This is a genomic window from Moorella humiferrea (assembly GCF_039233145.1).
In the GTDB taxonomy this organism is placed as follows: Bacteria; Bacillota; DSM-521; order Neomoorellales; family Neomoorellaceae; genus Neomoorella; species Neomoorella humiferrea.
The window spans coordinates 1472622-1530292 of sequence record NZ_CP136419.1 but is presented as its reverse complement, the minus strand read 5'-3'; the positions used below and the strand labels follow the sequence as shown (position 1 = coordinate 1530292).

Sequence of the window (57671 nt, the reverse complement as noted above, 5' to 3'; positions counted from 1 at the left end):
CCGATTTGGGAGCGGCCACCATTTCCCTGGCCGCCCTGGAAAACTTGGTGGTGCGGGCGGCCCGTCAGGTCAAGGGTGTGCGGGAAGTGAAGCCGCATCTTAAAATCCTACCGGAAGGATTGGCGGTGAAGCTGAATATTACCGTGTCGCCCGACCGTAATATCCCGGAACTAACGACGGCGCTGCAGCGGCAGGTCTATGATTATATCGTGTCTACGGCGGGTTTGGAAGTCCCGGAAGTCCAGGTGCGGGTCACCGGCATTTACCAGGAAGGCCCGCGCCGGGTCGAATAGGGGAGAAGAATGACGTGGAAGACATTATCGCCCTTTTGGGGTATCTCTGGCGGGAACACCGGGGAAAACTAATGGGCATCTCATTAGGCCTGATTTTTGGCATTTTGACGGCCGTATGGGGTTTTGGGAAGGCCCTTTTTATCGGCCTCTGTGTGGCTGGAGGATATTTTATAGGTCGCCACCTTGATCAGGGGCGCGGTTGGGAAGATCTGTGGAAAAAGCTTTTCGGTCGTTGGTAAGGAGGAACCTTAAATTTGCAGAGAAGGGAAGCCAGGACGAAGGCCCTGCAGGCGCTTTTTGCCGTTGATGTGGGGCGTATGATGCCGGAGCAGGCATTGGAGGAAGTCTTGGCCGAAGGGGAGCTTGCCCCGGGTGCAGAGGACTTTGCCCGGGACTTGGTTTTCGGGACGATTAAGGCACGCGAAGAGGTTGATGCCATCATCAGCAAATACGCCATAGGCTGGCGCCTGGAACGTCTGGCGGCCGTTGACCGTAACATCTTGAGGATGGCGCTGTATGAAATGAAACACCATCCGGAAACGCCGGTCAGCGTAATTATCAATGAGGCCATTGAACTGGCTAAGACCTTCAATAACGAAGAAGCAGGCAAGTTCGTGAACGGCCTGCTGGACAGCGCCCGCAAGGAGCTGGGAAGGTAAAATGGCTGTACTCGGTATCGATACCAGCGCTTATACCTGTTCTGTTGCCATAGTAAAGGCCTCGGGAAATGTAATTCACGCCAACCGCCGCCTGCTGCCGGTGCCTGAAGGGGAAAAGGGACTGCAGCAGGGAACGGCGGTTTTTCATCATGTTCAGATTTTACCGGAACTGCTTGTAGAAGCCTTTAACTCGGTACCGCCCGCCCAAATAAAAGCCCTGGCGGCAGCCACCAGACCCCGTCCGGTGGCGGGCTCCTATATGCCGGTTTTTACCGTAGCCTCCGGACAGGGAAGGATATTGGCGGCCGCCCTTAAGGTTCCCTATTTAGAGACGACCCATCAGGAGGGGCATATAGCAGCCGGACTGTGGTCGGCAGGATGGGAGCCTGAAGGACCTTTTTTGGCCGTACACCTTTCCGGCGGTACCTCGGAGGTGCTAAAGGTGATGCGAAGGAAGGGCGGTTTTCACATCGACAAGCTGGGCGGTACTTTGGACCTCCATGCCGGGCAACTTGTAGACCGGGTGGGGGTCCTCATGGGTTTTCCATTTCCGGCGGGGCCCCATTTGGAGAGAATGGCGAGGGAGGCCGAGGGGGCCGGAGTGAAAAAACTGTCATTGACCTCGGCGGTAAGGGGCTACAATTTCAGTTTTTCCGGCCCGGCAACCCAGGCGGAACGATTATTGGCGGCGGGGGCGGATAAATCCGCCCTCGCCAGGGCGGTGGAACAGTGCATAGCCAATACCCTGGAACGCGTCCTTCGAACCGCCGTGTTTGATACCGGAATCAAAGACATTCTCATCGTCGGCGGTGTAGCGGCAAATTCGTATATACGCAGTCGGCTGCGCTACCGTTTGGAACACCGGGCCGTAGGGGCCCGCCTCTATTTTGCTTCTCCTGAACACAGTTCCGACAATGCCATTGGGGTGGCCCTGCTAGGACGAGATTTACTTTAGCGTGCCGGTGTCGACTGGCGGCGGAAATCGGGCAGGGGCAGGGCCAGAAGGACGGCCAGGGCCGGCAATACGGCCAAAAGGCGGATAACAGTAAGGACGCCGTAAGCATCGGCTATACCGCCCAAGAGAAGGAGACCCAGACCGCCGGTACCGATGGCAAAGCCCATCATCAGGCCGGAAGCCATCCCTACATGTTTGGGCATCAAAGACTGGGCCATGACGACGGCCGGAGCAAAGGTGGATATTACGCAGAAGCCGCTCAAGGCCAGCAACACGGCCACCCATGCCCCCTTAACATATGGGAAGGCCAGGACCAGGGGAATTAAAATTAACATGGAAGCCAGGATCGTTCTTTTGGCTCCCCAATTATCGGCGATGCGCCCGCCCACCAATGTGCCGACGGCGCCGGCGATTAGAAATATGGAAAGCATGGTGCTGCCCATGGTTGCATCGCCGTGAAGATACTGCTGGTAATAAAAGGGTATATAGTAAGTGAGGGCGGTATGCAGCCAGGAACGCAAGATTACTATGAGCACCAAAAGGATTACGGCCGTAGCTGAGGTACGGCCGTCTACTGCCGGTTCTGCTGCGGACGCCGCCACCCGCCTGCCGGAGTCGGCGGCGCGGCCGATGACAGGCATGGTCTGGATGAGCAGGGCTACAGTGATAAGCGTCGGCAGCACTACCAGCCAGGAAGACCTTAAACCGCCGTGGTTAAGTATAAAAGAAGCAAAGATCGGGCCCAGTCCGAAGCCCAGGTTGCCTCCTACGGAAAAAATGGCCATGGAGCTGGCCTGCATGGGACCGCTGACATAATGGGCCGATTTGGAGGCTTCCGGGTGGTAGGCGGCCACCCCCAGACCGCTGATGAAAACAAGGGCTATAAGGATATAGTAGTTGGGTATTAAGCCGAAGGCACCCATGCCCAGGCCGGCCAGGAGGCAGCCTGCGGGTAAAAGCCAGCGCAGCTGGTATTTATCCGACAGGTAACCGAAGACGGGCTGGATGACGGAGGAACTGATGTTGGACAGGGCGGGAATAATGCTCGCCACTACATAGGTCAGGCCGAACTGTTCTTTATATGCCGCCAGGAAGATGGGTAAAAGCCCCTGATTGACGTCGGTTACCAGGTGACCGAGACTTAAAAGGTATAAAATACGTTTTTTCACTGTCAACCCCCCAATCTCATCATATCTTAAACCTTGCCGCAAAGGTGGTCAAGGTTTATAAGCAGGAATATGGGCCTTAACGGCGAATATAGTAAAAGTTATATGCTTTATGCCCTTAATATTTTTAGCAGGTCATTTTTTAAGGGGGTTGAGGACGTCCGTGTATCGCATTGTACGCAAAGAAGTCATGTCACCGGTTATTAAATTAATGGAAATAGAAGCCCCGGAGGTTGCCGCCAAAGCCCGGGCGGGGCAGTTCATCATCCTGCGGATAGACGAAGAGGGAGAACGTATACCCCTTACCATAGCCGATTTCGACCGCAGCCGGGGAACGATAACTACTATTTTCCAGGAGGTGGGGTATACCACCCGCCGTCTGGGGGCCTTGGAAGAGGGCGATACCCTGACCGACTTTGTAGGCCCCTTGGGACAGCCTTCGGAGATCGAGAATTACGGCCGGGTAGTTTGTGTGGGCGGCGGCGTCGGCGTAGCCCCGATTTTTCCCATAGCCCGCGCCTTGAAAGAAGCCGGCAATGAAGTGATTTCCATTATAGGGGCGCGGACAAAGGAACTCCTTTTCTGGGAAGAAAAAATGCGTGCTGTTTCCAGCGAGCTGCTGGTGGCCACCGATGACGGCAGCTACGGGCATAAGGGTTTTGTAACGGACCTTTTAAAACAAGTACTGGAAGAAAGGGGCAAAATCGCCCGGGTCTGGGGCATCGGCCCGGTGGTTATGATGCGGGCCGTGGCGGAGACGACCAGACCTTTTAACGTGCCGACCATTGTCAGCATGAACCCCATTATGGTGGACGGCACCGGCATGTGCGGCGCCTGCCGGGTCAGTGTCGGCGGGGAAACGAAGTTTGCCTGTGTGGACGGGCCTGAATTCGACGGCCATCAGGTGGACTGGCAACTGGCCCTGCGGCGCTTGAACATGTACCGGGAAGAAGAAAAGAGAATCATTGAATTCCATGAGGGGGGTGGCTGCAAGTGCCATTAATTCCGCATAAAACACCCATGCCGTCCCAGGATCCTAAGGAGCGGATTCGTAATTTCAACGAAGTCGCCCTGGGTTACACCGAGGAGATGGCCCTGGCCGAAGCCGAACGCTGCCTCCAGTGCAAAAAGGCCCCCTGCCGCCAGGGCTGTCCCGTGGAAGTGGATATTCCGGCCTTTATCAGTCTCATCAAAGAAAGGGATTTTGACGGGGCCATTGCCAAAATAAAAGAGAAAAACAACCTGCCGGCCATCTGCGGGCGGGTTTGCCCCCAGGAAAACCAGTGCGAAAAGTACTGTACCGTGGGCAAAAAGCATGAATCGGTTGCCATCGGCCGTCTGGAACGCTTTGTCGCCGATTACCAGATGGCCAAGGGTGATGCGTCGGCGGTGATCAAGGCGCCGGCCAGCGGTTTTAAAGTGGCGGTGATAGGTTCCGGTCCCGCCGGCTTGACGGCTGCTGCCGATCTGGCCCGCATGGGCCACCAGGTTACGATTTTTGAAGCCCTGCACGTTCCCGGCGGGGTGCTGATGTACGGCATACCTGAGTTCCGGTTGCCTAAAAGAATAGTCCAGCAGGAAATCGATTATATCCGCCGTTTGGGGGTCGAGATCCGTACCAACGCCGTGGTGGGCAAAGTCACCACCGTGGACGAGCTCCTAAGTAGCGGTTATGATGCCGTCTTTATAGGCACGGGAGCCGGGCTGCCCTATTTCATGGGTATTCCCGGGGAAAACTTGCTGGGGGTATATTCGGCCAACGAGTTTCTTACCCGGACCAATCTTATGAAGGCCTATCTGTTCCCCCAATATGCCACCCCCATTAAGGTAGGCAGACGGGTGGCGGTCATCGGCGCCGGTAACGTGGCCATGGATGCGGCCCGCACCGCCCTGCGCCTGGGAGCCGAAGAATCATATATTGTTTACCGGCGTTCGGCCGCCGAAATGCCGGCCCGGAAAGAAGAAATAGAACACGCCGAAGAGGAAGGGGTGCAGTTCCGCCTTCTCACCAGTCCGGTGAAAATCTACGGCGACGAAGAAGGTAATGTCAGGGGCATGATCTGCCAGCGCTTTGAGCTGGGTGAACCGGACGCTTCGGGACGCCGCCGTCCCGTGCCCATTCCTGGTTCTGAGTACGAGATGGAAGTAGATACGATAGTCATGGCCATCGGGCAGGGCCCCAATCCCCTGGTTTTACAAACGACGCCGGGCCTGGAACTTACCCGTAAAGGCACTATAGCTGCCGACGAAGCCACAGGAGCCACCTCCAGGAAAGGCGTTTTTGCCGGCGGCGACATCGTCACCGGAGCGGCTACCGTAATCCTGGCCATGGGGGCGGGCAAAGCTGCCGCCAGGGCCATTGACAGGTATTTAAGGGAGAAATAATCAATTCCTTAAAGGAGGTCCAAATCCATGGCGGCCCAGATCTTAGACGGCAAACAGATTGCCGCGGCAGTGCGGGAAGAAGTCAAAGCGGAGGTGGCCGGTTTAAAAGAACGGGGCATTACTCCCGGCCTGGCCGTCGTCCTGGTCGGCGACGATCCGGCTTCCCAGGTGTATGTGCGCAATAAACACAAGGCCTGCGAGGAAGTGGGCATTTACTCGGAAGTCCACCGTCTGCCGGCGGAAACCACCCAGGAAGAACTTCTGGACCTCATCAAACAGCTCAACAATGACCGCCGCATTCATGGCATTCTGGTTCAGCTCCCTCTACCCGAACACATCAACGAAAAAACCGTCATCGACACCATCGCCCTGGAAAAGGACGTCGACGGTTTCAGCCCAGCCAATGTGGGCAATCTGGTAATAGGAGACAGGTGTTTTTATCCCTGTACGCCCCACGGCTGCATGGTGCTCCTGGACAAGACGGGCATAGATATTAAAGGCAAAAAGGCGGTGGTTGTCGGTCGCAGCAATATCGTGGGCAAACCCATGGCCATGATGCTTCTGGCCCGCCACGCCACGGTGACCATTTGCCATTCACGAACTAAAAATTTGGCCGAGGAGTGCCGCCAGGCTGACATACTGGTGGCGGCCGTGGGCAAGCCGGAGATGATCACCGGCGACATGATTAAGGAAGGCGCGGTAGTGATCGATGTGGGTATAAACCGGGTAGGCGAGAAAAAACTGGTAGGGGACGTCCACTTTGAAAGCGCCGCCCAGAAGGCCTCCTGGATTACCCCGGTGCCCGGCGGTGTCGGTCCCATGACCATTGCCATGCTGCTGAAAAATACAGTCGAGGCGGCCCGGCGCTAGTGGTCGGGCAGCGGGTGCTGGCGGTGAGGGAACTCACCGCCTATTTGCAACGTATGATTGGCAGCGACGGCCTTCTGGCCAACGTCTGGGTCAAGGGGGAAATCTCCAATCTACGCCGTCCGGCCTCAGGACACCTATATTTTACCTTGAAAGACCAGGTGGCCGCCCTACGCTGCGTAATGTTCCAAAACCGTAGCCGCAATTTAAACATATCCCTGCAAGACGGCCTGGAAATAGTGGCAAGGGGCCATATCGCCATCTATCCCCGCGACGGCGTTTACCAGCTTTATGTAGCCGAGGTTTTTCCGGCCGGCGTTGGTATGGCCACTTTGGCCCTCAAGGAGCTGGCAGCCCGCCTGGAGCGGGAAGGCCTTTTTGCCGCCGAACGCAAACGCCCCCTGCCCCTCCTGCCGCGGCGGGTAGGACTGGTGACCTCCTTAAGCGGTGCCGCCTTAAGGGATATGGTTACCGTCAGCCGGCGCCGTTTTCCCGGAATTGACCTGGTACTGGCACCGGCAACCGTTCAGGGTGACGCCGCTCCCTTTGAATTGTCCAGGGCCCTAGAGCTTTTAGGAAACCTGGGTGGGGTAGACGTCATCATCATCGGCCGCGGCGGCGGTTCGGCCGAAGATTTAAGCGCCTTCAATACCGAAATTGTCGCCCGGGCCATTTATGCTTGTCCGGTACCGGTCATTGCCGCTGTGGGGCACGAAACGGATCTCACACTGGCCGATCTGGTAGCCGACCGCCGGGCTCCGACGCCATCGGCGGCCGCCGAGATGGCCGTGCCGGTGAAAAAAGAGCTGGAAGAACGCCTGGAGGTCTTATCCCTCCGTGCCCGCAAGGGTATAGAGCACCGTCTGCAGATGGCCCGGGCCAAGCTGGAACGCCTAATTAAAAGCCGGGGCTTGGCCCGGCCGGAGCAGGAACTATACTACCGTCAGCAGTATTTAGACGGCCTGGAACAGCGCCTGCAGACCTCCTGGCAGCGGCAGGTCACCTCAAGGGAACAAAGGCTGCAGCTTTTGACGGCCCGCCTGGAAGCCGCCAGTCCTTTGGCAATATTAAGCCGCGGCTATGCCGTCTGCCGTCGGCCAGGCGGCCCCTCCCTGCGGCGTAGCCTGGAGGTTGTCCCTGGCGAGAGGGTGGAAGTCGTATTGAGTGAAGGGCGCCTTCAGTGCGAGGTCAAGGATGTAGAGGGGGAAACAGATTGTGTCTGAAGGTATAAATTTAAAATTTGAAGAGGCTTTGCAGCAACTCGAGGGCATCGTCCGCGCCCTGGAAGGCGAAAACCTTACCCTTGAAGAAGCCCTGGAACGTTATCAAGAAGGCGTAAAACTTGTCCGCCTATGTCGCCAACGCCTTCAAGAAGTAGAGGGCAAGCTGCAGGCCATCTTTGTCCAAGAAGGGGAAGTCGTCCTGAAAGAAATTTCCCTATCCGGGGGTGAAGGTAACGGAAATTAAAAGCTATCTGGCTTCCCGCCGGGAGTTAATTCAGAAAGCCCTTGAAAGCTGCCTGCCGCCGCCGGAGAGTTATCCACCGGCAGTGCATCAGGCCATGCATTACAGCCTTTTTGCCGGCGGTAAAAGATTGAGGCCCCTTCTGGTCCTAGCGGCAGGTGAAGCTGTGGGTAGCCCGCCGGAGCCTCTGTTGCCGGCAGCTTGCGCCGTAGAGTTAATTCATACCTATTCCCTTATTCACGATGACCTGCCGGCCATGGATAATGATGATTTTCGCCGCGGGAGGCCTACCTGCCACAAAGTGTTTGGCGAGGCAGTGGCCCTGCTGGCCGGCGATGCCCTGCTCACCCATGCCTTTGCCGTATTAAGCCAGGTACCGGAAGGCGTCCCGACGGAGAAGGTCCTTCAGGCCATTGGCGAGCTGGCCTGCGCCGCCGGCAGCCAGGGGATGATCGGCGGCCAGGTGGTGGACATGGAGGCCGAAGGGCGGCAGGTTACTCTGGAGACGGTAAATTACATCCATACCCATAAGACCGGCAGCCTTATCCGCGCCTGCCTGCGCATGGGCGGCATTCTGGGGGGCGCCGATGAAGAGCAATTAGACACTTTAACCCGCTACGGCGAAAATCTGGGCCTTGCCTTTCAGATAACAGACGACATCCTGGACATAGAAGGCGATTTTGCCAATATGGGTAAGAAAGGCGGCGTGGATATGGCCAGAGGTAAAGCAACATATCCTGCCTGTTTAGGATTGGCACAGGCAAAAGAGATTGCCGGCCAACTTTGTAAAGAAGCCCAGGAATTGGCGAGGAGCCTAGGAACGAAGGCAGAACCCTTAATTTACCTTGCCGGTTATGTTTTAAATCGTCAAGGATAGTCAAATCAAGAGCATTATGGGGACCGGGTCAGGGAGAAAAGGCATACCCGCGCTGGCTGCCAGCAAGACTTTTAAACGGTCCGAGGTAATCCAGGGCTTTTGCCTACGGCCCTTGCCGTTTTGGGGCAAATAACTTATAATACATTCTACCAAGGACAGAATTTTTGTTTAGCCCATAAGGTGGGTGGCGCAGTATTCTAGTCAGAACCACCATCTTTGAAGACGGGCCTAAAAATCCGTCAAGGGCACACCGATGAAGTTCCTGGTGCTGGCTGCCGACGCCCAGTCGGGGGTTGGTACTGGGAGTTAAGGAGGGGGGGCGATCTACAATGGCATGTAGGCGTGGACCCTCCCTCCGTGGAGACCCAGGTGCGTGGGAAAGTTCCTCCGGCAGGAATGAATACTATGGCCTGGGGTAGAAACCTGCAGTCGGTACGGAGGGTGCTGGCTGCAGCGTAGCCTGCCTTGAGCGGTAGTGGTGGATGCGGGTGGCAAACGCCCGCCGGGGTCTTCGCCGAAGATTTCCGGCTCAAGCGGAAACCCCTACTGCAAAAGAGGCTAGAAGATGGCTGGTTCTGCCGAGGAAAACTCCTAGACTGTTTACCGTCCGGTAAGGCCGGTCGGGGATTAAAGTATGCGCTAAGTGGTAATCCAGTCCTGCCACCGGCGACGGCGCAGGATACCCTTTAAAGGGAAACCGCCACGGCGGCGACGCGTGGTAGGGTATCGGGAAAACCTACTGGACCTAAGCCATAACGTTTACCCGAGCGGCTGCCACCCACCGGGGAATACATAATATTTCAACATGGAGGCAGAAAATAAGTTTGGCCAGAAACCTAGGACGTTCCTCCTGGCGAAATGCCCTGACTATGGGCGGGGGGACTTTTTTTATAGCCCTGGCCGTGGGGTATGGCTCCCAGGCCTTTTTGGGGAGCATAACCTCCATTGTTTTGTCTTTTTTCCTGCTCTTAATAATCATCCTGGCCGGCATAGTTTTTGATATTATCGGCGTGGCCACGGCTGCAGCAAGCGAGGCGCCTTTAAACGCCCGGGCGGCCAGAAAGATACCCGGAGCCCGCCAGGCCTTAGGGCTGCTGCGCAATGCCGAAAGGGTGACCAGTTTTGCCACCGACGTGGTGGGCGATGTGTGCAGCACTTTAAGCGGTGCCGTCGGGGCGGTAATTATTATCCGCCTGGTAGGGCGGCATGGCGCCGAAGACATGCTGGTCAGCACCCTCATGACGGCCGCCGTTTCGGCCGTAACCGTTGGGGGAAAAGCCCTGGGCAAAGGATTTGCCCTGCGGCAGGCCAATGATATAATTTTTTTTGTAGGCCGTTTATTATATGCCCTGGAAAGGGTTACCGGATGGTACCCCTTTAATTATCCATCCCAGAAAGGACGGCGGCCATGAATGAACCTGCTGGATAAAATAAGGGAGCCGGCCGACGTAAAAAAATTAAATAATACGGAACTTGAGAAGCTGGCCGCAGAAATTCGCAGGGAACTCGTCCGGACGGTGGCGCGCACCGGCGGCCATCTGGCTCCTAACCTCGGCGTGGTTGAACTTACTTTGGCCCTGCACAGCGTCTTCGACCTGCCCAGGGATAAAATTATCTGGGATGTCGGCCACCAGTGTTACGTACACAAAATCCTCACGGGCCGTCTTTCCCGTTTTGCCACCCTGCGCCAATATGGCGGGTTGAGCGGTTTTCCCAAACGCGCCGAAAGCCTTTATGATGCCTTCGATACAGGACACAGCAGCACCTCCATATCTGCCGCCCTGGGCTTTGCCTTGGCCAGGGATTTAAAGGGTGATGACTACCAGGTAGTCGCAGTCATCGGTGACGGAGCACTGACCGGCGGCATGGCCTTTGAAGCCATGAATCATGCCGGTCACTTGAAGACCAACTTGATAGTCATTCTCAATGACAACGAAATGTCCATTTCTGCTCCTGTTGGTGGCATGGCGGCCTATCTTTCCCGCATGCGCACAGACCCCATGTACTCCAGGAGTAAAGAAGAGCTGGAAAACCTTTTGAACCGCCTTCCCCACGTTGGCCCGCGGGTTTTGAAGGTCATTGAGCGCCTTAAAGACAGTTTTAAGTACCTGGTCGTTCCGGGAATGCTATTTGAAGAGCTGGGTTTTACGTATTTAGGACCCATTGACGGGCATAACGTCGCCCTGCTAAAGGAAGTGCTGCAGCGCGCCCGGGCTACCCGGGGACCGGTACTGGTCCACGTGATTACCACCAAAGGTAAAGGTTACCGTCCGGCGGAAGTCAATCCCGGTCGCTTCCACGGCATCGGCCCCTTTGACCCGGAAACGGGTGAGCCTTTAAAGAAAGAAGGACCCCCAACCTATACTTCCGTATTCGGCGCCGAAATGGTACGCCAGGGAGAAAAAAACAGCCAACTGGTGGCCATTACGGCGGCCATGCCCGAAGGTACGGGCCTTATGCCCTTCGCCCGGCGTTTCCCCAAACGTTTTTTTGACGTGGGTATTGCCGAACAGCACGCTTTGACCCTGGCCGCTGGCCTTTCAGCTGCAGGTTTTAAACCCGTAGTCGCCATTTATTCTACCTTTTTACAGCGGGCCGTGGATCAGGTAATCCACGACATTGCTTTAATGGGACTGCCGGTCGTTCTGGCCATCGATCGCGCCGGCGTGGTTGGTGAAGACGGCGAAACCCACCAGGGCCTTTTCGATCTGGCCCTTCTGCGCTGTGTTCCGGGCATGGTAGTCATGGCTCCCAAGGACGAGCAGGAACTGCGGCATATGCTGGCCACGGCCATCCAGTATAACGGTCCGGCGGCCCTGCGATATCCGCGGGGTGAAGGGATCGGCGTTCCCCTGACCGGTCCCGCCCAACCCCTCCCCATCGGTAAGGGTGAAGTTTTGCGCCAGGGGAAAGACGTTGCCATCCTGGCCCTCGGCCCCCTGGTTTATGCCGCTCTGGCGGCCGCGGAAGAACTGGCCGGCCGGGGTATAGAGGCGGCGGTCATCAATCCACGTTTTGTCAAACCCCTGGATGCTGATTTAATTCTTACCTGGGCCGATAAAACCGGCTGCCTGGTAACGGTGGAAGAACACGTCCTGGCGGGCGGTTTCGGCAGTGCCGTATTAGAACTCCTGGCAGCCATGGGCAAAACGGGCGTCAGGGTGCACTGCTTGGGCATTGACGACAAATTTGTTGGACATGGTAAGGCGGACGTTTTGCGGGAACACTTAGGTTTGACACCCGCGGGCATCGCCGCATCCGTTCAAGAAGCGCTGGCGGGACGAAAGAAAACTGTTGCGCGTAAACTTAGCGCCAGGGAGATCTCCGGTGGTTAAACAAAGATTAGACGTTCTGCTGGTGAGTAAAGGGCTTTTCCCCAGCCGTCAGCAGGCCCAGGCGGCGATAATGGCCGGCGAAGTGCTGGTAAATGACGTTCCTATGGACAAACCGGGGGCGAAGGTTCCGTTGGAAGCGGAAATACGCCTGACGGGCAGGCCTTTACCCTATGTGAGCCGCGGCGGTTTAAAGCTGGAAAAAGCACTCCGGGATTTTAATATAGATTTGAGGCAAAAAGTAGTTTTAGACGTAGGCGCCTCTACTGGGGGCTTTACCGATTGCGCTTTAAAACATGGTGCCTCAAAGGTTTATGCGGTAGACGTGGGATACGGTCAACTAGCCTGGTCATTGCGCAGTGACCCGCGGGTAGTAGTTCTGGAAAGGACCAATGCCCGTTACCTGGATCGGGATAAGCTGGGGGAACCGGTCGACGTCGCCACCATCGACGTTTCCTTTATCTCCCTCGTGAAGGTCATGCCCGCCGTTCTGGGGTGCTTAAAACCGGAGGGAGAAGTTATTGCCCTGGTCAAGCCCCAGTTTGAGGCTGGTCCCGACCGGGTGGGCAAGAAAGGGGTGGTGCGCGATCCCGCCGTGCACCGTGAGGTTTTACAAGAGGTAATAAGTGCCCTCGCAGGATTGGGCCTAAAGATATACGGCTTAACCTGGTCGCCAATAAGCGGCCCGGAAGGCAATCTGGAATTCCTCCTCTGGATGGGTATGAAGGGTGTCGGCCTGCCACAGGAAGAGTGGCCGGCCTTGATTCAAAGGGTAGTTGCTGCTGCCCACAATGAAGTTCAGTAAGTCGTGAAATGGGGGAGATAATTGCAACAGATAGGTCTGGTGGCCAACCTGGAAAAACCCAGAGCCAGGGAAGTTGCCCTGGAAACTATGGCCTACCTGGAAGGCCGTGGTGTAAAGGTATTGGTTTCTAGAGCCAAAGCGGTACATCTGGGTTGCCCAGATAAAGGCGTAGCGGAAAAGGAACTGGCCCAGGCCGACTGCCTGTTGAGCCTGGGCGGCGACGGTACACTCCTAAGGGCGGCGCGCTTGGTTGCCGGCAGTGCTACACCCATTCTGGGCGTCAACCTCGGGCATCTGGGATTTTTGACTGAGATAGAACTGGCCGAACTTTATCCCTCCCTGGAGAGGCTCCTCCACGGCGATTACCGCCTGGAAGAGAGGATGATGCTCCAAGGGAGTGTAAATAGAAAGGGCAGAGAAGTAATTAGCTGCCAGGCTTTAAATGACTTGGTCATTACCAAAGGGGCCTTTTCCCGCATGCTCCGTCTGGAAGTATATATTGGCCCGGCCTACCTGGATACTTATCCGGCCGACGGCCTTATTATCTCATCCCCTACGGGTTCAACGGCATATTCCCTATCGGCGGGCGGCCCTTTGGTTTCACCGCGGCTGGAAGTAATGATCGTGACCCCTATTTGTCCCCATACCCTTTACAGTCGCCCCCTGGTAGTTCCACCGGAACAGCCCATCAGGGTTCACGTCCATGCCCAGGGTGCGGAAGTCATGCTGACCGTTGACGGCCAGCAGGGATGGCATCTGGCCAACGGCGATGTGGTCGCCGTTACCAAGGCCCAGGTACCTACACGCCTGATACGTTTAAAAAATAATACCTTCTACAGCCTGGTGCGGGAAAAACTGCGGGAAGGGGGGAACCGGCAATATGACGAAGGCCAGGCGCCAGCAACTGATATTGGAAATTATAGCCAAGAAGCCGGTGACTACCCAGGAACAGCTGGCCCGGGAACTCGTTGAACACGGCCTTAAAGTAACCCAGGCGACCGTTTCCAGGGACATTAAAGAACTGGGGTTGATTAAAGTGCCTGCGGGCGAGAACCTTTACCGCTACGCGCCTCCGCCTGGCCAACCCCCAGTGAACGTTTATGGTCGGTTACAGCGTCTCTTTGAAGATTCTGTTGTTAAGATTGACGACAGTGAAAATTTGATCTTGATTCGCACCCTGCCGGGTACGGCCCATGCCGTCGCCTCTTGTCTGGATAACGTCGCATGGCCGGAAATCATCGGGACAGTGGCCGGCGACGATACAATACTGGTTATCGTAAAGCCGAAAGAAGCGGTACCTGAGGTTTTGCGGCGCTTTCAAGAGCTCAGGGAAGGGTGAGGCCATGCTCCAGGAATTGCATATTGAAAATTTGGCCCTGGTGGAATCCCTGGAGTTGGAATTGGAACCGGGATTGACGGTCCTTACAGGGGAAACCGGTGCCGGAAAATCCATTATCGTCGATGCCGTTGCCCTTTTGGTAGGCGCCCGCGCTTCTATGGAATACATACGTGCCGGTGCCGAAAGAGGTATGGTGCGCGGTCTTTTTCGAGCAGGTGACGTACCGGGACTGGCAGAAATTCTGGCCGAATTCGGCGTACCGGTGGAAGCAGACGGCAGCCTTTTACTCAGTCGGGAAATCACCCGCAGCGGGCGCCACTCCTGCCGCGTCAACGGGCGCAGCCTAACTTTAAGCATGTACCAGCAAATCGGACAGATGCTGGTAGACATCCACGGCCAGCATACCTATCAATCGATTCTACGACCGGCGGCTCAGATGGATCTCCTCGATGGCGCAGCTGGATTAATGGATTTGCGGCGCCGGGTAAAAGAGCTATATACAAAATGGCAGGGCCTGCTCAAAGATTTAAATGATCTGGGCGGGGACGAAGGGGCGCTGGAACGGCAGCGGGACTTGTTGAACTACCAGTACCGGGAGATTGACGCGGCCAATCTATCGCCCGGGGAAGAAGAAGAATTGCTGCGGAAAAGGGAAATTCTAAAAAACGCAGTCAGGTTGGCCGAAGGGGCTGCAGCCGTTTACGCCGCCCTTTTCGGAGAAGATGGGGCTTATGACCGTATCAGCCGGGCGGCAACGATACTATCCAACATAGCCGGGATTGATGATGCTTTAAAATCATGGCAGAGTTTACTGGAAACGGCAGCCGTGCAAGTAGAAGAAGTGGCCCGCAGTATTCTCCGTTATCAAGAGGGATTGGAGTACGATCCCGCAAGGTTACAGGAAATAGAGGAACGTTTGGAGGTGATTAAAAATTTAAAACGTAAATACGGCGGCACAATCGAGGCAGTGTTACAATATAAAGAACAGGTGGCGGCGGCGTTAGAGGATCTGGATCGGATGTCCGGGCGAATGGCCGCCCTGGAAAAGGAAATAGCGGCGGCCGAAGCCGAGTATCGGGAAGCGGCCATAACTTTACGCCGGCGACGACTGGAGGCGGCCCGGGATATAGCGGATGCGATAACTAAAGTTTTACAGGAGATGGCCATGCCGGCGGCGCGGATTACAATAGATTGTGCGGAGGCCGGTCGGCCCGGACCTACCGGTTTGGATACGATAACCTTTCTTTTCCAGCCCAACCCCGGCGAAGGGAGCCGCCCTTTGGCCCAGATCGCTTCGGGCGGAGAAATGGCACGGGTTATGCTGGCATGTAAAAGTATTCTGGCGGAAGTTGACGCCATTCCCACATTGATTTTTGATGAAATTGATGCAGGAATTGGCGGCGCCGCCGCCCGGGCGGTGGCTAAAACCCTGGCGGCTATCAGCCGGCGTCATCAGGTCTTATGTGTCACCCACTCGGCACAGTTGGCCGGCGCGGCCGCCCACCATTACCGGGTGAGCAAAGTTGTCCGCGAAGGGCGGACCTTTACTCAAATTGAAAAAATTACCGGCGAAGCCCGAATAGAGGAATTAGCACGACTGCTCTCCGGCGAAACGACGGCGATAGCTAAAAGCCATGCGGCGGCGCTATTAGAAAATAACCCTTGAAATCTTCCTTTTACAGGCTATATCTCCTCCTCAGGTCGTTTTTAACAGCATAAAAGCTGCGGCCTGGGGTTATTTTATGTTTTGAAGGCAAAAAAATTTCATGGAGGTGATGCCCTTGAAACGCCTTGGGCGCCAGGTTGTAGGCCTGGTGCTGGCGTCATTGCTGCTATATGGTGGACTACTTCCGCCGGTACGCGGCTTTTTTAGTCTGCCCCCGGTAATGCGCTTATCAACCGAAGCTCCATTACAGCTGCATTGGGATTTACCGGCAGGGTTGGTTCGTCAGGTGGAAATGCAGGTGGATCGGGAAGAGCCAGGGTGGCGGCAGTTACAGATAAAATTGCTGGGTTTTATTCCCTTGAAAAATATTACCGTCCAGATGGTGCGGCCGGTGTGGGTTAACCCCGGGGGACAGGCAATAGGAGTTTTGCTTAAAACTGAAGGAGTAATGGTCGTCGGACAGGCCGCCGTTACCGATGAAATGGGCAATAAGCTTTATCCGGCGCGGCAGGCAGGTCTGGAGATAGGGGATGTCATTGTCGCCATAGACGGCGTCAAGGTAGAGAACGATCAAAAGGTGGCCGACCTGGTGGACGCCGCCGGCCGGGCCCGTCGCCCTGTAAAGTTAAGCGTCCAAAGGGAAGGGCGGTTGTTAAATTTAAACATCCAGCCGATTTACTGCCGGGAAACGAAAAGATACCGTATTGGAATTTTTGTGCGGGACAGTACTGCCGGCGTCGGTACCTTAACCTTTTATGACCAGGAAAAGCATATTTTCGGCGCCCTCGGCCATATGGTGACGGGCGATGGACGAAATGGGGGAAATATCAGCGGCGGGAGGATAGTCGCTGCGGCCATTCAAGGCATTCACCAGGGCCGTCGGGGTCAACCCGGAGAAAAAATCGGCGTGTTTCTGGAAAATAGCAAGTTTAGTGGCATTATACAAAAAAATACAACAGTAGGCATATTTGGGACTATATCTGGAGAGATACCCGCCTTTTATACTCAACCCTTGCCGGTGGCCCTGGCCGAAACGGTTCACCCGGGACCGGCCGAGATTTTAACGGTGGTGGAAGGGGAAAAGGTGGAAAGCTTTCAGGTGGAAATTGAACGGGTTATGCTTAACCAGCGGACAAGCGGACGGGGGTTGATTTTACGAATTACGGATCCCAGGCTGCTGTCCTTAACCGGGGGAATCATCCAGGGCATGAGCGGCAGCCCTATCATCCAGGACGGGCAATTAATAGGTGCCGTGACGCATGTTTTTATCAACGATCCTGCCAGGGGCTACGGCGTCCTGGCGGAATGGATGCTGGAAGAGACAGATCTCGTTGCGCCGACCAGGGGAAGTGCCGTCGAAACCCCTGGTAAATTACATATAATGGAAAACAATGTTGGATAACCAAAAGTTTTGCCTCTTTTTGCGATTGGAAGGATTATCCCCTCCTCGCGTCGAAAACTATTTCGACCAACTGACACGGAGCTTTAGGAGGCGGGATGAAATACTATGAAAGAACCGATTAAAGTGTTGATTGCCGATGATAATCGGGAATTTTGCGAGGTTCTAGAAGAATTTTTTAATGAGCAGCAGGATTTTGTCCTATCGGGAATAGCCCACAACGGCCATGAAACCCTGCAGCTCATCCAGGAACAGGAGCCGGATGTGGTAATATTAGATATTATAATGCCACATCTCGACGGTATCGGCGTGCTGGAAAGATTAAACGATCTAAATTATGAACCGCGGCCGAAGATAGTTATTTTAACGGCTTTGGGCCAGGAAAACATGACCATGCGCTCTATAGAGCTCGGAGCCGATTATTACATAATAAAGCCCTTTGATCTTGAGGTTCTGGGCACCCGGCTCCGCCAACTGGCCAACGGCCATACACCGCCGGCGGCGCCGGTACAGGTAAATCGCAACGGCCGCAATTTAGACGTCGAGGTTACCAAGATTATCCATCAAATGGGCGTTCCGGCCCATATCAAGGGATACCAGTATCTACGTGAAGCCATCCTCATGGTGATCGAAGATGTGGGCCTTTTAGGGGCGGTTACAAAGGAGCTTTATCCTCTGGTGGCGCGTAAATTCATGACGACCCCCAGCCGGGTTGAACGGGCCATTCGTCATGCCATAGAGCTCGCCTGGGACCGCGGTAATGTGGACATGATGAATAAATTCTTCGGTTATACTATCAATGTTGAGCGCGGCAAACCTACCAATTCAGAATTTATAGCCATGGTGGCCGACAAGATCAGGATTGGGACCAAAGTAAGTTAAACTGGCGTAATGCCAGTTTCTTATATTTTAGCTGTGGAGGGACGGAAATGGATCTTACAGAATTAAAATTAAAAAGCGAACGCATTTATGAAGGGCGGATCATCAATCTGCGGCGCGATCTGGTAAGGCTGCCCAACGGGAGGGAGGCTAGCCGGGAGGTCGTTGAGCATCCCGGCGCTGTGGCGATAATAGCCCTGGATGACGAGAAAAACGTATTTCTGGTACGCCAGTATCGATATCCGATTAACCGGGAAACCCTGGAAATACCGGCCGGTAAACTCGACGTCGGTGAAGATCCCCTGGAATGCGCTCAAAGGGAGCTAGCGGAGGAAGTAGGCCTAAAGGGTAAAGAATGGCGGCATCTTTTAACTTTTTTCACCACGCCGGGCTTTTCAAACGAAATTATGTATCTTTTTTTGGCCACCGGCCTGGAAAATCACAAAAAAGATGCGGATTTTGATGAATTTATTGAGGTGGTCCGCATGCCTTTAGACGAGGCTGTTTCCCAAGTATTTAAAGGTACCGTCCAGGACGCCAAGAGCATGGTCGGTTTGCTGGCAGCCGCCCGCATTTTGTAGTTATAAAAATAGGCGGCCGGCATACTTATTTAGGAGATAAAGATTTATTTTAAACGGAGGGTCCGGGGGGTAATGGGGTGGAAAAGCTCCTTGCCAGGCATATCAAGGACAACCTGGGAATATACATGGTCATATTTTTCTTTTTCCTGGGCGGGATCGTTTTTGGAACAATTTCCCTTAATTTTCTTGGGGAACAGCAGCTCATACAGCTGGCCGCCTACCTGGATAACCTCCTTAGGCAATTTAATACCGGAACAATAAAAAGTGATAACCTCTTCTATCATGCCGCCCTTGACGCTCTTCAAGAAACGGGACTGATATGGTTTTTAGGTTTAACGGTAATCGGCATTCCGTTAATTATAATCTTTGTGTTTATTAAGGGCTTTGTACTTGGATTTACTGTAGGTTTTTTGATTAAACAAAAGGCCGTCCATGGGTTGGCATTATCCTTGACGGCCGTCATGCCTGCCAATCTTCTGCAAATTCCGGCCTTATTTCTGGCTGCCATGCTCGGCATTTCCTTTTCTACCGGTTTAATTCGCGGAAGAATATGGGAAAGGGGGATTTTGCCCGGCCTGTTAAACTATTCCCTTTGTATGCTTTTGGTAGCGGTGCTCCTGGCTGGCGGGGGGCTGGTTGAAGCATACCTTGCCCCGGTTTTTATCAGATTGGTCCTCGCCTATATTTAAATGATGGGGGGATAGTTGATGATTGTAGTAACTATCAGCAGGTGGCGGCAAAAACTGGTCTTAATTTTGGCGGCGATCCTGGTGGCTGCCGTACTATTGGGTCAGCTGGCACGCGGCGGGAATTCAAAAACGGCGGGGCAGAGGGAAACATTGCCTAAAATTCAGCAAACCCAACAACCGGCAGTCGCCCCTGCCAGCGGCACCGGCCGTTCCCTGGAGGGATTACTGGAGAGATTGAGGGGTTTTTACCGCGGTGAATAGAACTATCACCCCCGCCTCTTGGAGGCGGTTTTTTATGGCTTTTTTTGGTTGGGGAATGGAGGAGTTTTGTCTTTCTATGTGGAAATAATTTGGTAAAACGGTAAGAAGAATGGTGGTGCGCCGTGCGTGAGCTGGTGGACGAGTTCCTATACTATCTGGTGGTGGAAAGGGGGCTGGCGGAAAACACCCTGGCCTCATACAACAGCGACCTGCAGCAATTTCTTCAATACCTGGAAAGCAGTAAAATAAAATCTTTTCGTGACGTCAACCACGGTTTGCTGGTGGCCTATCTGGTCAAAATGCAACGGGAAGGCAGGGCGCCGGCCACGATTTGCCAGCACATGGCCGCGATAAGAGCGTTATATCAATTTCTGTTAAGGGAACGCCTGGTAGACAACGATCCTACCGTCAATCTGGAATCCCCAAGGCAGGCTAAGAAACTGCCCCAGGTATTGACGCTGGAAGAAGTGGAAAGGCTCCTCAGCCAGCCGCGTGTGGACACCCCGGCGGGTTTAAGGGATAAGGCCATGCTGGAACTCCTTTATGCTACAGGCCTGCGCGTTTCGGAACTGATTGCCCTTAATGTGGACCAGGTTAATCTGGAGGGCGAGTTTGTCCGCTGCCTGGGCAAAGGAGCCAAAGAAAGGGTGGTTCCCATGGGGCAGATGGCCTGTTTTTATGTAAGGACATACATAGAGAACGGCAGGGGAAAATTAATTAAGAAAAAGGCGGAAACGGCCCTGTTCGTCAACCAGCATGGCCGCCGCCTTTCGCGCCAGGGCTGCTGGAAAATTATTAAAGGCTATGCCCGGGCGGCAAATTTAAATAAAGAAATTACTCCCCATACCCTGCGCCATTCCTTTGCCACCCATCTGCTGGAAAACGGCGCCGACCTACGTGCGGTGCAGGAACTTTTAGGCCATGCCGACATCGGTACGACCCAGATTTATACCCATCTTACCAGGAAGAAAGTCCGCGAGGTTTACGATCGGACTCACCCCCGGGCATGAAGCCCAAACAGGAGGCGTTAAAAATATATGGTCATCGACCGCGTAATAATAATAGTCCTCGACAGCGTCGGAGTCGGTGAACTCCCTGATGCCGCTGCATTCGGCGACGCTGGCAGCAACACCTTGGGCAATATCGCCGCCCGGGTAAACCTTAAATTGCCCAATATGGCCCGGCTGGGCCTGGGCAATATTATCCCTTTAAGGGGGATCGCGCCGGTAGGCTCCCCGACCGCTGCCTATGGTAAAATGGCTTCCAAGTCGGCCGGAAAAGATACCACCAGCGGTCACTGGGAACTGGCCGGGCTGATTTTAGAGAAACCCTTTCCCCTTTATCCCCATGGGTTTCCGCCGGAAATAATTGAGCCCTTTGAAAGGGCCATCGGCCGCAAGGTGCTGGGCAATAAACCCGCTTCGGGTACGGTGATCATCGAAGAGCTGGGAGCCGAACATATGCGTACCGGCTACCCCATTGTTTATACGTCGGCCGACAGCGTTTTCCAGATAGCCGCCCATGAGGACGTCATCCCCGTGGAGGAGTTGTATCGTTACTGCAAGATTGCCAGGCGGCTTTTGACGGGCGAACACGCCGTGGGACGGGTAATCGCCCGGCCTTTTATCGGAGAACCGGGTCATTTTATCCGGACGGACAGGCGGCAGGATTTTTCCCTGGAGCCGCCCAGGCCTACTCTGCTTGATGCCGTCGTAAATGCAGGACTGCAGGTTATGGCCGTCGGTAAAATTAAAGATATTTTTGCCGGTCGCGGTATAAGCCGCTGGATCCATACCCACGATAATATGGATGGCATCGACCAGACCTGCAACTTCATGCGTGAAGGCGGGCGGGGCCTCATCTTTACCAACCTGGTGGATTTTGATATGCGCTACGGCCATCGCAACGACGTTACCGGCTATGCCGGGGCCCTGGAAGCCTTTGATCGTCGCCTGCCGGAGCTCATTGAGGCTTTAAATGAAGGGGATGTTCTGGTCATTACCGCCGATCACGGGTGCGACCCTACAACCCCCAGTACCGATCATTCCCGGGAGTACGTACCGTTATTAATTTACGGCGATAAGATAAGAAAGATAAACATCGGCGTGCGCCCCACCTTTGCCGACCTGGGAGCTACGGTCGCCGAAATGCTGGATGTACCCTATGATTTGGCCGGGGAGAGTTTTGCCCGCCGCTTGTTAAAATAGTCTTTCATATTTTTTCCCCTTCGCTAATATAGTAAAGAAGAGCAAGCCTGGCGAAGGGGGCGGTGGGGGTGCGTAAAACAGGATTTTTAATACTGGCGATCATCCTGGGAATATGCATGCTTCAGGTTTTTCTGCCGGCATCAGAGCAGGCATCCTTTGCCGCTGGCGACCTTTCGGCGGATGCCCGGCCGGTAGAGGCTACAGCGGGTAGTGAAGCGGCAGCGGCGCTGAATTTGGATGCCAAAGGTGCCGTTCTTATGGATCCCCAGACTGGGGAGATTCTTTGGGAAAAAAATGCTCATGCCCGTTATTTTCCGGCCAGCATGACTAAACTGATGACCATGGTTGTGGCCATGGATATGGTGGCCAACGGCCAGGCGCGGTTGGATGAACCGGTGCAGACCAGCGAAAGGGCCGAAAGCTTCGGCGGTTCCGAAGTTTTTCTGGCGGCCGGAGAGACCTTCCCTCTGGAGCAGATGCTCATCGCCATCGCCGTAGCCTCGGCCAACGACGCGGCCGTAGCGGTGGCCGAGCATTTGGCCGGTTCGGAAGAAGCCTTTGTTGCCATGATGAACGCCAAGGCCCAGGAGCTGGGATTAAAGGATACCCATTTTGCCAACTGCCACGGCCTTCATGATGAGCAAAACTACACTTCCGCCTATGACATGGCCGTTATCGCCCGCTATGCTTTAAAATACCCAAAAATAAGGGAATGGACTTCCATCAAACGTTACACCTTCCGTAAAGAACCCCTGTCCATCCTGGACAATACCAACAAAATGCTCTACTGGTATCCGGGAACTGACGGTTTTAAAACCGGTTTTACCGATGCCGCCGGTCTGAATCTCGTCTCCACCGTGGAAAGGGAGGGCTTAAGGTTAATTGCCGTAGTAATGGGGGTGGAGACGCCCAACGGCCATTTTACCGATTCCATGAAACTTTACAACTGGGCCTATAAACAGTGGGCCTTCCAGCGCCTTTACGATCAGGGGCAGGTGGTGGCCACGGTACCCGTCGGGAAGGGCCGCCTCGAACAGGTAAATGCCGTTGCGGCGGCGCCGATAGGGGCGCGGGTCAGCCGCATCCGGGGCAAGGGAGAAAAGGTAAGGGCTGAAGTGGAAATACCGCCCATTTTAAATGCCCCCATCAAGAAGGGCCAAAAAATCGGCCAGGTAACCGTCTATCGCGATACCGTGGCCGTGGATCATGTTGATTTGCTGACGGCCGAAGAAGTATCCAGAGCTTCCCTGGGCCAGGAAGTCGTCAGGGTTATGCGCGCCGTTTTCACCGTTCGACAATAATTTTGCCATTATTTAGCAGGAAGTCGGCCCCTCAAGGGCGAATAAACCCCTTCGTAGAATGTGGCGAGGGGGTTTTGCTTTTGCAAGTATTCTTTAGTAGCGAAGGTAAAGAATTATGGGCGAGGGTAAAGGGGGAGGTTGATTTGGAGAACGCCGACCTTTTGCGCCGGGAACTGGAAGCCAGCCTGGACCACGCCCGCCCGCAAGTTTTGCTGCTGGATTTAGAGGGAGTGACTTTTATGGATAGCTCCGGTTTGGGGGTAATTTTAGGACGTTACCGGCGGCTTAAAAAAGAAGGCGGCCGGGTAGTGATCTGCCGTCCCCAGCCCCAGGTAAGGCGGCTGCTGGAAATATCCGGCCTGAGCAAAATTATGACCATCCATCCCGAAGGACCGGAAACCCTGGGGGGGATAAAGGATGGCCGGTGAAATGCAGGTCAAAAACAGCATGGCCCTGGAGTTTTTGAGTCTCCCGGAAAATGTTGGGCTAGCGAGGGTGGCGGTGGCTACCTTCGCCGCCCAGGTGGATATGACCTTGAATGAATTGGAAGAAATTAAAGTTGCCGTTTCCGAGGCAGTGTCCAATGCCATCATCCATGGTTATCGTGGCGAGCCTTCGGGTATAGTAAGGGTGGCGGCGGAGCGGACGACAACGGGGCTGGTAATCATCGTGGAGGATAAGGGCTGCGGCATACCCGATATTGCCCTGGCTATGCAGCCGGCCTATTCCAGCGATCCCGAACGCATGGGTTTGGGATTTTCTTTCATGCAGTCTTTCATGGACGAGCTGGAAGTCACTTCAGAGGTCAATCGTGGCACGCGCGTCAGGATGTTTAAAGCCTTTAAAGGAGAGGCCGGTAAGTAACCAGGGTGGCGATTTAAATGCGTTTGTCAGAAATGAATCTACCCCGCTTTCCTCTCCTGTCGGAAGCCGAAACCGAAGAATTGCTGCGCCGGGCCAAAGCGGGGGATAAAGAAGCCAGGGAGCGGCTGATTAACTGCAACCTCAAGCTGGTATTCAGCCTTGTCCAGCGTTTTGAAAATCGCAACTACGACCTGGAAGATCTTTTCCAGATCGGCACCATAGGTCTCATTAAAGCTATAGATAAATTTGATTTAAATTACCAGGTGCGCTTTTCCACCTATGCCGTGCCCATGATTCTGGGAGAAATCAGGCGGTTTTTACGGGATGACAGCGCCGTAAAGGTGAGCCGCTCTTTAAAGGAAACTGCCTTCAAGGTTAACCGCGCCCGCGAAGAAATGGCTAAAAAACTGGGCCGGGAACCATCCATCAGCGAAATTGCCGAAAACCTAGACTTATCCCGTGAAGAAATAGTAGCCGCCATGGAAGCCGTCCAGATGCCCGGATCCATCCACGACACCATTTATCAAGATGACGGCGATCCCATATATGTTTTGGATCAACTGGCTGCCGAGGAAAGGGATGAGCCTGCCTGGCTGGATAAAATAGCCTTAAAGGAAGTCTTAAAAAAACTTCCGGAAAAACATCGGCGGGTGCTGGTCATGCGCTTTTTCCAGGATAAAACCCAGGCCGAGGTGGCGGCCCGCATGGGATTGTCCCAGGTGCAAATTTCCCGCATTGAGCGCCAGGCCCTGCAGAAAATTCGGGAAATGCTCCTGGCAGAAGGAGAAAAAGATGTACAGACGCAATAAGACGGAAGGGGATAAAAAGGTATAAAAAATGGGAGGCGGGACCTCCCATTTGTTGTTATTTCCTTGTATATGGTTGTATTGCTTTTTACGCGCTGCGGTAAAGTTTGGTCAGGATGAATTCTTTATGGTTAAGGGCTTCGGCGCAGGTGTAGCGGCCATTGAGGGTGCGGATAAACTTCTCGAGAATGGCATCGCCTGCTCCATCTAAGTCCATTTCGCGACGCAGCAGTCCGGTCAGGTCGACATCGATATGCTCGCTCATGGTGCTGACGGTTATCGGGTTGGCCGAAATCTTAATTACCGGGATTATGGGATTGCCGACAACGTTCCCTTGGCCGGTGGTAAAGAAGTGGAGCACCGAGCCGCCGGCGGCGAAAAGGGTAACGGCTTCGGCACCGGCAGATGAGGTTTCCATATACCATAAGCCTTTACCTTTAGGAGCTTCAGCCGGTTGGAGGACACCCTGGATCATAGCCCTTTTACCGATTTTCTGGATGTTGCCGAGGGCTTTTTCCTCAATGGTGGTCAGGCCGCCGGCAATATTGCCTTCCGTTGGCTGGGAGCCGCAGAGATCGACGCCCTGGGAGATAATAAAGTCGCTGTAGGACTTAAAGCTCTGCATGAACTGTTCCCGGACTTCAGGCGTGGCGCAGCGGGCGGCTACCAGGTGTTCGCCGCCGGTAAGCTCAGAGGTTTCGCCGAAGAGGACGGTCACGCCCATATCGACCAGGCGGTCCACTACGTTACCTATGGAAGGATTGGAGGCAAGACCGGAGGTGGTGTCGGATTCGCCGCATTTAATGCTGACGACCAGCTCGGAAATGTCGCATTCCTCTTTCTGCAGCTCAGTGGCATACTGGACGAATTCGATGGCCTTCCGGGAGGCCATTTCAATGACCTTCAGGTCACCGTAACGCTCAATGGCAAAGCCGGCTACGGGCTTGCCGGTTTTGGCGATGCCTTCCACCACGCGGTTGGTCCAGTTGGGTTCAATACCGATAACAATGCAGGCTGCCACGTTGGGATTGGAACCGGTCCCGATTAAGGTGCGGAAAAAGAGCTCCAGATCTTCACCGAATTGGAGGCGCCCATACGGATGGGGCAGGGCGATGGTACCGTCAATTAGCTTGGCCACTCCTTCGGCAGCCGCATTGGAAAGGTCGTCCAAGGGGAGAATAACTACGCGGTTGCGTACACCGACGCTGCCGTTTTCCCGACGATAACCCCAAAATTTGGTTTTAGTCCAGGTCATCTTTACCACCTCGCAGTTTTTAGATTATGAACATGGACGTGCTCGCCTTTGGCAATGGGGGCGACGGCTTTGCCGATGGGTTCGCCGTACTTAATTACCGTTTCGCCTTTAGCGATGTCTTTGAGGGCGATTTTATGGCCGAGTTTAATGTCGCTTATGGCCGTTACGGTTACGATGGAGTTATCTTCCATCACCCAGCCGGTTACCGTTTCACCGGCCTGGATGTCGGCCACGGCCACGCCCACGGTGTCCCGTTTGTCATGGACAAAGAATTTTTCCATTGCAGGTTCCCCCTCCCCAGGTGTGTAAGTAAGCCTTTCTTCAAAAGGCATAAAGTGTGAGGTCGGTGGTAGGACCACTTTTATTTTACGGCCAACCCCATGTGATGTCAAGGAAAAAATTTAGGAGGAAAACCCCAAACAAAAAACAAATAAAACTTACAAAAAAATTGTAAGAGGCAGCAGGAAATTTTAAAGCTACGGCGAATAATAATTACCACAAGAACAATAAGCCGTGAAAGGATGATGCAAGGTTGAAGTTCAAAAACGTAATTGCTACCGATGACGCACCGGCAGCTATCGGTCCCTATTCCCAGGCCATTAAGGTTGGCAATATAATTTTTACCTCTGGACAGATACCCATTGATCCGCAAAGCGGCCAGGTAGTAGAAGGCGGTGTCGCCGTTCAGGTGACCAGGGTTATAGAAAATTTGCAGGCCGTGCTCGCCGCCGCCGGGGCCAGTCTTGATGACGTTGTAAAAACAACCCTGTACATTAAGGACATGAATGATTTCGGTACCATTAATGAAGTTTACGGACGCTACTTCACCAAAGAACCTCCGGCGCGTTCCTGCGTGGAAGTGGCGCGGCTCCCCAAGGATGTTCTCGTAGAGATTGAGGCCGTCGCCGTCGTTAAAGAGGGTTAATTTATAAAAGGAGGCTAAAAGTTATGAGCTTTGTCCGTGAATTGGAGTGCCCGAAATGCCACAGTACCTATAACGCAAATGAAGTGCACAATCTCTGCCAGTGCGGTTCGCCTCTTCTGGTACGTTATGATCTGGAACGGCTGGGCCGGTCAGTAAAGAAAGAAGACTTGAAGGGACGGCGGGCCGACCTCTGGCGTTACTGGGAGTTTTTGCCACTGGAACATGAAGAAAACATCGTATCGTTGGGAGAAGGCTTTACCCCTATCTTTAATACCGACAACTTAGGACGCGAACTGGGGTTTAAGCATCTTTATATCAAAGATGAAGGATTAAATCCCACAGGTACCTTTAAAGCCCGCGGCGCGGCCCTTGGCGTTTCTAAAGCTAAAGAACTGGGCATCAAAACCATTGCCATGCCCACTGCCGGCAACGCCGGGGGAGCCTGGTCGTCCTATGGTGCTAAAGCGGGTATGGAAATGATTATTGCCATGCCGGTTGATGCTCCCGATTTGGCTAAAAAAGAATGCGTTGCCACCGGAGCTCGGACTTATCTAGTGAAAGGATTAATTTCCGACGCCGGAAAGATCATCGCCCAAGGAGTGAAAAAATACGGCTGGTTTGAAGCTTCGACTTTAAAAGAACCATACCGTATCGAAGGCAAGAAGACCATGGGGCTGGAAATTGCCGAGCAATTTAACTGGGAATTACCCGATGCAGTTCTTTATCCTACCGGTGGCGGAGTGGGAATTATAGGTATCTGGAAGGCCCTGCAGGAGCTCCAGGCCATCGGCTGGATTAAGGGTCCTATGCCTAAAATGATAGCGGTGCAGGCGGAAGGGTGCTCTCCCATCGTTAAGGCTTTCCGTGAAGGTAAAAAGGAATCAGAGTTTTTCCATGGGGCCCAGACTATTGCCGGCGGGATCCGCGTACCCAAGGCCCTGGGTGATTTCCTGGTGTTAGAGGCGGTTTATGAAAGCGGTGGAACGGCGGTAAGCGTAAGTGATGCTGAGATCCTGGAGGCGGTAAAACTGGTCGCCAGGACCGAAGGCATGTTCATCTGCCCCGAGGGCGCCGCCGCCGTGGCCGCCGCCCAGAAACTCTTGAACAGCGGTTTCCTCAAACCTGAAGAAAGGGTAGTTGTTTTAAACACCGGCAGCGGCTTGAAGTATCCGGAATTGGTGGATTTAGATTTGCCGGTACTGGAGAAAGAGGCGGAGATTTAGGTAATAAAACTATGCTAGTTGGATGCTATTTGTTGATAATAGCATCCAACTAGCTCAATAAATGCATTCGTTAGGGGATGTTGAGAAATGACAAAAAAAGTTCTCGGTATAATAGGTGGAATGGGCCCGGAGGCTACTGTTGACTTTATGGATAAAATTATTAAGGCTACACCGGCGAAGGATGATTGCGACCATATCCATATGCTGGTAGATAATAACCCACAAGTACCTTCAAGAGTTCAGGCTATTTTGGGTTCAGGCGAGAGTCCCGCACCTGTACTAATACAAATGGCCCAAAATCTAGAAAAATGGGGTGCCGATTTTTTAGCTATACCATGCAATACAGCTCATATTTATTATTCAGAAATAAAAAATGCTGTAAATATACCTGTATTAAATATAGTTGAAAGTGCTCGTAACAGGATTTTAAGTGAACTTCCACACATAAAAAAAATTGGTTTACTTGCAACTAAGGCAACGGTTGTTACAAAACTTTATCACAATGTTTTTAATGAAGATAATATAGACCTAGTAACCCCAGATGAAGAACAACAACAAAAGGTAATGGAAGTTATTTTTGCAGTTAAAGCCAACCAATTAACAAATAATCATTTGCAAGATTTACGAGAAATAATAAGTCAGCTAGTTGCCAGAGGTGCGGAAGCAATATTATTTGCCTGTACTGAACTATCCGTTATAGCAAAGAGTATCAAACATATTAATGTTCCAGTATTTGATGCCGCACAAATCCTTGCTGAAGAGGTGGTTCGTATTGTGAAAGGATGAGAAAATATTTAACGATCTAATCGATGCAGGAACATTTTGGTACTCAATTAATCAATAGGCGCTTACAAAACTGAACTTTAAAGGGAGGCGAGCAAATGGTTAATAATACAAATAATAGCAGAAAATTGGAAATGTATGGCGGGCTATTAGGTGGTTTGATTCCTATATTAGTTTTAATTGCTATTTTAATTTGGTTATCGATAGCCGAAAGAGGTGGTACCCAGGCCTTTTGGGCAGGGGGTTGGTTAGCAATAGTAGCCGGATTACTTTTCGCTAAAGACAAAAATAAATTTTGTGAAACAGTAATGCGTGGACTAGGTGATAAGAATGGCATTGTGATAGTTACTGCTTGGCTTTTTGCTGGTGTATTCGGCAAGTTAATGGTTGCTGGCGGCTTGGTTGAGGGATTGCTCTGGTTTGGTTTAAAAACTGGGGCGCAAGGAGCTATTTTTACCCTTTTAGCTTTCATCGCTGCTTGCTTATTTTCTTTGGGTACTGGGACGAGTACAGGTACAGTGCTTTCCCTTATTCCAGTATTATATCCTGCAGGTGTTTATTTGGGGGCCAATCCACCTATGCTGGCAGCTGGTATATTAGCTGGTGCTGCTTTTGGCGATAATTTAGCCCCCGTTTCAGACACAACCATTGTTTCTGCTTATACGCAAGAAGCGACTATGAGAGATGTGGTCCGTAGTCGTTTTCCTCTTTCAGTTTCAGCAGCAGCAATTGCAGGTGTTATTCTTCTAATATTTGGTGGTGGTGGAAATATTGCCGGTTTGCCCGAGTTGACTGCTAAAGTTGATCCCCGTGGTCTTTTGATGCTGGTTAGCTTTGGTATAGTCGTAGGGTTGGCTCTTGCAGGGAGACATATTGTTGAATCATTAATTTGGGGCAATATTTCTGCGGCGGTTATTGGAGGTTTAATAGGTAAAATTCAGTTGACCACTCTCTTTCATATACCAGAAAAACGTGGAATGTCAACGGGCTTGATTGAAGATGGTATATCCGGTGTGGTTGGAGCGATAATCTTTGCTTTATTAGTGCTAGCAGTTACGCAAATCTTAGTAGAAAGCGGTGTCATGGACAGTATTTTGCGTTGGGCGGAAAAGACCATTGCCCGAAATGTAAAACAAGCAGAATTATCAATTATATTTGTAACCATTTTGGCTTCTATTCCAATTGCAGCTAATGCACCAGCGGAATTGCTTGTCGGACCAAGCTTTGTTAAACCTATTGGTGAAAAGTTTAAACTCGCTCCAGCTCGAAGGGCTAACTTGATGGACTGCTCTGTCTGTACGCTTTTCTTTACTCTACCCTGGCACATTTGTGTTATAGTCTGGTATGGAGCTTTGACTTCTGCTGCTCAGTCTTTTAATATACCACTACCTTCAATTTGGGTTGCTATGATGAACCCCTATACCTGGACACTACTTGCGGTATTATTATTTTCAGTTTTTACTGGTTGGAACCGTAAGTATATCGAAAGATAAAATAGAATCTCCCCAAATTTAACAAGGAAAAAGGGCTAACTAAAAGCCCTTTTTTTAAAGGCCTATACTAAAAGCGTTATGAAAAAACCAATCTAAATAGCATGTATTATATAACCAAAATAGTAATGACATCTAATTTACAGGAGAGGATTTCGATGTTAGGAAGAAAGGAAAACCTGCGACGACAAATAGCTAGGAGCTTCTAATAGTGACCCCGGACCAACCTATGTTGATCTTCGAAAGGTATATCAGATTATCAAGAATCATTGACCTAATTTTTAGTTCGGGTTTCTATGATAATATCCAAGTTAAATTATACGAGTAGGGAAGAAAAATGGCAGCAGAAAAAGGAACATGGACGGTAAAGAAAGGCCTGGCGGAGATGCTCAAAGGCGGCGTCATTATGGACGTAACCACTCCGGAACAGGCAAAAATAGCCGAAGAAGCCGGCGCCTGCGCCGTCATGGCCCTGGAACGGGTACCGGCCGATATCCGTGCCGCCGGCGGGGTGGCCCGCATGGCCGACCCGACGGTTATCTTACGGATTATGGACGCCGTAACCATCCCGGTGATGGCCAAAGCTAGAATCGGCCACTTCGTAGAAGCCCAGATTTTAGAGGCCCTGGGTGTCGATTACATTGACGAAAGCGAAGTTTTAACCCCAGCCGACGAAGAGTTCCATATCAATAAACATGAATTCAAGGTGCCCTTTGTCTGCGGCGCCCGTAACCTCGGCGAAGCCTTAAGGAGAATCGGCGAAGGGGCGGCCATGATCCGCACGAAGGGCGAGCCCGGCACCGGCAACGTCGTAGAGGCCGTGCGGCATATGCGCCGGGTGATGAGCGAGATCCGGCGGGTGCAGAACCTACCCGACGAAGAGTTGATGACCTTTGCTAAAGAAATCCAGGCCCCCTATGAACTGGTCAAGCAAGTCAAGGAACTGGGGCGGCTGCCGGTAGTCAACTTTGCCGCCGGCGGCATCGCCACCCCGGCCGACGCCGCATTAATGATGCAGCTAGGGGCCGACGGCATTTTTGTAGGTTCCGGCATCTTTAAATCCAGCGACCCCATGAAACGGGCGCGGGCAATAGTTGCGGCCACCACCCACTTCCGGGAACCGGAAGTCCTGGCCGAGATATCGAAGGACCTGGGGGAAGCCATGCCGGGTCTGGATATTGCCACCATCAGAAAAGAAGAACGCATGCAGGAACGAGGTTGGTAAATTAAACAGCGAGGCGAGATAAAAATGAAGATCGGTGTGCTGGCCATGCAGGGCGCCTTTCGGGAGCATATTACCTCCCTGGCGTCCCTGGGTGTTGAAGGCATAGAAGTCCGGCGGGAGAGACATCTCGAAGGTATAGACGGCCTGATTATTCCCGGCGGCGAAAGCACAACAATCGGTAAACTCCTGGTAGAATTCAATCTTTTAGAACCCATCCGCGAACTGGCAGCGGGGGGTATGCCCGTGTTCGGCACCTGCGCCGGAATGGTACTTTTGGCCAGGGATATAATCGGCAGCGACCAGCCGCGGCTGGGACTGATGAACGTAAAGGTGAAACGTAATGCCTTCGGCCGCCAGGTGGACAGCTTTGAAGTTGATCTGGATATTCCGGTCCTGGGTGAAAAACCATTTCGTGCCGTCTTTATCCGCGCACCCTACCTTGAGGAGGTAGAGCCCCCGGCCGAATCCCTGGCCACCTTTATGGGTAAAAGCGTAATGGCCAGACAGGGAAACCTCCTGGCGACGGCCTTTCACCCGGAACTGACCAACGATCTGCGGATACATCGCTATTTCCTGGAGATGATAAAATAAGAGGGCGATATCAGCCCTCTATTTTTGTGCGCCCGGCATGGGCGTTAACTTGGTGGTGAAAGTCCACTGCAGGCGAGGCAGCACCAGTCTGCTAGCCAAAGGCAAGGGTGCCCATCGCGAGGTGGGATCCGAAGGAAGCCGGAGGCAAAGCCACGGCCCGATGAACAAGAAACCCATACGAGGCTAGACCGTCCGGATGAGCTGGCGAAACACAGCGAAATCCAAGGCAGACATAAGGGCGGTAGAGTATATGGGGCGGGCGCGGGGTGAAGGTTAACGTTCTTACCCGGGCGGGGACCCACCGAAGGTGGGTGTTGCCGGATAAGCCAAGCGAAGCTGGTAACCCGTGCTGAAAGGCACGGCTGAACCGGCAGGAGGAAGCTTTGGGCATAGTACCCTGGGGGTCATGAACCGCAGGGGAAGGCCCGAACATCAAGTCAGAGGTGAAACCGATGCGTTCGCGAGAAGGGCGAAGACGCGAGATTTCCCCGGAAGGGGCCTGCCCGCGGGAGGAAGTGGTGAAGCCACGGGGGACCGAGGGAGGGCCGAGTTCTTCTCCGGCACAAAGCGGAACGTCACCTCGCGAAGGCCAAGGTAGCGGCCTGATGGAACAGGTGGTGGCCAGGAGTAACATGCTGGCCGCCCTAAAGCGGGTAGAGCGGAACGGAGGCGCACCCGGCGTGGACGGCATCCCGACCGAACGGTTGCGGGACCAAATTCGCGCCGAATGGCCGCGCATCCGGGAAGAACTGCTCGCGGGAACCTACAGACCGATGCCCGTACGCCGGGTCGAAATCCCGAAACCCGGGGGAGGCAAACGGCTACTAGGGATACCCACCGTAATGGACCGCCTGATCCAGCAGGCCCTTCTGCAAGTATTGACGCCCATCTTCGAACCGCAATTTTCAGAGGCAAGCTTCGGGTTCCGACCCGGAAGGAGAGCCCATGACGCGGTAAGGAAGGCGCGACAATACGTGGAAGAAGGATACGAATGGGCGGTGGACCTGGACATCGAGAAATACTTTGACCGGGTAAACCATGACATACTCATGGCCCGGGTGGCCCGGAGAGTAACGGATAAGAGGGTACTTACCCTTATCCGCCGCTATCTCCAGGCAGGCGTCATGGTGAACGGGGTGGTCATAGAGACGGCGGAAGGGACGCCCCAGGGCGGACCAATAAGCCCTCTTCTGGCCAACATCCTCCTGGACGACCTGGACAAAGAACTGGAAAAGAGGGGCCACAAATTCGTCCGTTACGCCGATGACTGCAACATTTACGTCAAAAGCAAACGGGCGGGAGAAAGGGTCATGGCAAGTATCCGCAAGTTCCTGCAGGAACGGTTGAAGCTCAAGATAAACAAGGAAAAGAGCGCGGTAGACCGGCCGTGGAAACTGAAATTCCTGGGGTTTAGCATGTATAAAGCCAGAGCAGGGCAAATCCTTATCCGCCTGGCACCGCAGACCCTCGACCGGGTGAAAACGAAAATCCGGGAAATAACCTCCCGGAATAAACCCGTAAAGATGGCGGAACGCATAGAACGCCTGAACACCTACCTGGGTGGGTGGATAGGATACTTCGCCCTGGCCGACACGCCCAGTACTTTCAAGAACATAGAAGGCTGGATGCGGAGGAGGCTGCGCATGTGCCTCTGGAAGCAGTGGAAGCGAGTACGGACCAGGTACCGCGAACTACGAGCTTTAGGATTACCGGAATGTATAGTACACGAATACGCCAATGCCCGCAAAGGGCCATGGCGAATGGCCCACGGGCCAATGAATAGAGCCCTGGGGAATGCCTACTGGCAGTCCCAGGGCCTGATGAGCTTAACCGAACGCTATCAAAGTCTTCGTCAAGCTTGGTGAACCGCCGGATGCGGACCCGCATGTCCGGTGGTGTGAGAGGACGGGGGCTAGCCGCCCCCTCCTACTCGATGTGCTCCCGGCATGGGTGTTAACTAGGTGGTAAAAGTCCACTGCAGGCGAGGCAGCACGAGTCTGCTAGCCAAAGGCAAGGGTGCCCACCGCGAGGTGGGATCCGAAGGAAGCCGGAGGCAAAGCTACGGCCCGATGAACAAGAACCCCATACGAGGCTGGAACGTCCGGATGAGCTGGCGAAACACAGCGAAATCCCAGGCTGCCAAGGGACTATAGAGTATATTGGGCGGGCGTTCTCTTTACTCTGTGTCCTACAAATCGGGGGGATGGTTAAGAAGGCTGGATGCGGAGGAGGCTACTCATGTGCCTCTGGAAGCAGTGGAAGCGAGTACGGACCAGGTACCGCGAACTACGAGCTTTAGGATTACCGGAATGGGTAGTACACGAATACGCCAATACCCGCAAAGGGCCATGGCGGATGGTCCACGGGCCAATGAATAGAGCCCTGGGCAATACCTGCTGGCAATCCCATGTCCTCATGAGCTTAACCGAACGTTATCTTAGTCTTCGTAAAGCTTATTGAACCGCCGGATACGGACTCGCATGTCCGGTGGTGTGAGAGGACGGGGCTAGCCGCCTCATCCTTAAGCCCAAGGATATACGTAAATATCATGGATATCTGGTTGCCGTCGGCCTACATACGTGAAGGTTTCCTTGAGGAGCCATGTGCGTTTATTGCGCAAGCATGGTTCTGTGAGAGAGGTATGCCTCGAGGCATACCTCTACTCAATCACCTTAATTCTTGATGAAAAAGAAAGTAGCGAGGAGTTTTTAAGATAATGGAATACTCCATTGGAAACAAGGTGACAAATAACTAGGCCGGACTTAAAGACGATATGCGAAGGCCAACTCTACATTTAAAAGCGAATATTTATGTTTATTAACCACCAAAATTAGTGTAAGCATAACAAAAAAATTATAATATAATAGCAGGAAATTTTAAAGCTATGGCGAATAATAATTACCACAAGAACAATAAACAGTGAAAAAATGATGCAAGGTTGAAGTTCAAAAAGGTAATTGCTACCGATGACGCACCGGCAGCTATCGGTCCCTATTCCCAGGCCAATAAGGTCGGTAACATAACTTTTACCTTCGGACAGATACCCATTGATCCGAAAAGCGCCACGTGGTAGAAGACGGAGTCGACGCCCAGTTGGCCTAAAGAATAAGGAGGGCAACCAGTGGATTGCCAAGGGAATGGTCGATCTCTTCAATGTCTACGTAATCGGTGCGCATTTTCAGTTTATCCTTGTTTGATGGCGCGTTCAAATTCTTCATTGAGATCACAAAAAGAAATTTGCTTATATTTAGGCATTGGGATTCACATCCAGATAATTTTTTCCAAGTAATTCAAATAAAACTGAAGGGAACCCTGCTTTAAAAGCCTGCAAATTCCCTTGTATCTCAATCATTCTGGGGTTTTGCAGGGGGCTCCAAAATAAAAGTAATGGAGGTGAATATCATTAGTGAATATAATCACTTTCAAAAACTATTGAACGAAAGTTATATTGAAGAGAGGTGAGGAGCTTGAAATTACCGCAAAAATTGGCTATCGGCTTTATTCTTGGTATTGTGGCCGGATTAATTTTTCAGTTTACTGGTTGGAATGCAAAAATATTACAACCATTTGGAGATTTATTTATTCGTTTAATCCGAATGGTGATAGTTCCCTTAGTAGTCTCTTCCTTAATTGCAGGCGCGGCCGGTATGAGCGATGCTGCCAAGTTCGGACGGGTTGCAGTTAAAATTCTTGTTTATTACTTTTTTACCACCGCAGTTGCTGTAACCTTAGGTTTAATCGTAGCTAATATTGTTCATCCAGGCATTGGTGTTAACCTGAGTACAACCGGATTAAAGGCCCAAGAGGTAACACCACCTTCAATGGTACAAACGTTGCTTAATATTGTTCCTATAAATCCTATAGAGTCTATGGCTAAAGGCGATCTACTACCAATGATCTTCTTTGCCATAATCTTTGGCTTCGCCTTAAGTTCCCTTGGCGAGGCCGGGCAACCGGTCTTAAAGTTCTTTGAAATTGTAATGAATGTCATGATTAAAGTTACAGGTTATGTAATGGAATACGCTCCCTTTGGTATCTTTGCTTTAATTACTGTGACGGTTGGTGTTTATGGAATAGGGGTCTTATTGCCACTATTTAAATTGATTATCGTAATGTATGTAGTCGCCTTGCTTCATATTTTATTCGTGTATACTCCATTTATTACGTTAATCGGCAAAATGCGACCTGGTACCTTTTTTAAAGGCGTAGCGGAGCCATTGTTGGTAGCCTTTACAACGTGTTCAAGTGCTGCTGCATTGCCGCTTAATATGCGCTCGGTAGAAAAATTAGGTGTGCCCAAATCAATCAGCAGTTTCAGTATTCCCCTCGGGAATACCATTAATATGGATGGAGCGGCTATTTATCTAGGGATTGCAGCGGTCTTTATCTCTGAAGTGTTCGGAATACATCTCAGCATTAACCAGCAGTTAACTATTATTCTCATGGCTATTCTGGCTTCCGTGGGTTCCGTTGGTGTACCTGGCTCTGCTTTGATTGTTATGACTATGGTCTTTCAATCTGTAGGCCTCCCTATAGAAGGTATAGGCCTGGTGGCCGGTGTTGACCGTATTTTAGACATGGCCAGGACGCCGTTGAATATTTTAGGTGATGCAGTAGGTGCAGTAGTAGTTGCTCGTTCTGAAGGAGAACTAAAATCAGAACAACTAAATTCTTAAGCAGATATAACAATTTAAATGTTGTAAGGCCAGCTTTGCTGGCTTTTTTCTTCATTAGACAGTTATTTTTTTGTATAATACTGAGTGTAAAATGAACTAACCTTAAAGGTGTGCAAGGGGGCTAACTATGGGAGAGGCTAAAATCCACCCGGCCCTGGAGGCTATGAAACCTATAGCCCAAGGCATAGCGGCAACCTTCGGCAAAAACTGCGAAGTCGTTCTCCATGATCTCAGCGAGCCGTCCCGATCCCTCATTTTTAAAGCAGGATCGGTTACTAATAGAGAAATCGGCGCGCCGGTTACTAATCTCGTGCTGGAAGCCCTGCAGCGTTACGGCGACGCTACTGAAGATCTGATAGGTTATCTTAACCGTACTAAGGACGGTAAAGTTTTGAAGTCATCGACTATCTTTATCCGCGATGACGCCGGTAAAATTATTGGCTGCCTCTGTATCAATTTTGACCTTACCGAGTTTCAGGTGGCGAAAAATATTTTAGAAGAATTCTGCCAACTGAAGGACCTGGCGGAAGCAGGTTTTGAGCGAACCCAGGAGCAGTTTGCCCGGGACATCAACGAAGTGGTTGACAATGTGGTGGAAAGCGTGCTGCAGGAATTGGGCAAACCGGTCCCGGTCATGACCAAGGAAGAAAAGGTAAAGGCCGTGGAAATGCTCGATGACCGGGGTATTTTTTTGGTCAAGGGAGCGGTGGATGTGGTGGCCCAGGCCCTGGCAGTTTCCAAGTACACCATTTATAATTACCTGGAAGAAGCAAGGGCTTTGAAAGGCAACCGGCGGGCCGTACTATAGGACAACAAAACATGGTTGACGATAGTGATAATGGTGGGCAGGGACACAGGCCCTTAAGAAAAAGACAGTATGGTTTCGGTAGCAATTTTTAGGGAGGCAGGCCAGGATGCTTTTTACCTTTGATCTTCAGACGCCGGGCAAAGAGGCCATGGTTGACATCACCCATCTGGCGGTAAAAGCAGTACAGGAGGCGGATGTAAAGGAAGGCCTCTGCCTGGTCTACGTACCCCACACGACGGCCGGGGTGACCATCAATGAAAATGCTGACCCGGATGTGGTGGCTGATATCCTATCGGCTCTGGCCAGAATTGTCCCGGCGGGAGGTTACCGGCACGGTGAAGGCAATTCACCGGCCCATATTAAAGCGTCTCTCGTAGGCGGCAGCCAGACGGTAATTGTCCATAATGGCAGCCTGGTGCTCGGGACCTGGCAGGGCATATATTTTTGCGAATTCGACGGTCCCCGTCGGCGCAAGGTGCATATTAAGGTATGGCATGGATAGCGATAAAAGCCGCTCGACATGGTGGGAGGTCGATGGTATAATATACCTATAACGTAAGATAATAGCAGAAATGAAGCGGTGAGTTAAATGGAAAATACCTCCCTTTCGCTGGAAGAACGCTTACGGAAGGCCCTGATAACTAGACAGGAAATTATATTCGCTTATCTCTTTGGTTCCCACGCCAGGGGAACGGCAAATAAATTGAGTGACGTCGATGTGGCCGTTTTTCTGGATGAACTCCGTTTACCGCCGGTCGGTCACTTTGGTTATAAAAGTGAATTGCTTGTTGTCATGAGGCAGAAGTTGCGGGAACCGCTGGATTTTGTCATCCTTAATGAAGCCCCTTTACCCCTACGTTTTCGTGTTCTGCGGGATGGAAAACTCCTATTCTGTCGTGATGTCCGGGCTCGGATAACTTTCCATGAAAAAACCATGCGGGATTATCTTGATTTCCGACCTTTGCAGAAGATACAGGAGCAGGTTCTGTATAAGAGATTGGCCGCAGGATTTGGAGGTTTAGGTGATGGTTGATGCTGCCGTTATCAAACGAAAATTGCAGCAGTTGGAAAGTTATCTAGGTCAACTTGAGAAGTATAAACATGTTAAAGCTTCTGACCTAGAAAAAAATATGGAACTAGCCTGGATCGTAGAACACGGTTTGCAACTCAGCATTCAAGTTGTGCTGGATATAGGAACGCATATCCTGGCTGAGGAAGGAATTATTGTGGATGAATACAGCAATATTTTTGGTGAACTTGCCGAACTAGGGGTTTTACCCGAAAAATTCGCTCAAGATATTTCCGGCATGGCAGGTTTTAGAAATATATTAGTTCATGAATATGGCAAGGTAGATATGGAAAAAGTGGCCGATATCATGAACCATCACCTTGATGATTTTCGTCAGTATGCCCGTTATATTGTTAAGTACCTGGGTTGGAGTTTTTAACTGACATTAAGCCCCGGCGTTTACCGGGGCTTTTCAAAATTATTTATAGATCGGCACTGTGATCGGCATAAGCTATTTTCACATTGGCCTTGAATTCGGTTAATTTGCCGTCTTTAACATTGGCAGTGAGGTTATAAACCTCGACGCCGGAAATGTTTTTTACCTCCCGGCTGGCTTCAGCAACGGCCTGCTGGACGGCATCCTTCCAGTTATGGGGCGATTCGCCCACAAGTTCCACTACTTTAACGTGCAAAGAAAAAACCTCCTTTCCTTGCTTTAACTCAATCCTGCTGCTTTTATTATTCCCCGGCGAGATGAAATAATTAAGGGACGCAATTTTTTTTAAAACCGGAAGGATTTCTTCTTCAAAGTTTGAACTAAAATAATTGAGTTGAGCCCGCAAAAATAAAACAAGCAGGAGGAAAAATTTATGGTAGAGAAATTTATACGTTTTACCACGGGCAAAGAAATCTTTTACGGCCGGATAGATGGCGAGACGATTATCGCCCTGGAAGGGGATATATTTGGTGAATACCGGGAAAGCGGCCGGCGTTTTAATTTAAACGAAGTTTCTTTTCTGGCTCCCTGCCGGCCCAGTAAAGCTGTATGTGTAGGTCTTAATTACCGGGACCATATACAAGAAATGGGTGATAAAGTACCGGATGAGCCGGTTATCTTTATAAAACCTTCAACCAGTGTTATTGGCCCAAATGACAATATAATTTACTGGCCCATGGTTAAACGCCTTGATTATGAGGCAGAACTCGCCGTGGTCATAGGCAGTAGATGCCATAACGTTAAAGAAGAAGAAGCCTGGGAGTATATTTTCGGCTACACCGTGGGAAACGACGTTACGGCCCGCGATCTGCAACAGAAAGACGGCCAGTGGACACGGGCGAAAAGCTTCGATACGTTTTTGCCCCTCGGACCCCATATTGTGCGGGGTATCGACGCCTCTGATCTTCGCGTCCAGTCTTTTTTAAATGGGGAATTAAGGCAGGACGGCCGTACTTCCCAGTTAATCTTCCCCATTCCCTTTTTAGTGAGTTTTATTTCCCGGGTGATGACTTTATTACCCGGAGACGTAATTTTAACTGGTACGCCGGAAGGCGTTGGGCCCATGCAGATAGGGGATACCATTGAAATCAGGATAGAAGGGGTAGGAAGTTTAGTTAATCGAATTGTTGGCGTGGAAGGGTAAAAAATCCTTTACAAAGCCAAAGAGAGGATAAATAATAAAAATAACATCAATGCTGGAGGGATTCACAGGTGGAAATCGCCCGGCGGGCTGCCGGCATTAGCCCATCGCCTACCCTGGCCATTGACGCCCAGGCAAAGGCCATGAAGGCTAAAGGGATTCAAGTGATCAATTTTAGCGCCGGTGAGCCCGACTTCGACACGCCCGAACATATTAAAGAAGCGGCCGTTGCTGCCCTAAAGGCCGGCTTTACCCGTTACACGCCGGTGGCCGGCATTCCTGAACTGCGCCAGGCGGTCTGTGATTGTCTTAAAGCCCGCGGTTTAAGCTACGAACCCGCAGATATAGTCGTGTCCTGCGGGGCCAAACACTCCCTGTACAACGCCATGCAGGTGTTACTTAACGAAGGGGATGAGGTAATCCTCTGCGCCCCTTACTGGGTAAGTTATTACGAGCAGGTTAAACTGGCCGGCGGGGTTCCGGTGGTAGTAAATACCGATGCTGCTACGGATTTCAAGTTAACCCCGGATGCCCTCAAGGCAGCCTTAACTCCCCGCACCAAACTTTTAATCCTCAATTCGCCCTGCAATCCAACGGGAGTAGTATACTCGCGGAGTGAGCTGGAAGCCCTGGCCGAAGTAATCTTAGCCCACGATTTGATGGTTATCTCCGATGAAATTTACGCCGCCCTCCTTTACGACGGCCTAAACCACACCAGTATTGCCTCCTTGGGGCCGGAAATTAAGGAGCGTACCATTGTTATCGACGGTGTATCCAAGACGTACGCCATGACTGGCTGGCGCATAGGATATGCCGCCGCCCCTCGAGCGATTGCCACGGCCATGACCGACCTGCAGAGTCACTCGACTTCCAATCCCACTTCCATCGCGCAAAAGGCGGCACTGGCCGCCCTGACCGGCAGCCAGGAACCTGTGGCGGCGATGCGTAACGAGTTTGCCAGGCGGCGCGATCGCATCCTGACAGGACTGCGGGAACTTCCCGGGGTTGAATGCAACCAGCCCGGAGGCGCCTTCTACGTCTTTCCCTTTATCGGTAAACTCCTCGGCCGCCGCTTCCGCGACCGGGTGTTAAACAATTCTACCGACGTGGCTGCTGTTCTTTTGCAAGAGTATCAGGTGGCCGTAGTTCCTGGCGTTGCCTTTGGCACGGACCCGTATCTACGCCTGTCGTATGCCACCTCCATGGAACAGATTGAAGCCGGCTTGGAACGACTCGCGGCCTTTGTGCGGGAACTGCAATAAGGTATAAAAATGCCTTCTTTAGGGGAACTGGTATATAATAGGCATTAAAAGCAGGGGAGGGAAAAACGTGAAAGTAACTGTATCCTGGACCGGTGAAGGCATGGCTCTTCGTGGTACCGGAGGTTCTTCCGGTCAAACGGTGGTAATGGACGCCGCTCCCGAGCACGGCGGTCAGAACCTGGGAGCCAGGCCTTCCGAGGTTCTGCTTATGGGAATGGCCGGATGCACGGCCCTTGACGTTTTAAGTATTCTCAAAAAGAAACGCCTGTCCCTGGATTCTTTTGCCATCGACGTCGAGGCCGAACGGGCAGCCGAGCATCCAAAGGTCTTTACCGCAGCTACCCTCATTTACCGCCTGAACGGCCCCGAGCTTCCCGAGGAACAGGTAAAACACGCCATCGAGCTTTCCTTGAGCAAATACTGCGGCATGGTCAACACCCTTAAAAAAGCCATGCCCATAAGCTATTGCTATGAAATCAACGGCAAACGCAGCCCGGTAACGCCTGCGCCTTAAAACGGGCGTTAATGCTGCCAAGGGAAGGGCGGGGACTTTACTAAAGAAGGCCTGGGATTAATCCCCGGCCTTTTCAGGTAGGTTTCCGGGGAGGGAAACGGCGGTGGGCATGTCCGAACCTTTTATCCATGCTGAAGAAAAGGTTTTAACGGAGGGAGATAATCGCCGGCAACAACTAGAATATTTGATGCGGCGTTTCGGCGACAAAGTCCTGTACCTGGCTTATTCTTACTTGCGCGACCGCCACTGGGCCGAAGATGTTGCCCAGGAGGTGTTTATCCGGGTCTTTACTAATCTGGATAAATTCCGGGGTAATAGCTCTATTTATACCTGGATTTACCATATAACCGTCAACCTCTGCCGGGACGAACTGCGGGCCAAGAACCGGCGCCGCGACCTAGAACCTGTAGAAGGTGAGGATTATGTTGCCACCGAAGTTGAAGAGCAAGTGTTGGCAAACCTGCAGCAGCAGGAGGTATGGCAGGCTGTTTTAAATTTACCGGTCATTTACCGGGAAGTAATATGGCTTCATTATTACGAGCAATTGAGTTTGAAAGAGATTGCCGAAATTTTGGGTATTTCCCTGCCGGCCGTTAAAATCCGCCTTTATCGCGCCCGCGGGCACCTGCAAAAACTTTTAAAGGCGGGTGAGGGCAATGCCTGAACGGCGGTCTGACTTGGATAAGCTCCTTGCCGGACTGGCGGGAAAAGTGCCGCCGCCTTTGGCCGGCTGGCATTTTACGGCCGTTATGCGGCAACGGGTACAGGAAAGGGTGGCTTCCTTACCTATGACGGGGGGGACTACCGTATCTAGCCGGCAGCGACGGTTGAAATGGTCCCTGGTCGGGACGGTCGTCTTGGGGCTGGTCCTTTTGTTCCTGATCTGGTGGCACAGGCCGACTCCTGTCCCTGAGCCCCCGGCGGGATTTAAAGTTACGCCCATGCAATACCACTACATGGTTAGCTTGAACGGCCCGGAGCCCGATGCCCTGGTAAGCATTGGCCAGGTAGAAGCTTTTAACCAGTTCCTGGTTTCCATCAGCAAGCGGCGGCCTGCGGGCTGGCAGCTTATCTACACGCAGCCCCTGGATGCCTACCTGGTCTTACCCGTGCAGGTGATACGTTCGGATACCAGCAGGAACGCTTTGATTCTGATTACCTACCAAGCGCAATGGGGGCCGGAATACCGCTACCTAATTTTGGAGTTCGACGGCGACAAGGTCATACCCTACCGGGAGCAGGATAAGATTACGGGGACGGGGCGCTAAAAAATGTAACCACCCCCTTTAGCCGGACGTCTATAGTATTAGGATTTATTTACTGATATCGCAGATGGGGGGAATCGTTTTGCTTCGTCACCGCTTAAGGTTAGCCCTGACAACCCTTTTATTTTTCCTGACCCTGGCCTTCAGTCCCTTTATAGGAACGGCCAGGGCGGATAATGGTCTGCTGCTGTCTACGGCCTTTCCGGGCATAGAAGCCCAACCCGGGGAAACGGTAACCTTTCCCCTGGAGCTAAGCAACAGCGGGGCACCCCAGAAGGTCGATCTAAAGATCGTTTCGGCCCCGAAGGGATGGCAGGCCCTCTTTAAAGGGGGCGGTATGGTTGTCAGCCAGGCCTTTGCTTCTACAGATAAGCCGGCAAATGTGGATTTTCAGGTAGAGGTACCAGCCGACGCCCAACCCGGTAAATACGCCTTTGTGGTCCAGGCCGCCGGTCCCCAGGCCACTTCTCGCCTTGAACTGCAGGTGATTATAAAAGAGGTGGCCTCCGGCAGCGACAAAATGACCACCGACTATCCGGTATTGAGCGGCACTAGCAGCACTAGCTTTCAATTCCGGGTGACCCTGACCAACAATGGTGCCCAAGAACGTTCCTACAGCCTCGGCGCCCAAGCCCCTCCCGGCTGGCAGGTAACCTTTAGCCCGGCCTATGACAGCAAGCAGATAGCCAGTTTAAGCCTCGGTCCAGGCAAAAGTCAGGACCTGGATGTAACCGTTAAGCCTCCCCAGGACGTTAAGGCGGGGACCTATAACATCCCTGTCGAGGCCATAGCGGGAAGCAGCAAAGCCGGGGTGGTACTGAAGGTTAACATAACCGGCACTTATAGTTTGGAATTGACCACACCTACTGGGCGGTTGAATGCCGATGCCATCGCCGGAAAGGACAGCCCGGTAACCCTGGTGGTAAAGAACAACGGGAGCGCCGATCTGGCCAACATTACCTTTGCCGCCAATGCGGCCAGCGGCTGGGCGGTAACCTTTAAGCCGGAGAAGATCGACCTCCTGCCGGCCGGCGCCAGTCAGCAAGTTACGGCCTTTATCAAACCGTCGCCCAAGGCCATTGCCGGCGACTATGTGGTGAGTCTCACCGCCAGCACCCAGGAAACGAGCGGCACCGCCGATTTGCGCGTAACGGTGAAGACTTCGACCCTGTGGGGCCTGGTAGGTGTGATCCTGGTTCTTGCCGTTATTGGCGCCGTAGGGTGGATTTTCCGGAAGTACGGACGGCGATAGCCATGGCAACACAAGAAGCAGTCATTGTCACCAAAAACCTTACCAAGCGCTATGGTGCTATAACTGCCGTCCAGGATCTCAACCTGGAAATCAGAGAAGGGGAGATATTCGGTCTCCTCGGCCCCAATGGCGCCGGCAAGACGACGACGATATTAATGCTTCTTGGGTTGACCGAGCCGACGTCCGGGCAGGCCCTGGTAAAGGGCCTGGACGCCACCCGTCACCCCCTGGAGGTTAAGAGGATAGTGGGCTATCTCCCCGACAATGTCGGTTTCTACGACGACCTTACGGCCCGGGAGAACCTCCTCTATACCGCCGGGTTGAACCAAATTCCCCCGGCAGAAGCTGAAAAGCGCGTGGCCCTGTGCCTGGAACAGGTGGGCTTAGGCAATGAAGCTAACCGCAAGGTGAAGGAGTTTTCGCGCGGGATGCGCCAGCGGCTGGGGATTGCCGACGTCATGGTCAAGGATCCTGACGTCATTATCCTCGATGAGCCCACCTTGGGTATAGACCCCGAAGGGGTGCGGGAGCTGCTGTCCCTCATTGTGCGCCTGTCCCGGGAGGGAGGTAAAACGGTCCTCCTTTCTTCCCATCTCCTGCACCAGGTACAGCAGATATGCGACCGGGTAGGAATATTTGTAGGCGGCAGGCTTCTGGCGGTTGGACCGGTGGCTTTATTGGGACAGCAAGTTATGGCCGGAAAGCCTCTGGAGGTCGAGCTTCAGGCCGCTCCTGACGACGACGGGCTCATGGCCGCCCTCGGCTCCCTGCAGGGGGTAACCGGCGTCGAGCGCCAGGGGGCCTATATCCGCCTCCGCTGCGCTCCCGGTTGCGACGTCCGTTCGGAACTCACACCCTATCTCGCAGGCAGAGGCTATACCCTTTTATACCTTCGGGCACGGGGTTATGATTTGGACGACATTTACCGCCAGTATTTCCAGGGGGAGGGATATAATGACGGTCTGGCATAAGGTGCGCGATTGGCTCCACTGGTTCCGGGAGCAGGAATGGTCGAGCGGTGGTTTGCAAACCGTATTTCGCAAGGAACTGGCGGACCATTTGAGCAGCACCCGTTTTACCATCTTGGTTTCGCTGGTGGCCGTAGCAGGTATAGGTGCCTTTTACGTTGCAGCGCAAAACATTCGCTCTGTGGCTGGGGAAACAGATCCGGAATTTATCTTCCTCCGCCTGTTTACCACCGGTGGCGGTTCCTTGCCCCCCTTTGTCACTTTTGTATCGTTTTTAGGCCCCTTGTTAGGGTTGGCCCTGGGCTTTGACGCCATCAACGGCGAGCATAATAAACGCACCTTGAGCCGGCTCCTGGCCCAGCCGATTTACCGGGATGACGTCATTAACGGCAAGTTTCTGGCCGGGCTTGCTGTTCTTGCCGTGGTCATCCTGGCCCTGGGATTTCTAGTTGCCGGATTGGGATTGATGCTAATCGGCGTACCACCTACGGCCGAGGAATTGGGGCGGCTGTTGATCTATCTTCTGGTAACCATAGTTTATGTAGCCTTCTGGTTGAGCGTATCCCTGCTCTTTTCCTTGTTATTCCGGCAGACGGCTACTTCGGCCCTGGCGGGCATTGCCCTGTGGCTCTTTTTTGCCCTTTTTGTTGGAATGCTGGCAGGTCTTGTCGCCGACGGCCTTTTGCCGGCGAGCGAAGATGCCGCACCGGCCCGCATCTTGCAAAATGCCGTTTTAAAACAAAATTTAAGCCGCCTTTCGACGACCAACCTCTATGATGAAGCCACGGTAACTCTCTTAAATCCAGGGGTGCGGACCCTGGGGCCCGTCATGGTGGAACAGCTGGAAGGAGCCATACCAGGCCCTCTGCCCTTGGGTCAGAGTCTGCTCCTCATCTGGCCCCATATGGTAAGTCTTTTAGCGGCCACAATGTTGATCTTCGCCCTGGCTTATTACTACTTTATGCGTCAGGAAATAAGGGCAGGATGAGCCGGCGAAACGCCTTCGCCGGCTTTCTTCTTTTTCGTTAAAAACTGTTGACAAATGTCGTCAAGATATAGTAAATTAAAAAACGCTTGCCAGCGTTTTACATACCTGCAGCCGTTACCGCTCAAGGCAAACCCGTCGAAAGGCGGGGGCGCAAAGCTACGGGCCTAAGTCCCTTTTTTAGGGGATAAGGCAGCCGGGCCGCCGGAGGCTGGTTCTCGGCGGCCGCCTAGAGGGGCGGCCTTTAAATTTTGGTAAAAGGGGGGATAGGTCGTCCCCGGGAGCCAATTTTGCCCTTGGGGGAGAACGACCATTTTAAACTTATGAAGGGAAAATCGACAGGAAGCCTGCGGATTAGAATGACCCTCTTTTTTGGGGCCATCGTGCTGGTAGGCTGTCTGGTGCTGACCCTGGTGAGCCAGAACCGCGCGAGTTTAACTCTGGATGCCGCAGCCAGGGAAGCTATGGAAAAGATTATTGAGCAGGCCGCAGCAACCGTGAACAGCCGTGTACAAGCAAGGATGTATGTTGTGGAAACCATGGCCAATATGGAGATAATTCGCGGCCGTGTCGGCGAACGGGAAGCCACCCTGGAAGATAAGCTTAAAGCCCTGCAGCAGGAGTTGAAGGCAACAGAAGGCATGGGCTTCAGGCGTTTCGGCATTGCCGATAAAGAGGGAAACGCCTTCTATACCGACGGCAGCAAGGCCAACATTGCTGATCGGGAACATTTCCGGGCTGCTCTGGAGGGTAAGACCTTCGTTTCCAGCACCATTGTCAGTAAAATCGACAAATCCGTCATCTTCGCCTACACCACACCCATTCGCCATTATGCCACCAATGAAATAATCGGGGTATTAATCGGTATAGTTGACGCGTCCCAGTTCAGCCAGCTCATCAGCGATATTACATACGGCCGCAGCGGGTATGCCTTTGCCGTAGATAAAACAGGCAAGACTATCGGTCATAAGGATCAAGAAAAAGTTGCCGCAGAAGAAAATATCCTGAAGGCGAGCCAAAGCGATTCCTCCCTCGCTTCCCTGGCGGAAGTCATCGCCAGGATGGCGCAAGGGGAAAAGGGGGTAGGGGCATACACCTACCAGGGACAGAAGAAAATGGTCGCCTTTGCGCCAGTCAGCAGCACCGGGTGGTCCCTGGCCATCGCCGCCCCCGAAGTCGAGGTGCTGGAGAGAACGGCCGGCCTCAAATGGTACCTTATGACGTTATCATTGATAATCATTGCGGCGGCCCTCCTTTTGACCTTTATTATGGCGCGGGCCATAACAAATCCGATAAAACTGGCCGTGGATGAGCTGGGCCATCTGGCCGCCGGCGACTTCACCCGGACGGTGCCGGACAGGTTTTTAAAGATGCGGGATGAAATCGGCCGGCTCATGGTGGCAGTTAATACCCTGCAGACCAACCTGAAACCCCTCCTGGCCGGGGTAAAGGAAGAGGCAAAAACCCTGGCCGGCAGTTCCGAAGGGTTGAATGCTGCCGCCGAAGAGATTGCCGCTTCTTCCGGCGAGGTGGCCAAGGCTGTTCAGCAGGTGGCCTCCGGAGCGTCCGAGCAGGCAGGTCACCTGCAGGAGATATTGGGTCTGGTGGAAAATATAAATTCCAACCTTGAAAAGGTATACAGCGCCGTGGGCAGCGTCAAGGCCAACACCGAAGAAACCTCCAGGCTGGCCGGGGAGGGCAAGGCGGAGCTGGACGTCCTTATAAATTCTATTAAGGGCGTACGGGAGGCCTTTAACACAGTTACCGATAAAATTACAGGGCTCCAGGGGGCGGTAAATCAGGTAAGCGAGATCCTGGCCGTGATCAACGGCATTGCCGAGCAAACCAACCTTTTGGCCTTGAACGCAGCCATCGAGGCGGCGCGCGCTGGAGAAGCCGGGCGCGGGTTTGCGGTGGTTGCCGAAGAGGTTCGTAAGCTGGCGGAACAATCCCGTGCATCCTCTGATAAAATCGGGGAACTTTTGGCAACCATAACTTCCGGCACCGACGAGGTTGTAAGCACCTCGGAGGAAGTAAAAGGGCAAATAATGGTGCAGCTGGATAATGTAGAAAAAACGGTGGCGTCCTTTGACCGCATTTTAAGTTCTGTAGCCGCCGTGGCCCCCATGATCGAAGAGACCTATCGCCAGGTCGACGGCACAGTGCAGGCCAAGGACGTTATGCTCGACCGCATCCAGAGCATCAGCGCTGTGGCGGAGGAAACTTCTGCTTCGGCCGAGGAAATATCGGCTTCCGCCGAAGAACTGTCGGCCTCTACCCAGGAAATAGCCTCCACCGCCCAGGATGTCCTTAGGATAGCCAAACGCTTAGAAGAACAGGTGGAACGTTTCAAGGTATGAAAAAAGGAGGCAGTTTTGCCCGGCGCCCTGCGACTTTAACGGTTAGGCGCCGGGCAAAAATTCAGTTGCACAAGCCCTAGCGACCACTACCGGTTGTTTTATTGTTTTAGCCCGGGAAGAAGCCAGGCTGGCCAAATTTACCAGATATTTAATTATGTAGTCGGCATCGTTATGGGCGCGGCGGAGTTCTTCACAAGCGCCGCCCGCGATACCGGCAGAAACGGTGACCTCTATCTTGTCCGGCCAGTTTTCGCCGGCAAGGGCCGATGTCATCTCACGGGCCAATTTTTCTGCTTCAGTTAAGGAACGGCAGGTGGCGGCGGCAAACTCATCGCCGGCGTAGCGGCACAGGGCTTCTTTTTTAACGTCCATTAGATTTTTTAATACTGCTGCCGTCCGGATCAAAACCCTGTCGCCGAAGATGTGTCCGTATTCCTTGTTAATAAAGCCGAAGTTGTCCAAGTCCAGGAAGATCACCGCAATCTCCTGGCTATTTTTTAATATCTCCAGGGCTTTTTCGCAAAAGATCTCTGCTTTATACAGCCCGGTGAGACTATCGGTATATTTGGCCATTTCGGCGGAAACCTGGGAACTGGTAATAATGCCTACGACATGTTCGTCCTGGACGACCACCAGACGTTCCACGTTATGCTTAACCATTAACCTCTGGGCTTCCAGGAGGGAAGCCGTGGGTGAAATGGTGATCACTTGACGGGTCATGGCATCGGCCACCAGACGGTTGGGATGGGCCCTACGAATGTCCCTGGAAGTAACTATGCCCACCAGTTTGCCATCATCTATGACCGGAAGGCAGCCTATACCGTAATGTTCCATAATATAAGCCGCCCGGGCTACGCCGGCGAGGGGTCCGATGGTGTAAAGCTCCCGGCTTATCAGGCCTTCCACCTTAGGCACTAAATATCCACCGTCCTGCTGATGTGGATGGTAATATTGATTTGAGCCTTTACCACCATGCCCTCGTCGGCGATGCGTGTTCCTTCTTCGACTACCACGGGTAGGAGTTTTTCCTTGGGTAGAAGCCTTAAAAGGGATTTTTTTACCACGACGGCTTCAAAGACATCGTGATTTAGGCGGACAATCTCATATTGCTCCGGCGAAACTGCGTCCACCATTCGCCTGACGGCTTCGGGGCCGATGGGAGCCCTTTTACCTACTAGGAGAATATCCTGCATTGGTGGAATCTCAAATTCTGACAATTTTATGTTGATATCGGCCTTGCGCTGGGGTTCCGGCGAGCGTGAGGTTTCCTGGGACAACAAAAAAGCCCCTCCTTTTTTGCTCGAAGTCACACTAAAAATTATTATATACCTTTTTTCGTCATTTGCCCATGAAATTTTATATTAAATATTATGCCAAATATATAAGAAGGCGGCCTAGTTAACGGGATTGGCCGCATACCCCGGCAGGGGCCCCCGGGGGGTATAGTAGGTGTGCAGCAGCTTTTTGGCTTTTTCGCTTAAAGGAGCGCCCAGGAACTCGGCGTATATTTTCTGGACCGCTGGGTTTTCATGGGACAGGCGGATGCGACGGGAATAATCGATGCGGTAAAGGGCATCGGCGCGGTTGTGGCGGTAGTCAAGGGAGATCTCTTTATGTTCCCGGCTGCCGAAAATGGGCTGTCCGCCTCCGCCGACGCAGCCGCCCGGACAGGCCATGATTTCGACGTAATCGAACTGCTCGCCGGCCTTCATGCGGTCAAGGATTTTACGGGCGTTGCCGGTGCCGTGGGCGATGGCCACCTTAATCTTTCTGTTTTTTAACTCCACCCACGCTTCTTTGACCCCGCTAATGCCCCGGAACTCTTCAAAATCGATTATTCCCATTTCCCGGCCGTGGGTCAGGGAATAGGCCGTCCTGACAGCCGCTTCCACGACACCGCCCGTTGCGCCGAAGATGGTGCCGGCGCCGCTGGCCATTCCTAATGGCGCGTCGTATTCTTCATCCGGCAGCTGGCGGAAGTTGAGTCCTGCCTGGCGGATCATCCGCGCCAGCTCCCGGGTGGTGAGGACAAAATCGACGTCCTTCCAATCACCGCTGCTCATTTCCGGGCGGCTGGCTTCAAACTTTTTGGCCGTGCAGGGCATGATGGCCACTACCACAATTTTTTTAGGGTCAAGCCCCTCTTTCTGGGCGAAATACGTCTTGGTGATGGCCCCGAACATTTCATGGGGGGATTTGCAGGTGGAGAGGTTGGGTAGAAACTCCGGGTAAAAATGTTCGCAGAACTTAATCCACCCTGGGCTACACGAGGAGAGGAGGGGAAGGGGGCCGCCGCGGCCTTCCAGCCTTTCTAAAAGTTCATGGGCCTCTTCCATAATTGTTAAATCGGCCGTAAAGTCGGTAGCGAACACCCGATCGAAGCCCAGGCGGCGCAGGCTGGCTACCAGTTTGCCCGTCACTACGGTACCTACCGGCAGGCCGAAGACCTCGCCCAGGGTTACCTGAATGGATGGAGCCGTCTGGACGACGACATACTTGTCGGGGTCGGCCAGGGCCTGCCAGACCTCGTCAATAAACTCCTTCTCCACCAGGGAAGCCGTGGGACAAGCGATTACGCACTGGCCGCAGGTTATGCAGGCCACTTCCGCCAGATCTTTCATAAAGGCGGGGGCAATGACGGTATTAAATCCCCGGTTCTGGGCCGCGTAGACGTGGACTTCTTGTACCTTGCTGCAGATGGCCTCGCAGCGCCGACATTTGATGCATTTATTATAATCCCTGACGATAAAAGGGTTTTTATTGTAGATGGGATAGTTGGGAGTTTCCCCCGTGTAGGGAATGTTGCGGATGCCCAGGGTATCGGCCAGGTGCTGCAATTCGCAGTTGAGATTGCGGATGCAGTTGGTGCACTCCCGGTGGTGGTCGGAAAGGAGAAGCTCTACCACTGTACGGCGGGCCCGGAGGACCCGGGGAGTGCGGGTGTGAACTTTAAGGCCCGCTGTGACGGGATAGACGCAGGCGGCCTGGAGGTTGCGGGAACCTTCGATCTCAACCAGGCATACCCGGCAGGCGCCGATTTCATTGATGTTTTTAAGGTAACATAGACTGGGTATTTCGATGCCTACCCGGTGGGCTGCTTCCAGGATAGAAATTCCTTCCTCAGCAACCACTTCCCGCCCGTCTATCCAAAAGCGTACCTTTTTGGCCGGGAAGGGACGGGTGTTTTTTTCCTCCGGGCTGACGGGGGAAACGGGATCAAAAGTAAGGTTGTCCGCAGGCATAAAACTGCTCCTTTACGCAGGGACTTTAATGTAAAACCGGCCGCCGCGTTAAATTGGGACAAACCCCGGCCGGGCAGTATTTATCGCGGACGTGGGCCTCGTACTCGTGGCGGAAATACCGCAGGGTAGAAAGGATGGGATTGGGAGCCGTTTGGCCCAGACCGCAGAGGGAGGCTTCTTTAACGTCACGGCTTAAGTTTTCCAGGAGTTGCAGATCGTCCATGGAGCCTTCTCCGGAGGTAATGCGCTTCAAAATTTCCAGCAGGCGTTTGGTGCCTACGCGGCAGGGAGTGCAGCGGCCGCAAGACTCATCCTGGGAAAATTCCAGATAAAAACGGGCGATGTCCACCATACAGTCGCCTTCATCCATGACAATCAGCCCGCCGGAGCCCATGATGGAGCCGGCTTCCGCTAAAGCTTCATAATCGACGGGAGTATCCAGCATTTCCTCCGGCAGGCAGCCCCCGGAAGGGCCACCCGTCTGCACGGCCTTAAATTTTTTACCGCCGGGGATACCGCCACCGATATCGAAAATTATCTGGCGCAGGGTGGTACCCATAGGCACTTCGATAAGACCGGTGTTGTTGATGCTTCCGGCCAGGGAAAAGACCTTGGTACCTTTGCTGCCGACGGTGCCCATAGAGGCGTACCATTCCGGCCCGCGGCGGATGATTACCGGCACATTGGCCAGGGTTTCCACGTTGTTGATGACCGTGGGTTTACCCCAAAGACCCGCCTGGGCCGGGTAGGGCGGCCGCGGCCGCGGTTCGCCCCGGCGCCCCTCAATGGAGCGCAGGAGGGCCGTTTCCTCGCCGCATACGAAGGCGCCGGCTCCTAGGCGTATTTCAATGTCAAAGGAAAAGCCTTTGCCGAGGATGTTGTCCCCTAACAATCCCGCGCGGCGGGCCTGGCGGATGGCCCTTTCCAGGCGGTCGACGGCGATGGGATATTCGGCCCGCACATAGACATAGCCCTGACGGGCTCCGGTGGCGTAACCGGCGATGGCCATTCCTTCCAGAACGCTGTGGGGATCGCCCTCAAGGATGCTGCGGTCCATGAAGGCGCCCGGATCACCTTCGTCGGCGTTGCATACCACGTATTTGGGCTGCCCCGGCGCGGCGGCCATCAGCGCCCATTTACGGCCGGTGGGGAACCCGGCGCCGCCGCGCCCCCTTAAACCGGAAGCGGTGACGGCGGCGATTATTTCTTCCGGCCGGCGTTCCAGAGCCATGGCCAGGGCCTGATAGCCGTCGCGGGCTATGTATTCGTTTATGTCTTCGGGATTAATAACGCCGCAGTTGCGTAATGCGATCCGCTGCTGGGCCTGGAAAAAGCGGATTTCTTTCAGATGCCGCACCGCTTTTTGGGTGGTCGGGTCGCGATAGAGGAGACGGTCGACAATGCGGTTGGAAGCCACACCTTCCACCACGTCGGCGGCGTCTTCCTTTTGAACACGGCAGTAAAAGATACCTTCCGGATAAACCACGGCAATGGGTCCCAGCTTGCAGAAACCAAAGCACCCGGTCTTAAAGACCTTTACCTTTCCACCGAGGCCCAGCTTCTCAACCTGTTTTTTTAATTCCTCACGTAAAGCATGGCTTCCCGCAGAACTGCACCCGGTGCCGGCGCAGACGAGGATGTGACGTTCCTCTTTAGCCTTTTCCCTGTTCAGGCGGGCTTCAATGAGGGGGAGGTGCTGCTGCCGGATCCTGGTAAGTTCGCTGACGCTCGTAATCATCTGCTAACTCCTTTTTTCGGTACCGTGATATAATGGCGGCGACATCTACAGCTTTAACTTGGCCGTATATATCATCATTAACGGCCACCACCGGCGCCAGGCCGCAGGCTCCCATGCAGCGGGTCGACCTTAAGGTGAACAGGCCGTCCACCGTGGTGTCGTCGTCATCGAGATGCAGTTCGTTTTTAAAGGCGCGGAAAATTTCCTGGGAGCCTTTAACATAGCAGGCCGTCCCCAGGCAGATGCTAATGGTGTATTTACCTTTGGGTTCGGAATTGAAAAGGGAATAAAAGGACACCACCCCGGCGATTTCTGCCAGGGGAAGATTAAGCCTGGCCGCCAGGTAGGCCTGAACCTCCGGGGAAATGTAGCCGAAAATTTCCTGGGCCTGTTGCAGGATGCGGATCAGCTGTCCGGGCTGGCGGCTGTAAACTTTAATGACTTTATCGAGACGGCCGTATTTGTCGAGCATGAATTTTACCCCCGCCTTTATTTTTAAAAACTGACGGTTTTTTTATACCAGCGGCGTATAACGAACGGTTATATAAAAATGACAGGGTATTCATGTAAAGGAAAGAATATTATATAAAAGCACCAATTAAGCCTTTAGAGGAGCAACAAAGCCATGATTTATTTAAACAATGCCGCCACTTCATGGCCAAAGCCGGAAACAGTCTATCAAACGGCCGATGTTTTTTTGCGCAACCTCAGCGGCAGCGTCAACCGGGGCGTTAACAAGGGGGCGTTAGACGCCGGGCTGGCCGTCCTGGAAACCCGTGAACTGCTGGCTGCTTTTTTTAATATCCGCGAACCGGAAAAAATAATCTTCACCGGCAATGCCACCCAGGCTTTGAACCTGGCCCTCCAGGGTCTTTTAAAAAAGGGCGACCATGTAATCATCAGCAGTATGGAACATAATGCGGTGGTACGTCCCCTGTATGCTTTGCAAGAAAAGGGAATAGATTTCTCGGTCGTATCCTGCAGTGCCGACGGCACTCTAGATCCCGGGGCGGTAGAAAGGGCCATAGAACCCCATACCAGGCTCATTTGCCTTACCCATGCTTCCAATGTAACGGGGACCATCATGCCCATTGTAGAGGTGGGGGAAATCGCCAGGCGCCATCGTCTTCAGTACCTGGTAGACACGGCCCAGACGGCCGGGGAAATTCCCATTGACGTAGAGGCGGCGGGCATTACCCTGCTGGCCTTTACCGGCCACAAAGGGCTTCTGGGTCCGCCGGGAACCGGCGGCCTATATATTCGCGATCCGGACGTCGTTTCTCCCCTGATTTACGGCGGAACGGGTAGCCATTCCGAACTGCCGGAGCAGCCGGAAGTACTCCCCGACAAATACGAGAGTGGTACAATAAACGCCCCGGCCATAGCCGCCCTAGGGGCGGGGATAAAGTTTATCCAAGAAACCGGCCTGGAAAAGATACGCCGGCATACATTAGAACTTACCGCCATGCTTTTAGAGGGGCTTAAAGGTATGCCGGGAGTAACCGTGTACGGTCCGGCGCAACCGGAAAAGAGGGTGGCGGTGGTGTCCATCAATATTCGCGGTCTGGGGGCAGGGGAAGCCGCCATCTGGCTGGCTGAACATTATGATATTGTAACCCGTTCGGGGCTCCATTGTGCCCCCCTGGCCCACCGGACTATAGGTACGCTAAATACAGGGACCCTGCGGTTGAGTCCGGGCTACTTCAATACCCCCGCGGAAATAGAGACCGCCCTGGAAGCGATTAAAAAATTAATTGAGGTGGTTGGCGGTGCCTGAGGTAGTATTGCTAACCTTTCCTTCAACCTACCAAGCCCTGAAGGCGGAAAAGGTCATTCAGGGAGCGGGGCTTACGGGACGCCTTATACCCATGCCCCGGGAAGTTAGTTCTTTATGCGGTTTGGCACTGGAACTAGATCCGACAGTTGACGAGGAAGCTGCAAAACTTTTGATAGCAGCAGGTGTTAAGCTGGAAAAAAGGGTGAAGGCTCAAAAAGAGCGCGGCCGCTTTCTGATCCTCGAGGCGGATTAGGAATAAAAGCAGGCAATGGGTTTGTGGTCCTGGGTTAATCCCAGGGCTTTTTTTAAGGCCTCGCCGGCATCACCTCGTCCCTGGCAATAAAATTTTCCCTGTCGGTTTAAAAACAGGGTAACAATGCCCCGGGGGGCGGCATAGCCTGATATCAGAAAGTTGCCGGCCGGCAAGGGATTGTGGAGCAAGCAAAAATATGGACGCCGGGCAATAGCCCCTCTGGGGGAACCCCGGCGGACAGGTATGAGGGAAAAGAGGGGAGTGCCAATGGGGGCAGTTACCAGCCTCAGCGACCTCAAGCCGGGCAGTACCGGGGAAGTTGTTTCCTTGCAGGCATGGGGCCTGACCCGGCGCCGCCTCATGGATCTCGGGCTGGTACCGGGTACCAGGGTGGTAGCCTTACGCCGTAGTCCCAGCGGTGATCCTACCGCCTTTTTCATCCGCGGGGCTGCCATTGCCCTGCGGCGGGAAGAAAGCCGGCAGGTTTTGGTGCGGCCGGTATAAAAAGGGGAGTGACTAACATGGGGCTCACCAGGCAGGCCACCGGATTTTTCACATTACAAGAAAACTTTCTCCCGGCCGGGAGTAATGGTTACGTGGTTGCTTTGGCCGGGAATCCCAATGCCGGTAAGAGTACGATTTTTAACGCCCTGACCGGCTTAAAACAGCATACCGGCAACTGGCCGGGAAAAACGGTTTTACAGGCCCGGGGTAAATTTACCCACCAGGGGCATAGCTTTACCCTGGTGGACCTCCCCGGCACGTATTCCTTATTAGCCAGCTCCGTAGAGGAACAGGTGGCCCGGGATTTTATTTGCTTCGGCAGGCCCGACGTCACGGTGGTGGTGGTCGATGCCACCTGCCTGGAACGCCATCTCAACCTGGTCCTCCAGGTTACGGAAGTAACAAGTAAAGTGGTAGTCTGCCTGAACCTTATGGATGAAGCCCGGCGGAAAAAAATCGTTATTGATGTCTCAATCCTGGCCAGCGAGCTGGGACTACCGGTGGTGCCGACGGCGGCCAGAAGGGGAGAAGGCTTGACCAGGCTAAAGGACGTAATTACCGCCGTGGCTACGGGCGCCCTGCAACCGACACCCAATCCCATTGTTTATGATGATGATATTGAAGCGGCCGTAGGCCGAATGGCAAAGGCACTGGAACCAATTTTAAGGGGCCGCCTCAACGCCCGCTGGGTGGCCCTGCGTCTGCTGGAAGGCGACGACAGCATAATTGATGCTATCAAGAACTTTTTAGATACGGAGTTAAAATCTCCAGGGATAAAGTTGCAGCTAAAAGAGGTGCTGACTTAATGTGCGGCCGGACAAATGACCGGGCTTTTGCGGCAGCCCGTCATCCGCAAGGTTATATAGATACTTCCTACCGCGACCGGATGGTCACCGCCCTCTATGCCCGGGCAGAAGCCATTGCCTCCCGGGTCGTTAAAAAAAACGCCAGCGGATTTTTTGCACTTGAGGAGCGGTTGGATGCCATTGTCACCTCCAGGGTCTGGGGTTACCCCATCATGCTGGCCCTGCTGGCCTTTGTTTTCTGGTTGACTTTAAAGGGCGCCAATTACCCTTCCGGCATCCTGGCCAATTTATTCTTTGCTTTCCAGGACGTTCTTTCCGCATTTTTTTA

The 57671-nt window shown here is 53.1% G+C and carries 63 protein-coding genes and 1 riboswitch (2 of these 64 cut by a window edge); of the genes, 54 read left to right on the top strand and 9 right to left on the bottom strand.

Annotation, left to right across the window (positions count from 1 at the left end; translation table 11 throughout):
- The 4 genes in view from amaP to MHFGQ_RS07930 are tightly spaced (at most 15 nt apart) and all read left to right on the top strand, a layout consistent with a single transcriptional unit that may run on beyond the window.
- Positions 1-293, top strand: the 3' portion of a protein-coding gene (gene amaP / locus MHFGQ_RS07945; protein WP_106006065.1) for an alkaline shock response membrane anchor protein AmaP. The gene continues 250 nt to the left of window position 1, outside the view; only the last 293 of its 543 coding nucleotides appear in the window; the start codon falls outside the window, past its left edge; its stop codon occupies positions 291-293.
- A 14-nt stretch (positions 294-307) separates the two neighbouring features.
- Entirely contained in the window at positions 308-532 is a 225-nt protein-coding gene (locus tag MHFGQ_RS07940; protein WP_245907890.1) for a DUF2273 domain-containing protein, read from the top strand.
- 15 nt (positions 533-547) lie between these two features.
- Positions 548-952, top strand: a complete 405-nt coding sequence (nusB, locus tag MHFGQ_RS07935) for a transcription antitermination factor NusB (protein WP_106006064.1) — start codon at positions 548-550, stop codon at positions 950-952.
- A gap of 1 nt (position 953) precedes the next feature.
- Positions 954-1907: an O-sialoglycoprotein endopeptidase gene (locus MHFGQ_RS07930; protein WP_106006063.1), complete on the top strand. Its 954-nt coding sequence runs from the start codon at positions 954-956 to the stop codon at positions 1905-1907.
- Here MHFGQ_RS07930 and MHFGQ_RS07925 read toward each other — a convergent pair.
- Positions 1904-3076 carry an MFS transporter gene (locus tag MHFGQ_RS07925; protein ID WP_106006062.1) on the bottom strand — a complete coding sequence of 391 codons (1173 nt, stop codon included), beginning with the start codon at positions 3074-3076 and terminating at the stop codon, positions 1904-1906. The genes MHFGQ_RS07930 and MHFGQ_RS07925 overlap by 4 nt on opposite strands.
- Positions 3077-3236: 160 nt before the next feature.
- On the opposite strand from MHFGQ_RS07925, the gene MHFGQ_RS07920 reads away from it, so the two are divergent.
- From MHFGQ_RS07920 to sigF, 23 genes are all read left to right on the top strand, one after another.
- On the top strand, positions 3237-4076 hold the full coding sequence (locus tag MHFGQ_RS07920; RefSeq protein WP_106006061.1) for a sulfide/dihydroorotate dehydrogenase-like FAD/NAD-binding protein: 840 nt from the start codon (positions 3237-3239) through the stop codon (positions 4074-4076).
- Between the two features lie 17 nt (positions 4077-4093).
- Entirely contained in the window at positions 4094-5458 is a 1365-nt protein-coding gene (gltA, locus tag MHFGQ_RS07915) for an NADPH-dependent glutamate synthase (protein WP_170066367.1), read from the top strand.
- A 27-nt stretch (positions 5459-5485) separates the two neighbouring features.
- The gene (folD, locus tag MHFGQ_RS07910) at positions 5486-6328 is read left to right on the top strand and encodes a bifunctional methylenetetrahydrofolate dehydrogenase/methenyltetrahydrofolate cyclohydrolase FolD (RefSeq protein ID WP_106006059.1); all 843 of its coding nucleotides are present in this window, start codon (positions 5486-5488) and stop codon (positions 6326-6328) included.
- Positions 6328-7548 carry an exodeoxyribonuclease VII large subunit gene (gene xseA, locus MHFGQ_RS07905; protein WP_106006058.1) on the top strand — a complete coding sequence of 407 codons (1221 nt, stop codon included), beginning with the start codon at positions 6328-6330 and terminating at the stop codon, positions 7546-7548. Before folD ends, xseA begins: the two co-directional genes overlap by 1 nt.
- A complete protein-coding gene (gene xseB / locus MHFGQ_RS07900; protein ID WP_106006057.1) occupies positions 7541-7792 on the top strand; it encodes an exodeoxyribonuclease VII small subunit in 252 nt (83 codons plus the stop codon). Before xseA ends, xseB begins: the two co-directional genes overlap by 8 nt.
- On the top strand, positions 7773-8666 hold the full coding sequence (locus tag MHFGQ_RS07895) for a polyprenyl synthetase family protein (RefSeq protein WP_106006056.1): 894 nt from the start codon (positions 7773-7775) through the stop codon (positions 8664-8666). The genes xseB and MHFGQ_RS07895 overlap by 20 nt, the downstream gene beginning before the upstream one ends.
- A gap of 824 nt (positions 8667-9490) precedes the next feature.
- Complete coding sequence (locus MHFGQ_RS07890) at positions 9491-10078, top strand: CNNM domain-containing protein (RefSeq protein WP_106006055.1); 588 nt, start codon at positions 9491-9493, stop codon at positions 10076-10078.
- Complete coding sequence (dxs, locus tag MHFGQ_RS07885) at positions 10079-12001, top strand: 1-deoxy-D-xylulose-5-phosphate synthase (protein ID WP_106006054.1); 1923 nt, start codon at positions 10079-10081, stop codon at positions 11999-12001.
- Entirely contained in the window at positions 11994-12803 is an 810-nt protein-coding gene (locus MHFGQ_RS07880) for a TlyA family RNA methyltransferase (RefSeq protein ID WP_106006053.1), read from the top strand. The genes dxs and MHFGQ_RS07880 overlap by 8 nt, the downstream gene beginning before the upstream one ends.
- A 21-nt stretch (positions 12804-12824) precedes the next feature.
- Positions 12825-13775 (top strand): NAD(+)/NADH kinase, encoded by a 951-nt coding sequence (locus MHFGQ_RS07875; RefSeq protein ID WP_106006052.1) that lies wholly within the window; start codon positions 12825-12827, stop codon positions 13773-13775.
- On the top strand, positions 13684-14142 hold the full coding sequence (gene argR / locus MHFGQ_RS07870) for an arginine repressor (RefSeq protein ID WP_106006051.1): 459 nt from the start codon (positions 13684-13686) through the stop codon (positions 14140-14142). Before MHFGQ_RS07875 ends, argR begins: the two co-directional genes overlap by 92 nt.
- Before the next feature lie 4 nt (positions 14143-14146).
- Positions 14147-15808, top strand: coding sequence for a DNA repair protein RecN (gene recN, locus MHFGQ_RS07865; protein ID WP_106006050.1), 1662 nt, complete (start codon positions 14147-14149; stop codon positions 15806-15808).
- Between the two features lie 109 nt (positions 15809-15917).
- Entirely contained in the window at positions 15918-17210 is a 1293-nt protein-coding gene (gene spoIVB, locus MHFGQ_RS07860) for a SpoIVB peptidase (protein ID WP_106006049.1), read from the top strand.
- Between the two features lie 105 nt (positions 17211-17315).
- Positions 17316-18089: a sporulation transcription factor Spo0A gene (spo0A, locus tag MHFGQ_RS07855; protein ID WP_106006048.1), complete on the top strand. Its 774-nt coding sequence runs from the start codon at positions 17316-17318 to the stop codon at positions 18087-18089.
- Positions 18090-18136: 47 nt separating this feature from the next.
- On the top strand, positions 18137-18667 hold the full coding sequence (locus tag MHFGQ_RS07850) for an NUDIX domain-containing protein (RefSeq protein ID WP_106006047.1): 531 nt from the start codon (positions 18137-18139) through the stop codon (positions 18665-18667).
- Between the two features lie 77 nt (positions 18668-18744).
- Positions 18745-19356, top strand: a complete 612-nt coding sequence (spoIIM, locus tag MHFGQ_RS07845; protein ID WP_106006046.1) for a stage II sporulation protein M — start codon at positions 18745-18747, stop codon at positions 19354-19356.
- Between the two features lie 18 nt (positions 19357-19374).
- The gene (locus tag MHFGQ_RS07840; protein ID WP_170066357.1) at positions 19375-19617 is read left to right on the top strand and encodes a hypothetical protein; all 243 of its coding nucleotides are present in this window, start codon (positions 19375-19377) and stop codon (positions 19615-19617) included.
- Between the two features lie 122 nt (positions 19618-19739).
- A complete protein-coding gene (xerD, locus tag MHFGQ_RS07835) occupies positions 19740-20627 on the top strand; it encodes a site-specific tyrosine recombinase XerD (RefSeq protein ID WP_106006044.1) in 888 nt (295 codons plus the stop codon).
- Positions 20628-20660: 33 nt separating this feature from the next.
- Entirely contained in the window at positions 20661-21824 is a 1164-nt protein-coding gene (locus tag MHFGQ_RS07830) for a phosphopentomutase (RefSeq protein ID WP_343105552.1), read from the top strand.
- Between the two features lie 68 nt (positions 21825-21892).
- On the top strand, positions 21893-23125 hold the full coding sequence (locus MHFGQ_RS07825; RefSeq protein ID WP_106006042.1) for a D-alanyl-D-alanine carboxypeptidase family protein: 1233 nt from the start codon (positions 21893-21895) through the stop codon (positions 23123-23125).
- Between the two features lie 80 nt (positions 23126-23205).
- Complete coding sequence (locus tag MHFGQ_RS07820) at positions 23206-23553, top strand: STAS domain-containing protein (RefSeq protein WP_106006041.1); 348 nt, start codon at positions 23206-23208, stop codon at positions 23551-23553.
- Position 23554: 1 nt separating this feature from the next.
- Positions 23555-23989 (top strand): anti-sigma F factor, encoded by a 435-nt coding sequence (gene spoIIAB / locus MHFGQ_RS07815; RefSeq protein WP_170066363.1) that lies wholly within the window; start codon positions 23555-23557, stop codon positions 23987-23989.
- Positions 23990-24006: 17 nt separating this feature from the next.
- The gene (sigF, locus tag MHFGQ_RS07810) at positions 24007-24798 is read left to right on the top strand and encodes an RNA polymerase sporulation sigma factor SigF (RefSeq protein WP_106006039.1); all 792 of its coding nucleotides are present in this window, start codon (positions 24007-24009) and stop codon (positions 24796-24798) included.
- Between the two features lie 85 nt (positions 24799-24883).
- On the opposite strand, the gene MHFGQ_RS07805 is transcribed toward sigF, so the two are convergent.
- Together MHFGQ_RS07805 and MHFGQ_RS07800 are read right to left on the bottom strand one after the other, a co-directional pair.
- The gene (locus MHFGQ_RS07805) at positions 24884-26050 is read right to left on the bottom strand and encodes a UxaA family hydrolase (protein ID WP_106006038.1); all 1167 of its coding nucleotides are present in this window, start codon (positions 26048-26050) and stop codon (positions 24884-24886) included.
- Positions 26051-26052: 2 nt separating this feature from the next.
- On the bottom strand, positions 26053-26331 hold the full coding sequence (locus MHFGQ_RS07800) for a UxaA family hydrolase (protein WP_106006037.1): 279 nt from the start codon (positions 26329-26331) through the stop codon (positions 26053-26055).
- Positions 26332-26582: 251 nt separating this feature from the next.
- On the opposite strand from MHFGQ_RS07800, the gene MHFGQ_RS07795 reads away from it, so the two are divergent.
- The 13 genes from MHFGQ_RS07795 to hepT all read left to right on the top strand — a co-directional run bounded on the left by MHFGQ_RS07795 (position 26583) and on the right by hepT (position 39219).
- A complete protein-coding gene (locus MHFGQ_RS07795) occupies positions 26583-26975 on the top strand; it encodes a RidA family protein (RefSeq protein ID WP_106006036.1) in 393 nt (130 codons plus the stop codon).
- Between the two features lie 23 nt (positions 26976-26998).
- A complete protein-coding gene (locus MHFGQ_RS07790) occupies positions 26999-28198 on the top strand; it encodes a threonine synthase (RefSeq protein WP_106006035.1) in 1200 nt (399 codons plus the stop codon).
- An 87-nt stretch (positions 28199-28285) separates the two neighbouring features.
- Entirely contained in the window at positions 28286-28984 is a 699-nt protein-coding gene (locus MHFGQ_RS07785; protein ID WP_106006034.1) for an aspartate/glutamate racemase family protein, read from the top strand.
- A 95-nt stretch (positions 28985-29079) separates the two neighbouring features.
- The gene (locus MHFGQ_RS07780; RefSeq protein ID WP_106006033.1) at positions 29080-30474 is read left to right on the top strand and encodes a Na+/H+ antiporter NhaC family protein; all 1395 of its coding nucleotides are present in this window, start codon (positions 29080-29082) and stop codon (positions 30472-30474) included.
- A gap of 334 nt (positions 30475-30808) precedes the next feature.
- A complete protein-coding gene (pdxS, locus tag MHFGQ_RS07775; RefSeq protein ID WP_338824420.1) occupies positions 30809-31696 on the top strand; it encodes a pyridoxal 5'-phosphate synthase lyase subunit PdxS in 888 nt (295 codons plus the stop codon).
- Between the two features lie 24 nt (positions 31697-31720).
- Positions 31721-32287 (top strand): pyridoxal 5'-phosphate synthase glutaminase subunit PdxT, encoded by a 567-nt coding sequence (gene pdxT, locus MHFGQ_RS07770; RefSeq protein ID WP_106004772.1) that lies wholly within the window; start codon positions 31721-31723, stop codon positions 32285-32287.
- A gap of 452 nt (positions 32288-32739) precedes the next feature.
- Complete coding sequence (ltrA, locus tag MHFGQ_RS07765; RefSeq protein ID WP_106004771.1) at positions 32740-34152, top strand: group II intron reverse transcriptase/maturase; 1413 nt, start codon at positions 32740-32742, stop codon at positions 34150-34152.
- Between the two features lie 373 nt (positions 34153-34525).
- The gene (locus tag MHFGQ_RS07760) at positions 34526-34747 is read left to right on the top strand and encodes a hypothetical protein (protein ID WP_211292851.1); all 222 of its coding nucleotides are present in this window, start codon (positions 34526-34528) and stop codon (positions 34745-34747) included.
- Positions 34748-35745: 998 nt separating this feature from the next.
- Entirely contained in the window at positions 35746-36963 is a 1218-nt protein-coding gene (locus tag MHFGQ_RS07750; RefSeq protein ID WP_343105496.1) for a dicarboxylate/amino acid:cation symporter, read from the top strand.
- A gap of 127 nt (positions 36964-37090) precedes the next feature.
- Positions 37091-37771 (top strand): helix-turn-helix transcriptional regulator, encoded by a 681-nt coding sequence (locus MHFGQ_RS07745; protein WP_106004769.1) that lies wholly within the window; start codon positions 37091-37093, stop codon positions 37769-37771.
- Positions 37772-37877: 106 nt separating this feature from the next.
- On the top strand, positions 37878-38273 hold the full coding sequence (locus tag MHFGQ_RS07740; RefSeq protein ID WP_106004768.1) for a secondary thiamine-phosphate synthase enzyme YjbQ: 396 nt from the start codon (positions 37878-37880) through the stop codon (positions 38271-38273).
- Between the two features lie 87 nt (positions 38274-38360).
- Positions 38361-38804: a type VII toxin-antitoxin system MntA family adenylyltransferase antitoxin gene (mntA, locus tag MHFGQ_RS07735; RefSeq protein WP_106004767.1), complete on the top strand. Its 444-nt coding sequence runs from the start codon at positions 38361-38363 to the stop codon at positions 38802-38804.
- Complete coding sequence (hepT, locus tag MHFGQ_RS07730; protein WP_106004766.1) at positions 38797-39219, top strand: type VII toxin-antitoxin system HepT family RNase toxin; 423 nt, start codon at positions 38797-38799, stop codon at positions 39217-39219. Before mntA ends, hepT begins: the two co-directional genes overlap by 8 nt.
- Positions 39220-39262: 43 nt before the next feature.
- Here hepT and MHFGQ_RS07725 read toward each other — a convergent pair whose 3' ends face one another.
- Complete coding sequence (locus tag MHFGQ_RS07725; protein WP_106004782.1) at positions 39263-39472, bottom strand: dodecin family protein; 210 nt, start codon at positions 39470-39472, stop codon at positions 39263-39265.
- 177 nt (positions 39473-39649) lie between these two features.
- Here MHFGQ_RS07725 and MHFGQ_RS07720 point away from each other — a divergent pair, with 177 nt between their 5' ends.
- The 9 genes from MHFGQ_RS07720 (at position 39650) to MHFGQ_RS07680 (ending at position 49023) form a co-directional block, all read left to right on the top strand.
- A complete protein-coding gene (locus MHFGQ_RS07720) occupies positions 39650-40420 on the top strand; it encodes a fumarylacetoacetate hydrolase family protein (protein WP_106004765.1) in 771 nt (256 codons plus the stop codon).
- A 68-nt stretch (positions 40421-40488) separates the two neighbouring features.
- Positions 40489-41679: a pyridoxal phosphate-dependent aminotransferase gene (locus tag MHFGQ_RS07715; protein WP_106004764.1), complete on the top strand. Its 1191-nt coding sequence runs from the start codon at positions 40489-40491 to the stop codon at positions 41677-41679.
- Between the two features lie 67 nt (positions 41680-41746).
- Complete coding sequence (locus MHFGQ_RS07710) at positions 41747-42193, top strand: OsmC family protein (protein ID WP_106004763.1); 447 nt, start codon at positions 41747-41749, stop codon at positions 42191-42193.
- A 109-nt stretch (positions 42194-42302) separates the two neighbouring features.
- Positions 42303-42857 (top strand): sigma-70 family RNA polymerase sigma factor, encoded by a 555-nt coding sequence (locus MHFGQ_RS07705; protein WP_245907794.1) that lies wholly within the window; start codon positions 42303-42305, stop codon positions 42855-42857.
- A complete protein-coding gene (locus tag MHFGQ_RS07700) occupies positions 42850-43461 on the top strand; it encodes a hypothetical protein (protein ID WP_106004761.1) in 612 nt (203 codons plus the stop codon). Before MHFGQ_RS07705 ends, MHFGQ_RS07700 begins: the two co-directional genes overlap by 8 nt.
- 79 nt (positions 43462-43540) lie before the next feature.
- Entirely contained in the window at positions 43541-44710 is a 1170-nt protein-coding gene (locus MHFGQ_RS07695; protein WP_170066179.1) for an NEW3 domain-containing protein, read from the top strand.
- Positions 44711-44712: 2 nt separating this feature from the next.
- Positions 44713-45681, top strand: coding sequence for an ABC transporter ATP-binding protein (locus tag MHFGQ_RS07690; protein WP_170066178.1), 969 nt, complete (start codon positions 44713-44715; stop codon positions 45679-45681).
- A complete protein-coding gene (locus MHFGQ_RS07685; protein WP_170066177.1) occupies positions 45665-46666 on the top strand; it encodes an ABC transporter permease in 1002 nt (333 codons plus the stop codon). The genes MHFGQ_RS07690 and MHFGQ_RS07685 overlap by 17 nt, the downstream gene beginning before the upstream one ends.
- Positions 46667-46781: 115 nt before the next feature.
- A riboswitch (cyclic di-GMP riboswitch) is annotated at positions 46782-46872 on the top strand.
- Positions 46873-46914: 42 nt separating this feature from the next.
- Complete coding sequence (locus MHFGQ_RS07680; RefSeq protein ID WP_245907787.1) at positions 46915-49023, top strand: methyl-accepting chemotaxis protein; 2109 nt, start codon at positions 46915-46917, stop codon at positions 49021-49023.
- Between the two features lie 42 nt (positions 49024-49065).
- Here the strand turns inward: MHFGQ_RS07680 and MHFGQ_RS07675 are convergent, their stop codons facing one another.
- The 5 genes from MHFGQ_RS07675 to MHFGQ_RS07655 form a co-directional block, all read right to left on the bottom strand.
- Positions 49066-49938, bottom strand: a complete 873-nt coding sequence (locus tag MHFGQ_RS07675; RefSeq protein ID WP_106004759.1) for a GGDEF domain-containing protein — start codon at positions 49936-49938, stop codon at positions 49066-49068.
- Positions 49938-50300 carry a hypothetical protein gene (locus MHFGQ_RS07670; RefSeq protein WP_106004780.1) on the bottom strand — a complete coding sequence of 121 codons (363 nt, stop codon included), beginning with the start codon at positions 50298-50300 and terminating at the stop codon, positions 49938-49940. The genes MHFGQ_RS07675 and MHFGQ_RS07670 overlap by 1 nt, the downstream gene beginning before the upstream one ends.
- A 117-nt stretch (positions 50301-50417) precedes the next feature.
- The gene (locus tag MHFGQ_RS07665; RefSeq protein ID WP_106004758.1) at positions 50418-52265 is read right to left on the bottom strand and encodes an NADH-dependent [FeFe] hydrogenase, group A6; all 1848 of its coding nucleotides are present in this window, start codon (positions 52263-52265) and stop codon (positions 50418-50420) included.
- A gap of 25 nt (positions 52266-52290) precedes the next feature.
- On the bottom strand, positions 52291-54003 hold the full coding sequence (nuoF, locus tag MHFGQ_RS07660; protein WP_106004757.1) for an NADH-quinone oxidoreductase subunit NuoF: 1713 nt from the start codon (positions 54001-54003) through the stop codon (positions 52291-52293).
- The gene (locus MHFGQ_RS07655; protein WP_106004756.1) at positions 53945-54475 is read right to left on the bottom strand and encodes a complex I 24 kDa subunit family protein; all 531 of its coding nucleotides are present in this window, start codon (positions 54473-54475) and stop codon (positions 53945-53947) included. The genes nuoF and MHFGQ_RS07655 overlap by 59 nt, the downstream gene beginning before the upstream one ends.
- A 153-nt stretch (positions 54476-54628) precedes the next feature.
- On the opposite strand from MHFGQ_RS07655, the gene MHFGQ_RS07650 reads away from it, so the two are divergent.
- The 5 genes from MHFGQ_RS07650 to MHFGQ_RS07630 all read left to right on the top strand — a co-directional run.
- A complete protein-coding gene (locus MHFGQ_RS07650) occupies positions 54629-55780 on the top strand; it encodes an aminotransferase class V-fold PLP-dependent enzyme (protein WP_106004755.1) in 1152 nt (383 codons plus the stop codon).
- Positions 55773-56033 (top strand): DUF3343 domain-containing protein, encoded by a 261-nt coding sequence (locus MHFGQ_RS07645; protein WP_106004754.1) that lies wholly within the window; start codon positions 55773-55775, stop codon positions 56031-56033. The genes MHFGQ_RS07650 and MHFGQ_RS07645 overlap by 8 nt, the downstream gene beginning before the upstream one ends.
- 267 nt (positions 56034-56300) lie before the next feature.
- The gene (locus MHFGQ_RS07640) at positions 56301-56537 is read left to right on the top strand and encodes a FeoA family protein (RefSeq protein WP_106004752.1); all 237 of its coding nucleotides are present in this window, start codon (positions 56301-56303) and stop codon (positions 56535-56537) included.
- A 17-nt stretch (positions 56538-56554) separates the two neighbouring features.
- Entirely contained in the window at positions 56555-57343 is a 789-nt protein-coding gene (locus MHFGQ_RS07635; RefSeq protein ID WP_106004751.1) for a FeoB small GTPase domain-containing protein, read from the top strand.
- Positions 57343-57671, top strand: the beginning of a protein-coding gene (locus MHFGQ_RS07630) for a nucleoside recognition domain-containing protein (protein WP_106004750.1). It continues 1072 nt past the right edge of the window; only the first 329 of its 1401 coding nucleotides appear in the window; its start codon is at positions 57343-57345; its stop codon lies off the right edge, out of view. Before MHFGQ_RS07635 ends, MHFGQ_RS07630 begins: the two co-directional genes overlap by 1 nt.

Excerpts from the sequence above, each read along its gene's own strand:
- MHFGQ_RS07650 (WP_106004755.1), top strand. The coding sequence starts at position 54,629 with ATGATTTATTTAAACAATGCCGCCACTTCATGGCCAAAGCCGGAAACA.
- MHFGQ_RS07700 (WP_106004761.1), top strand. The coding sequence starts at position 42,850 with ATGCCTGAACGGCGGTCTGACTTGGATAAGCTCCTTGCCGGACTGGCG.
- MHFGQ_RS07780 (WP_106006033.1), top strand. The coding sequence starts at position 29,080 with ATGGTTAATAATACAAATAATAGCAGAAAATTGGAAATGTATGGCGGG.
- MHFGQ_RS07635 (WP_106004751.1), top strand. The coding sequence starts at position 56,555 with ATGGGGCTCACCAGGCAGGCCACCGGATTTTTCACATTACAAGAAAAC.
- MHFGQ_RS07790 (WP_106006035.1), top strand. The coding sequence starts at position 26,999 with ATGAGCTTTGTCCGTGAATTGGAGTGCCCGAAATGCCACAGTACCTAT.
- MHFGQ_RS07720 (WP_106004765.1), top strand. The coding sequence starts at position 39,650 with ATGGTAGAGAAATTTATACGTTTTACCACGGGCAAAGAAATCTTTTAC.
- MHFGQ_RS07800 (WP_106006037.1), bottom strand. The coding sequence starts at position 26,331 with ATGGAAAAATTCTTTGTCCATGACAAACGGGACACCGTGGGCGTGGCC.
- MHFGQ_RS07690 (WP_170066178.1), top strand. The coding sequence starts at position 44,713 with ATGGCAACACAAGAAGCAGTCATTGTCACCAAAAACCTTACCAAGCGC.
- MHFGQ_RS07640 (WP_106004752.1), top strand. The coding sequence starts at position 56,301 with ATGGGGGCAGTTACCAGCCTCAGCGACCTCAAGCCGGGCAGTACCGGG.
- MHFGQ_RS07850 (WP_106006047.1), top strand. The coding sequence starts at position 18,137 with ATGGATCTTACAGAATTAAAATTAAAAAGCGAACGCATTTATGAAGGG.
- gltA (WP_170066367.1), top strand. The coding sequence starts at position 4,094 with ATGCCGTCCCAGGATCCTAAGGAGCGGATTCGTAATTTCAACGAAGTC.
- MHFGQ_RS07705 (WP_245907794.1), top strand. The coding sequence starts at position 42,303 with ATGTCCGAACCTTTTATCCATGCTGAAGAAAAGGTTTTAACGGAGGGA.
- MHFGQ_RS07745 (WP_106004769.1), top strand. The coding sequence starts at position 37,091 with ATGGGAGAGGCTAAAATCCACCCGGCCCTGGAGGCTATGAAACCTATA.
- hepT (WP_106004766.1), top strand. The coding sequence starts at position 38,797 with ATGGTTGATGCTGCCGTTATCAAACGAAAATTGCAGCAGTTGGAAAGT.
- MHFGQ_RS07840 (WP_170066357.1), top strand. The coding sequence starts at position 19,375 with ATGATTGTAGTAACTATCAGCAGGTGGCGGCAAAAACTGGTCTTAATT.
- MHFGQ_RS07930 (WP_106006063.1), top strand. The coding sequence starts at position 954 with ATGGCTGTACTCGGTATCGATACCAGCGCTTATACCTGTTCTGTTGCC.
- nuoF (WP_106004757.1), bottom strand. The coding sequence starts at position 54,003 with ATGATTACGAGCGTCAGCGAACTTACCAGGATCCGGCAGCAGCACCTC.
- MHFGQ_RS07740 (WP_106004768.1), top strand. The coding sequence starts at position 37,878 with ATGCTTTTTACCTTTGATCTTCAGACGCCGGGCAAAGAGGCCATGGTT.
- spoIIAB (WP_170066363.1), top strand. The coding sequence starts at position 23,555 with ATGCAGGTCAAAAACAGCATGGCCCTGGAGTTTTTGAGTCTCCCGGAA.
- pdxT (WP_106004772.1), top strand. The coding sequence starts at position 31,721 with ATGAAGATCGGTGTGCTGGCCATGCAGGGCGCCTTTCGGGAGCATATT.
- argR (WP_106006051.1), top strand. The coding sequence starts at position 13,684 with ATGACGAAGGCCAGGCGCCAGCAACTGATATTGGAAATTATAGCCAAG.
- MHFGQ_RS07655 (WP_106004756.1), bottom strand. The coding sequence starts at position 54,475 with ATGCTCGACAAATACGGCCGTCTCGATAAAGTCATTAAAGTTTACAGC.
- spoIVB (WP_106006049.1), top strand. The coding sequence starts at position 15,918 with ATGCCCTTGAAACGCCTTGGGCGCCAGGTTGTAGGCCTGGTGCTGGCG.
- pdxS (WP_338824420.1), top strand. The coding sequence starts at position 30,809 with ATGGCAGCAGAAAAAGGAACATGGACGGTAAAGAAAGGCCTGGCGGAG.
- MHFGQ_RS07685 (WP_170066177.1), top strand. The coding sequence starts at position 45,665 with ATGACGGTCTGGCATAAGGTGCGCGATTGGCTCCACTGGTTCCGGGAG.
- MHFGQ_RS07665 (WP_106004758.1), bottom strand. The coding sequence starts at position 52,265 with ATGCCTGCGGACAACCTTACTTTTGATCCCGTTTCCCCCGTCAGCCCG.
- MHFGQ_RS07760 (WP_211292851.1), top strand. The coding sequence starts at position 34,526 with ATGTGCCTCTGGAAGCAGTGGAAGCGAGTACGGACCAGGTACCGCGAA.
- MHFGQ_RS07785 (WP_106006034.1), top strand. The coding sequence starts at position 28,286 with ATGACAAAAAAAGTTCTCGGTATAATAGGTGGAATGGGCCCGGAGGCT.
- recN (WP_106006050.1), top strand. The coding sequence starts at position 14,147 with ATGCTCCAGGAATTGCATATTGAAAATTTGGCCCTGGTGGAATCCCTG.
- dxs (WP_106006054.1), top strand. The coding sequence starts at position 10,079 with ATGAACCTGCTGGATAAAATAAGGGAGCCGGCCGACGTAAAAAAATTA.
- folD (WP_106006059.1), top strand. The coding sequence starts at position 5,486 with ATGGCGGCCCAGATCTTAGACGGCAAACAGATTGCCGCGGCAGTGCGG.
- spo0A (WP_106006048.1), top strand. The coding sequence starts at position 17,316 with ATGAAAGAACCGATTAAAGTGTTGATTGCCGATGATAATCGGGAATTT.
- ltrA (WP_106004771.1), top strand. The coding sequence starts at position 32,740 with ATGCGTTCGCGAGAAGGGCGAAGACGCGAGATTTCCCCGGAAGGGGCC.
- mntA (WP_106004767.1), top strand. The coding sequence starts at position 38,361 with ATGGAAAATACCTCCCTTTCGCTGGAAGAACGCTTACGGAAGGCCCTG.
- MHFGQ_RS07805 (WP_106006038.1), bottom strand. The coding sequence starts at position 26,050 with ATGACCTGGACTAAAACCAAATTTTGGGGTTATCGTCGGGAAAACGGC.
- sigF (WP_106006039.1), top strand. The coding sequence starts at position 24,007 with ATGCGTTTGTCAGAAATGAATCTACCCCGCTTTCCTCTCCTGTCGGAA.